The organism is Candidatus Allofournierella merdavium (assembly GCF_944382735.1).
Classification (GTDB): domain Bacteria; phylum Bacillota; class Clostridia; order Oscillospirales; family Ruminococcaceae; genus Allofournierella_A; species Allofournierella_A merdavium.
The window spans coordinates 1-57671 of record NZ_CALWND010000013.1 but is presented as its reverse complement, the minus strand read 5'-3'; the positions used below and the strand labels follow the sequence as shown (position 1 = coordinate 57671).

At 64.4% G+C, this 57671-nt stretch carries 47 protein-coding genes and 1 pseudogene (1 of these 48 running past the window's edge); 38 read left to right on the top strand and 10 right to left on the bottom strand.

Annotated features, from left to right (window positions below; translation table 11 throughout):
- Nucleotides 1-52 carry the 3' portion of a hypothetical protein gene (locus ACH2A7_RS11125; protein WP_394962001.1) on the top strand. Its footprint begins 275 nt before the window's first position, so 52 of the gene's 327 nt are visible here — the last part of the coding sequence; its start codon lies beyond the left edge, outside the window; its stop codon occupies nt 50-52.
- A 60-nt stretch (nt 53-112) separates the two neighbouring features.
- Here ACH2A7_RS11125 and ACH2A7_RS11120 read toward each other — a convergent pair whose 3' ends face one another.
- Nucleotides 113-751: an orotate phosphoribosyltransferase gene (locus ACH2A7_RS11120; RefSeq protein WP_394962000.1), complete on the bottom strand. Its 639-nt coding sequence runs from the start codon at nt 749-751 to the stop codon at nt 113-115.
- Nucleotides 752-924: 173 nt separating this feature from the next.
- Nucleotides 925-2478: a ribonuclease Y gene (rny, locus tag ACH2A7_RS11115; protein ID WP_394961999.1), complete on the bottom strand. Its 1554-nt coding sequence runs from the start codon at nt 2476-2478 to the stop codon at nt 925-927.
- A gap of 563 nt (nt 2479-3041) precedes the next feature.
- Between rny and thrS the strand changes: the two genes are divergently transcribed.
- Together thrS and ACH2A7_RS11105 are read left to right on the top strand one after the other, a co-directional pair.
- Complete coding sequence (gene thrS, locus ACH2A7_RS11110) at nt 3042-4943, top strand: threonine--tRNA ligase (protein ID WP_394961998.1); 1902 nt, start codon at nt 3042-3044, stop codon at nt 4941-4943.
- Between the two features lie 256 nt (nt 4944-5199).
- A complete protein-coding gene (locus tag ACH2A7_RS11105) occupies nt 5200-6804 on the top strand; it encodes an MBL fold metallo-hydrolase RNA specificity domain-containing protein (RefSeq protein WP_394961997.1) in 1605 nt (534 codons plus the stop codon).
- 80 nt (nt 6805-6884) lie between these two features.
- On the opposite strand, the gene hemW is transcribed toward ACH2A7_RS11105, so the two are convergent.
- Nucleotides 6885-7958, bottom strand: coding sequence for a radical SAM family heme chaperone HemW (gene hemW / locus ACH2A7_RS11100; protein WP_394961996.1), 1074 nt, complete (start codon nt 7956-7958; stop codon nt 6885-6887).
- A gap of 111 nt (nt 7959-8069) precedes the next feature.
- Here hemW and ACH2A7_RS11095 point away from each other — a divergent pair, with 111 nt between their 5' ends.
- Entirely contained in the window at nt 8070-8819 is a 750-nt protein-coding gene (locus ACH2A7_RS11095) for a Bax inhibitor-1/YccA family protein (RefSeq protein WP_394961995.1), read from the top strand.
- Nucleotides 8820-8928: 109 nt separating this feature from the next.
- On the opposite strand, the gene lepA is transcribed toward ACH2A7_RS11095, so the two are convergent.
- The 4 genes from lepA to ACH2A7_RS11075 are packed head-to-tail and all read right to left on the bottom strand — an operon-like array spanning nt 8929 to nt 13277.
- Complete coding sequence (gene lepA, locus ACH2A7_RS11090) at nt 8929-10734, bottom strand: translation elongation factor 4 (RefSeq protein ID WP_394961994.1); 1806 nt, start codon at nt 10732-10734, stop codon at nt 8929-8931.
- A gap of 25 nt (nt 10735-10759) precedes the next feature.
- Nucleotides 10760-11299 carry a cysteine hydrolase family protein gene (locus ACH2A7_RS11085; RefSeq protein ID WP_394961993.1) on the bottom strand — a complete coding sequence of 180 codons (540 nt, stop codon included), beginning with the start codon at nt 11297-11299 and terminating at the stop codon, nt 10760-10762.
- A 19-nt stretch (nt 11300-11318) separates the two neighbouring features.
- Nucleotides 11319-12503: an alanine racemase gene (gene alr, locus ACH2A7_RS11080; protein ID WP_394961992.1), complete on the bottom strand. Its 1185-nt coding sequence runs from the start codon at nt 12501-12503 to the stop codon at nt 11319-11321.
- Nucleotides 12504-12548: 45 nt separating this feature from the next.
- Entirely contained in the window at nt 12549-13277 is a 729-nt protein-coding gene (locus ACH2A7_RS11075; RefSeq protein WP_394962010.1) for a tRNA 2-thiocytidine biosynthesis TtcA family protein, read from the bottom strand.
- Nucleotides 13278-13616: 339 nt separating this feature from the next.
- Between ACH2A7_RS11075 and rplM the strand changes: the two genes are divergently transcribed.
- From rplM to ACH2A7_RS11055, 4 genes are all read left to right on the top strand, one after another.
- Complete coding sequence (gene rplM / locus ACH2A7_RS11070) at nt 13617-14045, top strand: 50S ribosomal protein L13 (protein WP_394961991.1); 429 nt, start codon at nt 13617-13619, stop codon at nt 14043-14045.
- A gap of 16 nt (nt 14046-14061) precedes the next feature.
- A complete protein-coding gene (rpsI, locus tag ACH2A7_RS11065; RefSeq protein WP_177521982.1) occupies nt 14062-14460 on the top strand; it encodes a 30S ribosomal protein S9 in 399 nt (132 codons plus the stop codon).
- Between the two features lie 822 nt (nt 14461-15282).
- Nucleotides 15283-16593, top strand: a complete 1311-nt coding sequence (locus ACH2A7_RS11060) for a diguanylate cyclase domain-containing protein (protein WP_394961990.1) — start codon at nt 15283-15285, stop codon at nt 16591-16593.
- Between the two features lie 15 nt (nt 16594-16608).
- Nucleotides 16609-16794: a hypothetical protein gene (locus tag ACH2A7_RS11055; RefSeq protein ID WP_394961989.1), complete on the top strand. Its 186-nt coding sequence runs from the start codon at nt 16609-16611 to the stop codon at nt 16792-16794.
- A gap of 119 nt (nt 16795-16913) precedes the next feature.
- Here the strand turns inward: ACH2A7_RS11055 and ACH2A7_RS11050 are convergent, their stop codons facing one another.
- Nucleotides 16914-17783: an AraC family transcriptional regulator gene (locus ACH2A7_RS11050; protein ID WP_394961988.1), complete on the bottom strand. Its 870-nt coding sequence runs from the start codon at nt 17781-17783 to the stop codon at nt 16914-16916.
- A gap of 546 nt (nt 17784-18329) precedes the next feature.
- Between ACH2A7_RS11050 and ACH2A7_RS11045 the strand changes: the two genes are divergently transcribed.
- The 23 genes from ACH2A7_RS11045 to ACH2A7_RS10935 all read left to right on the top strand — a co-directional run bounded on the left by ACH2A7_RS11045 (nt 18330) and on the right by ACH2A7_RS10935 (nt 49971).
- A complete protein-coding gene (locus ACH2A7_RS11045; protein ID WP_394961987.1) occupies nt 18330-19703 on the top strand; it encodes a carbohydrate ABC transporter substrate-binding protein in 1374 nt (457 codons plus the stop codon).
- Nucleotides 19704-19855: 152 nt separating this feature from the next.
- Complete coding sequence (locus tag ACH2A7_RS11040) at nt 19856-20746, top strand: carbohydrate ABC transporter permease (protein WP_394961986.1); 891 nt, start codon at nt 19856-19858, stop codon at nt 20744-20746.
- Between the two features lie 23 nt (nt 20747-20769).
- Nucleotides 20770-21666 carry a carbohydrate ABC transporter permease gene (locus tag ACH2A7_RS11035; RefSeq protein ID WP_394961985.1) on the top strand — a complete coding sequence of 299 codons (897 nt, stop codon included), beginning with the start codon at nt 20770-20772 and terminating at the stop codon, nt 21664-21666.
- Nucleotides 21667-21679: 13 nt separating this feature from the next.
- Complete coding sequence (locus tag ACH2A7_RS11030) at nt 21680-21880, top strand: DUF6903 family protein (protein ID WP_394961984.1); 201 nt, start codon at nt 21680-21682, stop codon at nt 21878-21880.
- Between the two features lie 88 nt (nt 21881-21968).
- Nucleotides 21969-24137: a 1,3-beta-galactosyl-N-acetylhexosamine phosphorylase gene (gene gnpA / locus ACH2A7_RS11025; protein WP_394961983.1), complete on the top strand. Its 2169-nt coding sequence runs from the start codon at nt 21969-21971 to the stop codon at nt 24135-24137.
- A gap of 116 nt (nt 24138-24253) precedes the next feature.
- Complete coding sequence (locus tag ACH2A7_RS11020; protein WP_394961982.1) at nt 24254-25708, top strand: arylsulfatase; 1455 nt, start codon at nt 24254-24256, stop codon at nt 25706-25708.
- Between the two features lie 174 nt (nt 25709-25882).
- Nucleotides 25883-30088: a suppressor of fused domain protein gene (locus ACH2A7_RS11015; RefSeq protein ID WP_394961981.1), complete on the top strand. Its 4206-nt coding sequence runs from the start codon at nt 25883-25885 to the stop codon at nt 30086-30088.
- A 249-nt stretch (nt 30089-30337) separates the two neighbouring features.
- Nucleotides 30338-31438, top strand: coding sequence for an ATP phosphoribosyltransferase regulatory subunit (locus tag ACH2A7_RS11010; RefSeq protein WP_394961980.1), 1101 nt, complete (start codon nt 30338-30340; stop codon nt 31436-31438).
- Nucleotides 31435-32085 carry an ATP phosphoribosyltransferase gene (gene hisG / locus ACH2A7_RS11005; protein WP_394961979.1) on the top strand — a complete coding sequence of 217 codons (651 nt, stop codon included), beginning with the start codon at nt 31435-31437 and terminating at the stop codon, nt 32083-32085. Before ACH2A7_RS11010 ends, hisG begins: the two co-directional genes overlap by 4 nt.
- Complete coding sequence (gene hisD, locus ACH2A7_RS11000; protein WP_394961978.1) at nt 32082-33368, top strand: histidinol dehydrogenase; 1287 nt, start codon at nt 32082-32084, stop codon at nt 33366-33368. Before hisG ends, hisD begins: the two co-directional genes overlap by 4 nt.
- A gap of 4 nt (nt 33369-33372) precedes the next feature.
- On the top strand, nt 33373-34437 hold the full coding sequence (gene hisC, locus ACH2A7_RS10995; protein ID WP_394961977.1) for a histidinol-phosphate transaminase: 1065 nt from the start codon (nt 33373-33375) through the stop codon (nt 34435-34437).
- A 3-nt stretch (nt 34438-34440) separates the two neighbouring features.
- Nucleotides 34441-35028 carry an imidazoleglycerol-phosphate dehydratase HisB gene (gene hisB, locus ACH2A7_RS10990; RefSeq protein WP_394961976.1) on the top strand — a complete coding sequence of 196 codons (588 nt, stop codon included), beginning with the start codon at nt 34441-34443 and terminating at the stop codon, nt 35026-35028.
- On the top strand, nt 35028-35657 hold the full coding sequence (gene hisH / locus ACH2A7_RS10985; RefSeq protein ID WP_394961975.1) for an imidazole glycerol phosphate synthase subunit HisH: 630 nt from the start codon (nt 35028-35030) through the stop codon (nt 35655-35657). The genes hisB and hisH overlap by 1 nt, the downstream gene beginning before the upstream one ends.
- Nucleotides 35654-36373, top strand: a complete 720-nt coding sequence (hisA, locus tag ACH2A7_RS10980; protein ID WP_394961974.1) for a 1-(5-phosphoribosyl)-5-[(5-phosphoribosylamino)methylideneamino]imidazole-4-carboxamide isomerase — start codon at nt 35654-35656, stop codon at nt 36371-36373. Before hisH ends, hisA begins: the two co-directional genes overlap by 4 nt.
- The gene (hisF, locus tag ACH2A7_RS10975; RefSeq protein ID WP_394961973.1) at nt 36370-37131 is read left to right on the top strand and encodes an imidazole glycerol phosphate synthase subunit HisF; all 762 of its coding nucleotides are present in this window, start codon (nt 36370-36372) and stop codon (nt 37129-37131) included. The genes hisA and hisF overlap by 4 nt, the downstream gene beginning before the upstream one ends.
- A 19-nt stretch (nt 37132-37150) precedes the next feature.
- A complete protein-coding gene (gene hisIE, locus ACH2A7_RS10970) occupies nt 37151-37801 on the top strand; it encodes a bifunctional phosphoribosyl-AMP cyclohydrolase/phosphoribosyl-ATP diphosphatase HisIE (protein ID WP_394961972.1) in 651 nt (216 codons plus the stop codon).
- On the top strand, nt 37798-38613 hold the full coding sequence (locus tag ACH2A7_RS10965) for a histidinol-phosphatase HisJ family protein (protein ID WP_394961971.1): 816 nt from the start codon (nt 37798-37800) through the stop codon (nt 38611-38613). Before hisIE ends, ACH2A7_RS10965 begins: the two co-directional genes overlap by 4 nt.
- 474 nt (nt 38614-39087) lie before the next feature.
- Nucleotides 39088-40131, top strand: coding sequence for a 3D domain-containing protein (locus ACH2A7_RS10960; protein WP_394961970.1), 1044 nt, complete (start codon nt 39088-39090; stop codon nt 40129-40131).
- A 321-nt stretch (nt 40132-40452) separates the two neighbouring features.
- The gene (locus ACH2A7_RS10955; RefSeq protein WP_394961969.1) at nt 40453-41397 is read left to right on the top strand and encodes a magnesium transporter CorA family protein; all 945 of its coding nucleotides are present in this window, start codon (nt 40453-40455) and stop codon (nt 41395-41397) included.
- Between the two features lie 186 nt (nt 41398-41583).
- Nucleotides 41584-42978 carry a cysteine--tRNA ligase gene (gene cysS, locus ACH2A7_RS10950; RefSeq protein WP_394961968.1) on the top strand — a complete coding sequence of 465 codons (1395 nt, stop codon included), beginning with the start codon at nt 41584-41586 and terminating at the stop codon, nt 42976-42978.
- Between the two features lie 94 nt (nt 42979-43072).
- Nucleotides 43073-46033 (top strand): phospholipid carrier-dependent glycosyltransferase, encoded by a 2961-nt coding sequence (locus tag ACH2A7_RS10945; RefSeq protein ID WP_394961967.1) that lies wholly within the window; start codon nt 43073-43075, stop codon nt 46031-46033.
- 18 nt (nt 46034-46051) lie between these two features.
- On the top strand, nt 46052-47179 hold the full coding sequence (locus tag ACH2A7_RS10940) for an exonuclease SbcCD subunit D (protein WP_394961966.1): 1128 nt from the start codon (nt 46052-46054) through the stop codon (nt 47177-47179).
- On the top strand, nt 47176-49971 hold the full coding sequence (locus ACH2A7_RS10935; protein WP_394961965.1) for an AAA family ATPase: 2796 nt from the start codon (nt 47176-47178) through the stop codon (nt 49969-49971). Before ACH2A7_RS10940 ends, ACH2A7_RS10935 begins: the two co-directional genes overlap by 4 nt.
- A gap of 58 nt (nt 49972-50029) precedes the next feature.
- Here ACH2A7_RS10935 and ACH2A7_RS10930 read toward each other — a convergent pair whose 3' ends face one another.
- Nucleotides 50030-51253 carry a 6-phosphofructokinase gene (locus ACH2A7_RS10930; RefSeq protein WP_394961964.1) on the bottom strand — a complete coding sequence of 408 codons (1224 nt, stop codon included), beginning with the start codon at nt 51251-51253 and terminating at the stop codon, nt 50030-50032.
- Nucleotides 51254-51420: 167 nt separating this feature from the next.
- Between ACH2A7_RS10930 and ACH2A7_RS10925 the strand changes: the two genes are divergently transcribed.
- Nucleotides 51421-52437 carry a DUF4349 domain-containing protein gene (locus tag ACH2A7_RS10925; protein ID WP_394961963.1) on the top strand — a complete coding sequence of 339 codons (1017 nt, stop codon included), beginning with the start codon at nt 51421-51423 and terminating at the stop codon, nt 52435-52437.
- A gap of 90 nt (nt 52438-52527) precedes the next feature.
- Here the strand turns inward: ACH2A7_RS10925 and ACH2A7_RS10920 are convergent, their stop codons facing one another.
- Complete coding sequence (locus ACH2A7_RS10920; RefSeq protein WP_394961962.1) at nt 52528-53175, bottom strand: histidine phosphatase family protein; 648 nt, start codon at nt 53173-53175, stop codon at nt 52528-52530.
- 346 nt (nt 53176-53521) lie between these two features.
- On the opposite strand from ACH2A7_RS10920, the gene ACH2A7_RS10915 reads away from it, so the two are divergent.
- From ACH2A7_RS10915 to ACH2A7_RS10890, 6 genes and pseudogenes are all read left to right on the top strand, one after another.
- On the top strand, nt 53522-54208 hold the full coding sequence (locus tag ACH2A7_RS10915) for a helix-turn-helix domain-containing protein (RefSeq protein ID WP_394961961.1): 687 nt from the start codon (nt 53522-53524) through the stop codon (nt 54206-54208).
- Between the two features lie 194 nt (nt 54209-54402).
- Nucleotides 54403-54633, top strand: a pseudogene (gene tnpA, locus ACH2A7_RS10910) (IS200/IS605 family transposase); the annotation flags it as partial.
- Nucleotides 54634-54768: 135 nt separating this feature from the next.
- Nucleotides 54769-55287: a zeta toxin family protein gene (locus tag ACH2A7_RS10905; protein ID WP_394961960.1), complete on the top strand. Its 519-nt coding sequence runs from the start codon at nt 54769-54771 to the stop codon at nt 55285-55287.
- A 34-nt stretch (nt 55288-55321) separates the two neighbouring features.
- Nucleotides 55322-56122 (top strand): helix-turn-helix domain-containing protein, encoded by an 801-nt coding sequence (locus tag ACH2A7_RS10900; RefSeq protein ID WP_394961959.1) that lies wholly within the window; start codon nt 55322-55324, stop codon nt 56120-56122.
- Between the two features lie 70 nt (nt 56123-56192).
- A complete protein-coding gene (locus tag ACH2A7_RS10895; protein WP_394961958.1) occupies nt 56193-56642 on the top strand; it encodes a GNAT family N-acetyltransferase in 450 nt (149 codons plus the stop codon).
- A gap of 841 nt (nt 56643-57483) precedes the next feature.
- Nucleotides 57484-57671, top strand: a 188-nt coding sequence (locus ACH2A7_RS10890; RefSeq protein WP_394961957.1) for a transposase, incomplete at its 3' end; no start/stop codon positions are given.

The following is a 57671-nucleotide window of genomic DNA, read 5'->3' as shown; positions in this document are numbered from 1 at the left end:
CGCCAGCCCCGAGGACTTCGGCGACTGGGACGATCTGGGCTGCCGCGGCTGAGCATCAGAAGGAAAAAGCCCCCGTGCGCGCACGGGGGCTTTGCTTTATAGAAAAAATGGGTCACAGCTTGGAATAGCCAAAGCTGTTCACCAGTGCGTCCAGCTTGATGCCGTTTTTGCAGTAGGGGCAGTCCTTGAACTCGTAGCTGGCATAGCCCGGCAGGTCGGCGGGGGAGAAGATGGACTGGATCTCCAGCCCGTCGATGGATTTCATGGTGCTGTACACCGCCGCCACTCCCTGCACGATGCCGCCGTAGTACTGCACGCACTCCACGCTCTTGTTGATGGTCTTGCCGGTGGCCACCGAGGCCATCAGGATCAGCACATGTTTGCCCTTCAGCATGGGCTGCAGGTTGTCCCGGAAGAGCAGCTGGCTGTTGGAGTTGTACTCCGGGCGGATCACATAGATGGACTGGTGGGCGTTGATGGACGCCAGGCCGCTGCGGGTCAGTTCCCGGGCAAGGCAGGCGCCGATGACCTGGGTGCCGTCCAGGCAGACGATGGTGTCGATCACCGTGCTGGTGACGTATTTCTGGGCCAGTTCCCGCGCCACCGCCTCGGCGTCGCTCAGGCGGGTCTTCAGGGTGGTGATGTCGATGTAGTAGTTGATGTGGCTGTGGTTGGTGGCAAAGTGGCCCTGGGCCACCTTCAGCGCCACCGCGCCGCTGCGGGAATACACTTTCTGCATACGCTGTTCCATAGGCTGCCTCCATGTTCAAAGGCGCTTTGCCCGCACCCCGGGCAAAACGCCTTTTTTTTAGAATACAATATTTTTGACTGAAAAACAAGACGAATTGTTAAAAATATATTGTACAAAATTTCCGTTCGCGAACAAAAAAACAGGGCCCCTGTGCAAGGGGCCCTGTTTGCAGGTCATTTCGCGTATTCCACCGCGCGGCTCTCCCGGATCACGTTCACCTTGATCTGACCGGGGTAATCCAGTTCTTCCTCGATCTTCTTGGTGATGGCCCGGGCCAGCAGCACCAGATGGTCGTCGTCCACCGCGTCGGGCCTCACCATGATGCGCACCTCGCGGCCCGCCTGCACGGCGAAGGCGGTCTCCACGCCCTCGAAGCTGCAGCTCAGCTCCTCCAGGTTCTCCAGCCGCTTGATGTAGCTTTCCAGGTTCTCGCGGCGGGCGCCCGGGCGGGCGGCGCTGATGGCGTCGGCGGCCATCACGATGAAAGCCAGCGGGGTCTTGGGCTCCACGTCGCCGTGGTGGGCCTCAATGGCATGGATGATGGCCGGGTTCTCCTTGTACTTGCGGGCGATCTCCACACCGATCTGGATGTGGCTGCCCTCGATCTCGTGGTCCAGCGCCTTGCCGATGTCGTGCAAAAGACCCGCGCGCTTGGCCTGGGTCACGTTCACGCCCATCTCGGCGGCCAGCAGGCCGGAGAGATAGGCCACCTCCAGCGAGTGATTCAGCACGTTCTGCCCAAAGCTGGTGCGGAATTTCAGCCGGCCCAGCAGCTTGACGATGTCCGGGTGGATGCCGTGCAGGCCCACCTCCATCACCGCGCGCTCGCCCTCCCGCTTCATGCTCACTTCCAGCTCGCGGCGGCATTTTTCCACCGTCTCCTCGATGCGGGCGGGGTGGATGCGCCCGTCGGCGATCAGGCGCTCCAGCGTCATGCGGGCCACCTCGCGGCGGGCCTGGTCAAAGCTGGAAAGGGTGATGGCCTCGGGGGTGTCGTCAATGATCAGGTCCACACCGGTGGCGGTCTCCAACGCGCGGATGTTGCGGCCCTCGCGGCCGATGATGCGGCCCTTCATGTCGTCGTTGGGCAGCGGCACCACGCTCACGGTGGCCTCGCTGGAATGGTCGGCCGCGCAGCGGGCGATGGCCTGGCCGATCAGCTCCTTGGCGATGGAATCGCACTCGTCCTTCAGATTGGACTCGTAGGCGGCCACCCGCATGGCTTTTTCGTGGGTCAGGTCCTGGTCCAGGCGGTTGAGCAGCAGCTGCTTGGCATCCTCCTGGGTCAGGCCGGCGATGGTCTCCAGCTTTTCCAGCTGGCGGAGTTTCAGCTGCTCCAGTTCGTCCAGCTTGGCCTCCACCAGTTCCGAGCGCTGGCGCTGCTCCTCCTCCTTCTGCTCGAAGGCGGCCACGCGCTTGTCCAGCGCCTCCTCCTTCTGGTCCAGGCGGCGCTCCTGCCGGGAGAGCTCGCCCCGGCGCTCCTTGATCTCCTTGTCGGCCTCGGTCTTCATGCGAAGGGCTTCGTCCTTGGCCTCGATCACGGTCTCCTTGCGTTTCTGTTCGGCGGCCTTGATGGCGTCGTTCACAATGCGCTTGGCTTCCTCTTCAGCGCTGCCAAGCTTGGCCTCTGCGGTTTTGCGGCGATGAGCGGACCCCGCAAAAAAACAGACGACCCCGCAAACGACGGCTGCAACGACCGCCACCACGATGGTCAAAATGGGTGGCAATTGTTTCAACTCCTCAAGATAGAATGATATCTGAGATAACCGCCGGTCTGGGCTCGCCTGTTGCAAAAGGGCAAAACAAGGCCGTTATTTATAATTGACAATGAGCATACCAAAGAGGCCCTTGCGGGCCCTGTCATATAAATCGCACAGCGCCGGCCCTGAAACGCAGCGGGCCCAGCGGCAGATCATCAAATATACTTCTACTTTATTTTAATAAACGGTTTACAAATTGTCAAGAAATATTGACAGCCGCCCGAAAGAAGTATATGATAAGGGCACAGTCTTATCCCGCAAAGTGTCGAAGCGGACACGGGCGGGCAAAGGCGCGCAGCAGAGAGAGCCGCCGCTCCTTCCACGGGGCGTGCTGCAAGCGGCTTTGCGCGGCTTGCCAGGCCTACCACCGCCGAGCGCGGGGGCGAACCCCCGCCGGGCCGGGCCCGTTACAGCCCAAAACGAGTGGGCGCTTTGCAGCGCAATTCGGGTGGAACCGTGGAGTGTGATGCTTCATCCCGTGTGTTTTGCAACGGGGTGGGGCTTTTTTCGTTTACAGGAGGTTTGAGAACATGATCAACGTAAATTTGAAAGGGGACGTGCGCCAGTACGAGGCGGGCGTTTCCGCCGCCGAGGTGGCCAAGAGCATCGGCATGGGCCTTTACAAGAGCGCCTGCGCCGCGAAGGTGAACGGCGAGGTGTGCGACCTGCGCACCGTTTTGAACGAGGACTGCACCCTGGAGATCCTCACCTTTGAGGACGAGGGCGGCAAGCACGCCTTCTGGCACACCGCCGCGCATGTGATGGCCCAGGCGGTGCAGCACCTGTTCCCCGGCGCCCACTTCGGCATCGGCCCGGCGGTGGAGAACGGCTGGTACTACGACATCAAGGCGGATCGGCCCCTGACCACCGGCGACTTCGAGGCCATCGAGGCGGAGATGAAGAAGATCGTCAAGGCCGACCTGCCGCTGGAAAAGCGGGTCATCACCGTGGAGGAGGGCCGCCGGCTCTTCGCCGGCCAGACCTACAAGCTGGAGCTGCTGGAGGAGTACGCCGAAAAGGGCTGGGAGCTCACCGTCTACCAGCAGGGCGACTTCGCCGATCTGTGCGCCGGCCCCCACCTGATGAGCACCGGCGCCATCAAGGCCATCAAGCTCACCAAGGTGGCCGCCGCCTACTGGCGGGCGGACGCGAGCCGTGACAGCCTGGACCGCCTCTACGGCATCGCCTTCCCCAAGGCCAGCGGCCTGGAGGAGTACCTGCACATGCTGGAGGAGGCCGCCAAGCGCGACCATCGCCGCCTGGGCAAGGAACTGGAGCTGTTCGCTTTGATGGACGAGGGCCCCGGGTTTCCCTTCTTTTTACCCAAGGGCATGATCCTGAAGAACACCCTGATCGACTTCTGGCGCCAGATCCACCGGGAGGCGGGCTATCAGGAGATCAGCACCCCCATGATCCTCAACCGCAGCCTGTGGGAGCGCAGCGGCCACTGGGACCACTACAAGAACAACATGTACACCACCGTCATCGACGACACCGACTATGCCATCAAGCCGATGAACTGCCCCGGCGGCATGCTGGTGTACCAGACCCAGCCCCGCAGCTACCGCGACCTGCCCCTGCGCATGGGCGAACTGGGCCTTGTGCACCGGCACGAGCTGTCCGGCGCGCTGCACGGCCTGATGCGGGTGCGCTGCTTCACCCAGGACGACGCCCACATCTTCATGACCCCCGACCAGATCAAGGACGAGATCAAGGGCGTGGTGCAGCTGATCGACAAGGTGTACAGCCTGTTCGGCTTTGAGTATCACATCGAGCTGTCCACCATGCCGGAGGACCACATGGGCAGCCAGGAGGACTGGGACCGGGCCACCGACGGCCTGCGCAGCGCCATTGAGGAACTGGGCCGGGAGTACACGGTGAACGAGGGCGACGGCGCCTTCTACGGCCCCAAGCTGGACTTTCATCTGGTGGACGCCATCGGCCGCACCTGGCAGTGCGGAACCATCCAGCTGGACATGCAGCTGCCCGAGCGCTTTGAACTGGAGTACACCGGCGAGGACGGCCTCAAGCATCGCCCGGTGATGATCCACCGGGTGGTGTTCGGCAGCATCGAGCGGTTCATCGGCATCCTGATCGAGCACTTCGCCGGCGCCTTCCCCACCTGGCTGGCCCCGGTGCAGGTGGAGGTCATCCCCATCACCGACCGCCAGCACGCCTACGCCAAGGAACTGGAGGCGAAGCTGAACGCCGCCGGCATCCGGGTGGAGAGCGATCTGCGCAGCGAGAAGATGGGCTACAAGATCCGCGAGGCCCAGCTGAAGAAGATCCCCTACATGCTGGTGGTGGGCGACAAGGAGATGGAGGACGGCACCGTGGCCGTGCGCGCCCGCAAGGAGGAGAAGGGCGGCACCATGGATGTGGACGCCTTTATCGCCGCCATCCGCGCCGAGATCGACTCCAAGGAGCGGTAATTTATTTCAGGACAAAAGCGCGCTGTTCCCCGCAAGGGGAGCGGCGCGCTTTTTGCTCTGGGGGCCGGGCCCATCGCCGGCCGCGCTGACAGGCCGCGCTGGCGGGCAGTTTTTTACGCGCCGGAACCGCTGTTTCCCCCTGGGGCCCTGCGCGCACTGGCGTTTTGCCCACCGCTTTTCCTTGCCCCGAAGTCGCGGTCGGGGTATAATAAAGGCAGATACCACCGCCCGCGGAAAAAAGGAGGGAAACGCTTTTATGAACCTTTCGTTTTTGGGCGCCGCCCACGAGGTCACCGGCAGCTGTTATCTGTTGCAGACCGGCGGCTTCAACCTGATGGTGGACTGCGGCATGGAACAGGGCCGGGACATCTACGAGAACCAGCCCCTGCCCCTGGCCCCCGGCCAGGTGGACTGCATGCTGCTCACCCACGCACACATCGACCACTCCGGGCGCATCCCCCTGATGGTCAAGAACGGCTACAAGGGCCCGGTGTACACCACCGGCGCCACCACCGAGTTGTGCGGCATCATGCTGCGGGACTCCGCCCACATCCAGGAGTTCGAGGCCGAGTGGCGCAACCGCAAGGCCAAGCGCTCGGGGGCCGAGGAGTACCAGCCTCTCTACACCATGGAGGACGCGGAGGCCGCCCTGGCCCTGTTCCACAGCGTGGATTACGGTGAGACGGTGCAGGTGGGGCCGAACATCCGCGCCCGCTTCACCGACGTGGGGCATCTTCTGGGTTCGGCTTCCATCGAACTGTGGGTCACGGAAGGGACCGAGACCCGCAAGATCGTCTTTTCCGGCGACATCGGCAACACCCATCAGCCCCTCCTGCGGGACCCCCAGCCCATCAAGGAGGCGGACTTCGTGGTGATGGAATCCACCTACGGCGACCGCAGCCACGGCCCCCGGCCGGACTATGTGCCCGAACTGGCCGCCGTGCTGCAGGACACCTTCGACCGGGGCGGCAACCTGGTCATCCCCAGCTTCGCGGTGGGCCGCACCCAGGAGATGCTCTATTTCCTGCGCCAGATCAAGGAACAGAACCTGGTAAAGGGGCACGACAACTTCACCGTTTATGTGGACAGCCCCATGGCCGTGGAGGCCACCCAGGTGTTCAAATCCAGCTGGGCCGAGTGCTACGACGAGGAGGCCCGCACCCTGGTGATGCAGGGGGTGAACCCCATCAACTTCCGGGGGCTCAAGCTTTCCTTGAGCAGCGACGACTCCAAAGCCATCAACTTTGACTCCGAGCCCAAGGTCATCCTCTCGGCCAGCGGGATGTGCGAGGCCGGGCGCATCCGCCACCACCTGAAGCACAACCTCTGGCGGCCGGAGAGCACGGTGCTCTTTGTGGGCTACCAGTCGGCGGGCACCCTGGGCCGGGCGCTGGTGGAGGGGGCCAAAGAGGTGAAACTCTTCGGCGAGACCATCGAGGTGCGCTGCAAGGTGCTGGTGCTGGCGGGGGTGTCCGGTCACGCGGACAACGAGGGCCTTTTGAACTGGGTGAAGAACTTCGACCCCAAGCCCCGCACGGTGTTCGTCACCCACGGCGAGGACGAGGTGTGCGACATCTTCGCGAATCGTCTGCGCTCGGAGCTGGGCCTTGCCGCCGTGGCGCCCTACAACGGCGCCCAGTACGACCTGGTCACCGGCAGCTGCCTTGCGGTGGGCAACACCCGGCGCATCGAAAAGGCCGAGGCCGGCGGCAAAAAGCGGGAGAACCCGGTGTTCCGCCGCCTGCTGGACGCGGGCAACCGCCTGCTGCACATCATCAAGGCCAAAGAGGGCCACGCCAACAAGGAGCTGGCCCGCTTTGCCAGCCAGGTGGAAGCCCTCTGCGACAAGTGGCAGGACTGAGGCTGACGCCTTCCGAGAAACACCAAACACAAAAGGCCGTGGGGGGTGCCCCACGGCCTTTCCTTTATGCGAGTTTCGCCTCACGGCAGAAGTTCGGTGAGGATGCTGTTCTGCACCAGCATCCCCTTCGGGGTCAGGGCCAGGCAGTCGCCGTCAAAGAGGGCGTAGCCCGCCGCGACGCACCGGCGAATGAAAGCAAGGCGGCCTTCGTCAAAGGCAAGCCCGTATCGCTCTCTCAAAAGGGAGAGCCGCAGCCCCTCGGCCAGCCGTAGCCGCAGCATGATGTAGTCCGCCCCGGTGCATTCGCCCTCCTCCGCGGGGGCCGCCCCGGCCAGGAACTCCCGGGTGCTGCGCCCGAAGGAAAAGCGCCGGCCCTCCATGCAGCTGGCCGCGGCGGGGCCGAGGCCCAGGTAATCCCGGCAGTCCCAGTAGATGAGGTTGTGTTTGCCTTCAAAGCCGGGGCGGGCGAAGTTGCTTATTTCATACTGGGCGTAGCCCGCCTTCGCCAGCCGCTCTACCGCGTACAGAAAAAAATCCGCCGCCTCGTCCTCGCCCGGCAGCCCCGGCGGGGGATTTTTGCCAAAGACGGTGCCTGGCTCGATTTTTAATAGGTAGGCAGAGATGTGCGCCGCGCCCCCCTCGGCCAGCAGGGCCAGGGTGCGGTCGAACTCCTCCCGCGTATACTGGGGCAGGGCCAGCATGATGTCGCCGGTGATGTTCTCAAAGCCGGCCTTCCGGGCCGCGGCCAGGGCCGCGCGGCTCTGGGCGGCGGTGTGGGGCCGGCCCAGCCGGGCAAGGCTCGCGTCGCTGGCCGTCTGCACCCCCAGGCTCAGCCGGTTCACCCCGGCGGCGCGAAAGCCCGCCAGTTTTGCCTCGTCCACCGTCTCGGGGTTCGCCTCTAGGGTGATCTCCGCGCCGGGCAGGGGGTCGGCGGCGTTCACCAGCCGGGCCGCCTGGGCGGGGGAGAGCAGGCTGGGAGTGCCGCCGCCGAAGTATACCGTTTCCGGCCGCCCGGGGCACATCGCCGCCATCCGGGCGATGAGGGCGTCCACATACTCGTCGGGCACCGCGTGGCTGGCCCCGGCGGAGTAGAAATCGCAGTAGCGGCACTTGGCCAGGCAGTAGGGGATGTGGAGATAGAGGCCGAAACGCATGGCGCGCCTCCTTTACACAAAGGTTTCACAGGCTATTATAAATTATTTTGATTTTGTTTACAAATCACGCTATACTATAGGATATAATAGGGCAAAAGGAGGAATGATTCCATGAATGAACCCTATGGACCGGGCTTTGAGCCCGAAAACAATACATTTTACGCGACCCAGGGGCCGGACGGCGTGTTCAACACCCACGCCCGCTACGAGACCCTGTCGGAGTACACCGCCAAGACCTTCGGCTGGATGTTCGCCGGCCTGATGGTCACCTTCCTGGTGGCGCTGGCGGGCTACACCAGCGGCATCGGCATCCTGCTGCTGCGCAGCCCCATCCTCTTTTTGGGCCTGGCCATCGCCGAGATCGCGGTGGTGGTGGGCATGAGCGCCCGCATCCACAAGATCGGCGTGAGCACGGCGCGGGGGATGTTCTTCCTCTACGCGGCGCTCAACGGCGCGGTGTTCAGCTGCTATTTCTACCTCTACCAGATGTTCGACCTGGTGCTGGCCTTCGGCGCCACCGCCCTCTACTTCGGCATCATGGCCGCCTACGGCTACCTCACCAAGCAGGACCTGTCCGGCTGGGCCAAGCCCTTGATGTTCGGCCTCATCGCCATGCTGATCGTCAGCGTCGTCGGCGTGTTCATCGGCGGGGTGAACATCCTGCTGTGCTGCGTGGGCATCATCATCTTCGCCTGCTACACCGCCTACGACACCCAGAAGATCAAGGCCGCCTACTTCGCCTATGCCGGCAACCCGGAGCTGGCGCAGAAGGCCTCGGTGTTCTCGGCGCTGGAACTGTATCTCGATTTCATCAACCTGTTCCTCTACATCCTGCGCATCTTCTCCCGCAGCCGCAACTGATTTTGCAAACGGAAAAGGGCCGCCCCGTCGGGGCGGCCCTTTTTGCGTGTATTTTCGGGGCGCTGCTGCGCAAGCACGGATGGCCGCGCGGGGCAAATCGCCCGGGGGCTCAGTTCTCGTCCAGCTTGAGCACGGCGGTAAAGGCCTCGCTGGGCAGCTCCACGCTGCCCAGGCGGCGCATCTTCTTTTTGCCTTCCTTCTGCTTTTCCAGCAGCTTTTTCTTGCGGGTGATGTCGCCGCCGTAGCACTTGGCCAGCACGTCCTTGCGCATGGCCTTCACCGTCTCCCGGGCGATGACCTTGCCGCCGATGGCCGCCTGGATGGGGATCTCGAACATCTGGCGGGGGATGTTCTCCTTCAGCCGCTCGGCCAGCCGGCGGCCCTTGGCGTAGGCCTTGTCCGCGTGCACCACCATGCTCAGCGCGTCCACCATCTCGCCGTTGAGCAGCATGTCCAGCTTCACCAGCTTGCTCTCTTTAAAGCCCTTCATCTCGTAGTCGTAGCTGGCGTAGCCCCGGCTGCGGCTCTTGATGGCGTCGAAGAAGTCATAGACGATCTCGCCCAGGGGCAGCTCGTAGTGCAGGTCCACCCGGTCGGCGTCCAGATACTTCATGTCGATCAGGGTGCCCCGCCGGTCCTGGCACAGGTCCATCAGGCTGCCCACATACTCCGAGGGAGTGTAGAGATGGGCGTCCACAAAGGGCTCCTCCTGCTTGGCGATGCGGGCGGGGTCGGGGTAGTCCGACGGGTTCTCGATGGTCAGCACCGTGCCGTCGGTGAGGGTGAAGCGGTACTCCACGCTGGGGGCGGTGGTGATCAGGTCCAGGTCGAACTCCCGCTCCAGCCGCTGGGTGATGATGTCCAGGTGCAACAGGCCCAGAAAACCGCACCGGAAGCCAAAGCCCAGCGCCGCGCTGGTCTCGGGCTCAAAACTCAAAGCCGCGTCGTTCAGCTGCAGCTTTTCCAGCGCGTCCTTGAGGTCGGGGTACTTGGCGCCGTCCACCGTGTAGATGCCGCAGAACACCATCGGCGTCACCTTGCGGTAGCCGGGCAGCGGTTCGGGGGTGGGGTTTTCCGCCAGGGTCACGGTGTCGCCCACCCGGGTCTCCCGCACGTTCTTGATGCTGGCGGTGAGATAGCCCACCTCGCCCGCCTCCAGCTTGTCGCAGGGCATCAGGCTGGTGGCGCCCATCCGGCCCACCTCCACCAGGGTGAACTCCGCGCCGGTGGCCATCATCCGCACCGTGTCGCCGGGCTTCACCGTGCCCTCGAACACCCGGATGTAGACGATAACCCCCTTGTAGCTGTCGTAGACGCTGTCAAAGATCAGGGCTTTCAGCGGCGCCGTCTCGTCCCCCTTGGGGGCGGGGATATCGGTGATGACCCTTTCCAGCACGTCCTCGATGCCGATGCCCATCTTGGCGCTCACCCGGGGCGCGTCCAGGCAGGGCAGGCCGATCACGTCCTCCACCTCTTTGGCCACCCGGTCGGGCTCGGCGCTGGGCAGGTCGATCTTGTTCAGGATGGGCACCAGCTCCAGGTCGTGCTCCAGCGCCAGGTAGGTGTTGGCCAGCGTCTGAGCCTCTACCCCCTGGGTGGAGTCCACCACCAGCACCGCGCCCTCGCAGGCGGCAAGGCTCCGGCTCACCTCGTAGCCGAAGTCCACATGGCCCGGGGTGTCGATGAGGTTGAACTCGTAGTCCTGCCCGTCCCGGGCGGTGTAGTGCAGGGTCACCGCCCGTGCCTTGATGGTGATGCCCCGCTCCCGCTCCAGTTCCATGTTGTCCAGCAGCTGGTCCTCCATCTGGCGCTCATCCACGCTATGGGTCTTTTCCAGGATGCGGTCGGCCAGGGTGCTCTTGCCGTGGTCGATGTGGGCGATGATGCAGAAATTGCGGATGTTCTTCTTCGACAATCAGGTCCCCTCCAAAAATCAGGTGTCAGATCACATTGTAGCCCATGCCGGCCAGCAGGTCAAAGGTCTTTTGGCCCAGAGCGGCGTCGGAGGTGCCGCACAGGTCCTTCAGCACGGTGATGGTGCTGGACAGAAAGGCCGAGTGCAGCACCACCGCGTTGCTCACCACGCAGATGTTGGTGACCACCCCGCACAGGGCGATCTCCTCCGGCTCGCCGCCGCACAGCGCTTCCACCGCCCCGGGCAGGTCCATGCTGCTAAAGGTGGGCTTGTCCACAAAGGCGACGTTCTCGTTGTCCATCGTCTCAAACTGCGCCAGGGAGCCGTAGAGATGCCAGCCCTCGCTGCCCGCGATGCAATGGGGCACCGGCAGAAAGCGGCCCTCCCGGGTGTTCAGATAATCGTCGGCGTGGGTGTCCCGGGTGAAGAGCACCTTCCAGCCCGCCGCCAGCGCCCGCTGCACCGCCTCCAGCAGCGGCTGTTCCAGCCGCTCCGCGCCGGCATAGCCCAGCGCGCCGTCCACAAAATCCTTCTGGTAGTCCACTACCACAAGCAGCCTGTTCATGTTCTTTCCTCCCGATGTGTCAAAAGGTCGTCTGATTCAGATAGTCCGCCAGGCCCACGGCCTCGCCGCCCCGCAGATACACCCGGGGCACCCGCAGCGCCAGCGCGCACATGATCTCGTAGGGGATGGTGCCCGCCTTGCGGGCCACCTCCTCGATGGTGTCGCAGCCCGGCCCGCCGAAGACGCAGGCCTCGTCGCCGGCGTCCACGCCCTCCAGCCCGGTCACGTCCACCATCAGCTGGTCCATGCACACCCGGCCGATCACCGGGGCGCTCTGGCCGTGGATGCTGCACACGCCTTTGTTGGTCAGGCTGCGGGGGTAGCCGTCGGCGTAGCCCACGCAGAGGGTGGCCACCCGCCGGGGACCGGGAGCGGTGTAGAGCAGGCCGTAACTCAGCGACTGGCCCGCCTCGATCTCCTTCACCTGGCTCACCCGGGCCTTGAGGCGCAGCACCGGGCGCAGGCCCTCGAAGTGCACCTCGTCGCTGGCATCGCAGCCGTAGAGGATGATGCCCGGCCGCACCAGGTCCATGCCCCACTCGGGGTGTTCGGTGAGGGCCGCCGAGTTGCAGCAGTGGGCGGTTTCGATGGCAACGCCCCGGCGTTTCAGCCCCTCCAGCACCCGCACAAAGCGGTGGTGCTGGCCGGCGGTGTAGGCAATGTCTTCGGCAGCGTGGCTGTCCGCCACCGCGAAGTGCTGGAACGCCCCCGTCACATCGAGGCCCGGCAGGGCGCAGCAGTCCGCCAAAGCGGCCACGCAGGCGTCAATGTGCGCCTCGCTGCGGGCGTCAAAGCCCAGCCGGCCCATGCCGGTGTCCACCTTCAGGTGGGCCTTCACCCGGCCGCCGGCGGCCAGGGCCTTGTCGCTCAAAGCGCGGGCGTACTCGCCGCTGAACACCGCCTGGGTCAGGTCGTGGGCGATGAGATCGGCGGCCCAGGCGGGGTCGGTGTGCCCCAGGATCAGGATCTGCCCCGTCACCCCGCCGGCGCGCAGGTGCAGCGCTTCGGCCAGGCAGCTCACCGCGAACCACGCGGCCCCGGCGGCCTGCAGCGCCTGACACACCATGCCGTCGGCGTGGCCGTAGGCCCCCGCCTTCACCACCGCGCACACCTTTGCGGGGGCGGCGTGGGCCGCGATGAGTTTAAAATTGTGGGTGAGGGCGTCCAGGTCCACCTCGGCCCAGCAGTGCTTTTCAAACTCCAATGGTAACACCTCGCTTGCCGCCCGCTGGCGGCGAAATGGGCCGGCTCACCGCCGGGCGCTGCGCCCTTCGGTGCCGGGCAGGGGGGCCCAGCCGTCCAGGCCGGACTGCTGCAGCGCCCCCAGCATCTTCTGGCGGAAAGCCGGGTCCTTTTTGGCCATGCCGGCCACATATTCCTTCATCTCCTGGCGGCGGGTGGCGCCGTCCGCCGGGCAGGCGCTCTTCACCACCGGCAGGTCCAGTTCCTTCACCGCCCGGCGCACCTCGGCCTCGGTGGCCAGCACCATGGGCCGGATGAGATACAGCTCCTTGCGGCTCAGCCAGGTCACCGGCGAAAAGCAGCCCAGCCGCCCCTCGCCCCACAGGTTCATATAAAAGGTCTCCACCGCGTCGTCCAGATGGTGCCCCAGCGCCACCCGGCTGCAGCCCAGCTCCTTCGCGGTGTTGTGCAACAGGCCCCGGCGCATCTTGGCGCAGAGGGCGCAGGGGTTTTTCTCTTTGCGCAGATCGAACACCACATGGCCGATCTCGCTGCGGCGGATGTGGTATTCCACCTTGTATTCCGCGAACAGCTTTTCCAGCGGGGCATAATCGGCACTCGTGCCGCCGAACTGGGGGTCCAGGCTCACCGCCACCACCTCAAAGGGAATGCCCAGATACTCCCGCAGGCGGGCCAGGCCCACCGTCAGGGCCACGCTGTCCTTTCCGCCGGACACCCCCACGCACACCCGGTCCCCGGGGGCGATCATGCCATATTCCTGAATGGCCTTGCGCATCAGCCCTTCCAGACGCTGCACCCAGCCCTCACCTCTTTTATTAGTATTATAAAGCGCGCCCTTCCATAACCGGCGGGCAGGCACTCTGCGGCCATTATACCACACACAGGGCAATCTGCACAAACATCGCAAAATTTTTTGAAAAAACAGAAAGTGAGAGAACGAGAGAATGAAAGAGCATGAGAGAGAATAAAAGAGCGAGACAGGATTAAATCAAAATAATCAAAAAAAGTGCTTGACGCGGCTTTGCCTTTCGGGTATAATCAACCTTGCGCCGATGTGCGCCAAACTGCATTCACGCGCCTTTTGGCACGAAAAGAAAATCAGGAGGAACAGCAAATGAGCACTACTCTCGCCAAACCCGCCCAGACCGAGCGCAAGTGGTATGTGATCGACGCCGCGGGCAAGCCCCTCGGCCGCGTTGCCGCCAAAGCCGCCGTGCTGCTGCGCGGCAAGAACAAGGTCACCTTCACCCCCAATGTGGATTGCGGCGACCATGTCATCATCATCAACTGCGACCAGGCGGTGCTGACCGGCAAGAAGCTGGAAAAGAAGTACTACCGCACCCATTCCGGCTGGATCGGCGGCCTGAAGGAGACCCAGTATAAGACCCTGATGGCGGAGAACAGCGACAAGGCCATGTACGTTGCGGTGAAGGGCATGATCCCCGCCAACACCCTGGGCGCCAAGGCCATGACCCGCCTGCGCTGCTACAAGGGCGCTGAGCACCAGAACGCCGCCCAGAAGCCCGAAGTCTACGAGTTTTAATAGGAGGCAATAGAATATGTACGAGACGAAACCTTATTTCTACGGCACCGGTCGTCGTAAGAATTCCGTTGCCCGCGTTCGCGTCTACACCGGTACCGGCAAGATCACCATCAACGACCGTGACATCGACGATTACTTTGGTCTGGAGACCCTGAAGCTGATCGTCCGTCAGCCTCTGGCGGTGGCCGAGGTGGAAGGCAAGTTCGACATCGTGGTCCGCGTGAACGGCGGCGGCGTTTCCGGCCAGGCCGGCGCCATCCGTCACGGCCTGTCCCGCGCCCTGCTGCAGTACGACGAGAACCTGCGCCCCGCCCTGAAGAAGGCCGGGTTCCTGACCCGCGATCCTCGTATGAAGGAGCGCAAGAAATACGGCCTGAAGGCCGCCCGTCGTGCGCCTCAGTTCTCCAAGCGCTAAACCTTTTCAAAACGGTGAAAACCCCGGGGCCGTGCGGTCTCCGGGGTTTTTCCGTCTGAGCGGCGCTGCGCGGTTCGGCCAATGCCCTTTCGGCATAGAGGATGGCGAACGGCCGCCCCGAAATGAGGGCTTACGGGTCAAAAATGGCGGCCGGAGAGGGCATTCGGACGCCGGCCCCGGAACGACAGGCCGCCGCTTTGCGCTCCCGGCCCGGCGGCGGTCCCGCGCCGGGGGAGCGCTGTGCACAGCGCCCCGGAGAAAGCGGGCGGCGCGAGAAGGCGCGAACGCCTTCCGCGGGCGGCAGAGGCCTTCCCGCCGCCGGCGGGCGATTGTAATTGCATCGCCTCGTTGCTATAATGAAATTGTGGGTCGTGAAAGAGCCCCGCCGTTACACGCCATCGATGGGTTTGAATGGAAGCGTTGTATGGAAGATAAAAAGTCCTATCGGGAAATTCTCTGGCCTGTCCTTCTGGTCCTTCTCCTGGGCGTCTGTTTCTGGTCCACCGCCCGCATCCTCTGGCGGTTCTCCATGGATGAGTGCTATTATGAGATCGAGCAGGCCACCGACGAAGCCGCAGCGGTCCTCCGGTACAATCTGGAGCTGGCGGCAAGCCTGCTGACCCAGGGGGGCTCGAGGACGCCGAGGCGCTCCGGGCCGAGCTGGATTCGATCTCCGGCAGCCAGCGGTTCGACGCGCTCTGCGTCCAGTTCCAGGACGGGCGTCTGGTCTGCGGGGGAAGCGCGCTCCCGGACCGCACCGCCCTGCCCTCGTTTGAGCAGACTGCCCGCAGCGCGCCCTGGATCTCCGGCCGTTTTCCGGGGGTGGAGGGGAGCGGGGCGCGGTTCCTCTGCCAGGCGGTGCCCATTCAGAGCGACGGGCAGGTGGAGGCCATCCTTTACGGCCTGATGGACCTGGAGCGGCTGCCGTCTTTTTTTGAGGCGGATATGCCCTTCAACGGACGGGGGCAGAACTGCCTGGTGGACGGCGACACCGGCGACCTTCTGATGGACGTGTGGCACGAAACGCCGGGCAACCTGTATGACGACGGCATGGAGTTCGGCGAGACGCGGCCGGGCTACTCCGTGGAAACCATGCGGCAGGATCTGCGGAACGGCCGGCCCGGCTACATCGTCTTCACCTCCGGCGCCACGGGCGAATCGTTCTATATCCGATACCAGCCGACCGGGATCAACCACTGGTCCATCGCGCTGATCGTGCCGGAAAGCGTGGCCTTTGCCGAGGCCAGCGGGATCAGCCAGATCATCCTCTTCCTGGGGGTGGCCGTGACGGTCATCACCGCCTTCTGCCTGTTCATCACGCTCCGGCAGCACCGGCGCCGCCTGCTGCTCAAGCAGGCCCAGATCCGGCAGACCACCTTTATGTTCCAGGTGCAGCAGACCCTTTTCGGCGCCCACCAGGATCCGGACCTGATGGTCGAGGCGCTGAAAAAGGTGGCCGAGGGGGTCAGGGCGGAGGGCGCATTCCTGCTGGCGCTGCACAGCGGCCAGATATACCGGACCTCCCTGTGGCGGCGGGAGGACGCCGCCTTTGTGCCCGTCGACGCGGGAAGCAACATCAAGCAGGATTTCCCTCAGGTGTATCAGTGCCTGCTCCAAAACCGCAGCGTCATGCTCTGCGACGGGAAAAGCGACGTCCGCCTTTCTCCTCGGGAACTGGAACAGCTGCGCTCCCGGCGGGTGCGCAGCGTGATGATCACGCCGGCCCTGGATACGCAGGGCACGCTGTACGGCGTCCTGTGCGCGGTGAGTTTTCAAGGAGACCGGGACGCTGTATACCGGAACGTGGAGTGCGTGGCCAACAGCTTTATAATGGCGATGTGCAACATGGAATCCTACCGGCTGATTCATGACATGGGGACCATGGACGCGCTGACCGGCTTGAAAAACCGCAACAGCTACGAGGCTGCCCTGCCTGAATACAAAAGCGTGGCCGGCGACGCCTTCCACTGCATCTACATCGACGTGAACGGGCTGCATGAGCTGAACAACCAGCGCGGCCATAAAGCGGGGGACACCATGCTGCGCTTTGTGGCAAACAGCATCTGTTACGTTTTCGGCACGGAGCACACCTACCGGATCGGCGGGGACGAGTTCGTGGCCTTTTCCCTGTAGGACGGCTCCGACATCGTGGCGGAAAAGCTGGACAATCTCCGCGAACTGGTGGAGACGGAGGGCTACCACATTTCGATCGGCAGCGCCTGCTGGCAGGACTGCGAGCAGGATATGGACGAACTGATCGCGCGGGCGGAAGGGGCCATGTACGACGAGAAACGGGCCTTCTACCGGGCGTCTGACCGGCGGGACGCGCGATGAGCGCCGACGCAGAGAAGAGAGCAAACAGGCAGGAGCCGCCTCCCGATGGGAGGCGGCTCCTGCCTGTTTGCCGCGGGGAGCGCCCTGCCCGTTTCCGGGCAGGGTGGCCTGCCGCCCGCTCACGCGCGGGCGGACCCTTGGGAAGCGGCCTCGCGGACCTGCTTGCGGTACTCGGTGGGGCTTTGCCCGGTGGAGCGCCGGAAGCTCTGGGAGAAATAGCTGGAGGAGGAGATGCCCAGAAAATGCGCGATCTGCGAAAGCGCGTAATCGGTGTGCTCCAGCAGGTATTTGCTCTCCCGGATCCGCCGCTCGATCAGATAGTTGATGGGGGAGATGCCGTACTCCCGCTTGAAGGCATGGGCCAGATAGTATTTGTTCACATGGGTGATGTTGGCCAGTATGTCCAGGTCGATGGGCTCGGCAAAGTGCTCGTCGATGTAGCGGCGCGCGGCGGCGCATTCCTTGTTGGTGTGCAGCCCCTGCTCGATGTTCAGCGTGAAGTGGGTGTGGCGCAGCAGGAGGGACAGCAGCACCACCAGAAGGTGCTGGCAGACGTTGTCCCACCCGTTTGGCTGCCTGGAGGCCTCCGAGATCAGCATCCGCAGCAGCGCCACGATCTCCGAACGGGATTCCCGGTAGTTCAGCACCGAGCAGTGCTGGCCCTGGGGGTCGAAGATCAGGTCCACCCCGCTGATGCCCAGCGCGATGTATTCCAGGGGGTTGCTGGGGATGCTGGACTCGGTGTGCTCCACATTCGGGTTTACGATGATCATATCGTCGCTGCCCACCGGCAGCACCCGATCCTTCATGCGCAGCTCGCCGATGCCCCGCACACAGTAAAACAGTTCCAGATTGGGGTGGCTGTGCATCACGCTGTGCCAGTCCTCGCTGAACTGGGCGTCCGTCACGTACAGCAGCTTTGCGTTTTCGAGCAGGGCGGAGAGATGGCCGGATGAACCTGTGGTGACGTCGTAGCGATTGGAACTCATGATGCGACCTCCGAAAGAAATGTGCGGCAGGGCAGACGCGGGACGCTGCCTTTGGAAAGACGGGCGGCCAAAGGGACTGGAAAGGGCGCAGGGCTGTCAAAATACATAAAGCAAAAAGCAAAATACAATCGAAACTTTGATCTCATTATAAAACTTTTTGGAAAAAATGTAAATCGGTAGCCGCGCAAAAAAGGAAACAGCGGGCAGAAAAACGCGCGGACCGCAAAATAGTATATATCCGAACCATTGATAAGAACAAGATAGTGAAACAGAAAAGAGCGTCTTCCCCGAACGGAAAAGGTTACGGAATGATAACAAAGTTCTTTGTGGATGTTCGATACAAAAATCTTGTTTAAAATGCAAATTTAATGGGTACTTTGAACAGAAAGGCAAGTTCTATAAAAGTTAGAGCAAGAAAAGACTTGCAATATCGATGGGAAATCGTATACTGAAATCAAGGAGACGCGGGGGGAACGAGAACGGCGGGCGCTTCGGCGCCCGGGGCTTCATCCCCGCGTTATGGATTCACAAAACAGGAGGTACATTATGAAAAAGGCACTCAGTATGCTGCTGGCGGTCGCGATGGCTGCGTCCCTGCTCACCGCTTGCGGCGGCACCACTTCCACCCCGGCTTCCACCCCGGCTTCCACCAGCGGCGCGGCGTCCGCCGCGTCCGAGGGGGCCCAGGGCGATTACGCCGGGCAGACCCTGAAGGTCGCCGCCATCGAAACCGCCTACGGTTCTGAGATGTGGCAGAAGGTCGCGGACGCGTTCGAGGCGAAGACCGGCGCCACCGTGGAGCTGACCACCGACAAGAACCTGGAGGACGTGATCGACCCCCAGATGAAGGCCGGCAACTTCTACGACGTGATCCATCTGGCCACCGGCCGTGAGAAGGCCCTGCCCGAGACCATGCTGAAGGAGAACGCCCTGGCCGACCTGACCGACGTTCTGAATATGCAGGTGCTGGGCGAGGAAGTCACCGTGGGCGAGAAGATCATCCCCGGCTTCACCGGCAACCTGACCACCAACCCCTACAACGACGACAAGGTCTACATGATGCCCATGTTCTACAGCCCCTGCGGCCTGTTCTACAACAAGGCGAACTTCACCGAGGGCGGCGGCACCCTGACCCTGCCGACCACCTGGGACGAGTTCTTCGCTCTGGCTGACCAGACCGACATCCCCCTGTTTACTTACCCCACCGCCGGCTATCTGGACGCCTTCATCTACGCCATGATCCCCGAGGTGGGCGGCCAGGAGTTCTTCAACAGCGCTCTGCGCTATGACGAGGCCACCTGGGCCAGCGAAGAGATCGGCCAGATGTATGACGTGCTGGGCAAACTGGCCGCCAACACCGAGAAGTCCACTCCCTCCAACGGCAACGCCGACAACTTCCTCAAGAACCAGCAGCTGGTGCTGGACAACAAGGCGCTGTTCATGCCCAACGGCAACTGGGTGATCGGCGAGATGGCCGATGCTCCCCGCGCTGACGGCTTCGAGTGGGGCTTCATGGCTCTGCCCGCCATGGAGCAGGGCGGCGACCGTTACAGCTACACCTTCTTCGAGCAGTGCTGGGTGCCCGCCGGTTCTCAGAATCAGGACCTGGCCAAGGTGTTCATCAGCTACCTGTACAGCGATGAGGCCGCTGCCATCTTCGCCGAGGCCGGCGCGGTGCAGCCCATCGTTGGCATGACCGACAAGCTGAGCGACGACAACAAGGTCTACTACAGCGTGTACGACAACGGCGCCAAGGCTGCCATCGGCACCTTCGCGACCACCAAGCCTGTTGAAGGCATGAACTTCAAACAGATCTTCTGCTTCACCATGGACAGTGTTGTGAACGGCACCAAGACCGTTGACCAGTGGCAGGCCGATATGCAGGATGCCTGCAAGACCATGGCGGCCGCCATGGAGTGATCGCTGTCTGTGCGAACAACACGGAAAAGCTGATTCATAATATGGCAAACACCGATAAGGTGTTTACCGCGTAGGTACTCTGGTAAACCGGGCGGTGAACAGAAGGATGAACCCTTTTGTTCACCGCCTTTTGGGTGAAAGGAGAAGGCACAATGCAAAAGAACAAAGCACGCAGCTGGTTTATCGTGGCCTGCGTGGCGCCGGCCACAATATTGGCATTCATTTTTCTGGTGATCCCCACATTCAATGTGTTTCGTATGTCGCTGTTCCGCTGGGGCGGCTATTCCCCCAATCAGGAATTTGTCGGCTTTGACAACTTCGTCACCCTGTTCCAGGATGAAAACTTTCTGCGCTCGTGCCGCAACAGCATCCTGCTGATCGTGCTGGTCACTGCTGTCACCATCATCTTCGCGCTCACGTTCGCCGCGATCCTGACCCGCGAAAAACTCAAAGGGCAGAATTTCTTCCGCATCGTCTTCTATGTGCCCAACATCCTGTCGGTGGTCGTCATCAGCGCCATCTTCAGCGCCATCTACGATGCCAACAACGGCCTGCTGAATAGCATCCTGAGCATCTTCCGCGGCGACAAGGAGCCGATCTACTGGATGGGCGACCAAAAGATCGTGATCTACAGCCTGGCCATCGCGATGGTGTGGCAGGCCATCGGCTACTACATGGTCATGTATATGGCCAGTATGTCCTCCATCTCCGAAAGCCTGTACGAGAGCGCGAACCTGGAGGGCGCCTCCCGGATCAAACAGTTCTTCAGCATCACCCTGCCCCTGATCTGGACCAACATCCGCACCACCCTGACCTTCTTCATCATCTCGAACATCAACATGAGTTTCCTGTTCGTGAAGGCCATGACCAACGGCGGCCCGGACGGCGCCACCGAGGTCTTCCTGAGCTATATGTACAAGCAGGCTTATACCAACTCCACCTATGGCTACGGCATGGCCATCGGCGTTGTGGTGTTCACCTTCTCCTTCGCGCTGGCTGCCATCGTGAACAAGGTGACGGAACGTGAGCCTCTGGAGTTCTGATCAGAAAGGAAGCGTGTGGGCGAATGAACACAAACAAAAAAGCGGCCAGCCAGACGGGCGAAGCGCTCGTCAAGGCTGTGATCTATATCGTGCTGATCGCGCTGGCAATCACCATCATCGTTCCCGTGGCGTGGGTATTCATGGCGTCTGTCAAGCAGAACAGCGAATTTTACGGCAACCTCTTCAGCCTGCCCCAGGGCATCTACCTGCAAAACTTTGTGGACGCCTGGACCAAGGCGCGGATGGGCGAGTATTTCATGACGTCGGTGTTCATCACCGCCATGTCGCTGGCCATCCTGCTGCTGGTCGCCCTGCCGGCGGCCTACGTGCTGAGCCGCTACAATTTCGTGGGCCGCAAGGCCATCCGCAGCGGCTTCATGGGCGGCCTGTTCATCAACGTGAACTACATCGTGGTCCCCATCTTCCTGATGTTCGTTGCCGGCGACCGGTGGCTGAACGCGACCTTCGGCAAATCCTTCTTTTTGAACAATCCCTTTGTGGTGTCGTTGGTCCTGGCTTCCACCACGCTGCCCTTCACCATCTATCTGCTGAGCAGCTATCTGGCTACCCTGCCCAAAGACTATGAGGAAGCCGCCTATGTGGACGGCGCGGGCTATTTCACCACCATGGTGCGCATCATCCTGCCCATGGCAAAGCCGAGCATCATCACGGTCATCCTGTTCGAGTTTTTGGCCTACTGGAACGAGTACATCATCTCCATGACCATGCTCACCGATCCCAACGGCGCGCGCACGCTGCCCGTGGGCCTGCTGAACCTGATGAAGGCTCAGAACGCGAAAGCGGAGTATGGCCAGATGTACGCCGGCCTGGTGCTGGTCATGATCCCCACGCTGATCCTGTATATGTGCGTGCAGAAGAAGCTCACCCAGGGCATGACCCTGGGCGGCCTGAAGGGCTAAGGGGGAAAAAGCCATGAATGAATACACGAAAAAGATCATCCGGAACATTCTGGCCGCGCTCGCGGCGCTGGCGTGCCTGGCGCTGGTCATCACCGGGCATTCCATGGGCTTCATGGCGGATATGAGCCAGGGCCTGATGGGCCTGGGGGTGCAGCTGGTGGGCCTGGCGGGCATCCTTGTGCTGTTGTATCTGTACAACAGACGCTACAAATAACAAAGGGCCGGCAAACCGGGCCCCGCCTGTTCCGGCGGGGCCCGGGCGCCGCACCGCCTTTGGGAAGAACCAGGAAAAGAGGAAAAATATGAGCGAGAAAAAACTGACCGGACGGGTAACGATCCCCACCAATCTGGATGTTGTGCCCCAGACCATCGACATTCTGAACCGGTGGGGGGCGGACGCCATCCGCGACTGTGACGGCACCGAGTTCCCCGAGGAGCTTACCAAGGTGGGGGCGAAGATCTACTCCACCTATTACACCACCCGCAAGGACAATGCCTGGGCCAAAGCGAATCCGGACGAGGTGCAGCAGTGCTACATCATGAGCGGCTTTTACACCGCCACCGGCGACGCTCTGTCGATTCCTCTGATGAAGGGGATCTCCGAAGAGCTGATGCAGGTGAACACCCGCGACGACATCAAGCGCTGGTGGGAAGTGGTGGACCGCACCAGCGGGGAGGTGGTCCCCACCGAGCGCTGGAGCTACAACGAGGCTTCCGGCTGCGTGGAGATCACCGGCTGCGCGCCCTTCCACGACTACACCGTGAGTTTCCTGGCCTACCTGATCTGGGACCCGGTGCATATGTACAACGCGGTGACGAACAACTGGCAGAACTTCGAGCACCAGATCACCTTCGACGTGCGCCAGCCCAAGACCCACAAGTTCACCATGGAGCGGCTGCGCAAGTTCATCGCCGAGCACCCCTATGTGAACGTCATCCGCTACACCACCTTCTTCCACCAGTTCACCCTGGTGTTCGACGAGCTCAAGCGGGAGAAGTATGTGGACTGGTACGGCTACTCCGCCTCGGTCAGCCCCTACATCCTGGAGCAGTTTGAGAAAGAGGTGGGCTACAAGTTCCGCCCCGAGTTCATCATCGACCAGGGCTACTACAACAACCAGTACCGGGTGCCCAGCAAGGAGTTCAAGGACTTCATGGCCTTCCAGCGCCGTGAGGTGGCAAAGCTGGCCAAGGAGATGGTGGACATCACCCACGAGCTCGGCAAGGAAGCCATGATGTTTTTGGGCGACCACTGGATCGGCACCGAGCCCTTCATGCCGGAGTTCGCCTCCATCGGCCTGGACGCGGTGGTGGGCAGCGTGGGCAACGGCAGCACCCTGCGCCTCATCAGCGACATCCCCGGCGTGAAGTACACCGAGGGGCGCTTTCTGCCCTACTTCTTCCCGGACACCTTCCACGAGGGCGGCGACCCGGTGAAGGAGGCCAAGGAGAACTGGGTCACGGCGCGGCGGGCTATCCTGCGCAAGCCGGTGGACCGCATCGGCTACGGCGGATACCTGAAGCTGGCGCTGGAATTTCCCGAATTTGTGGACTACATCGAGAGCGTCTGCAACGAGTTCCGCGAGCTGTACGAGAACGCCCGCGGCACCACCGCCTACTGCTTCAAGACGGTGGCCGTGCTGAACAGCTGGGGCAAGTGCCGCAGCTGGGGCTGCCACATGGTGCATCACGCGCTGTATCAAAAGCAGAATTACAGCTACGCCGGCGTGATCGAGGCGCTCTCCGGCGCCCCCTTCGACGTGAAGTTCATCAGCTTTGACGACATCAAGGCCGACCCGAAGCTGCTGGAGAGCATCGACGTGCTCATCAACGTGGGCGACGGCGACACCGCCCACACCGGCGGCGCCGTGTGGGAAGACCCCGAGATCGCGTCTGCGGTGAAGAAGTTCATCCACAACGGCGGCGGCTTCATCGGCGTGGGTGAGCCCGCGGGCCACCAGTACCAGGGCCACTACCTGCAGCTGGCCACCGCCATGGGCGTGGAGAAGGAGACCGGCTTCACCCTGAACTACGACAAGTACAACTGGGACGAGCACCGGGATCATTTCATCCTGGCCGACGCCGCCGGCGAGGTGGATTTCGGCGAGGGAAAAAAGAGTATCTACGCGCTGGAGGGCGCCGAGATCCTGGTGCAGCGAAACAAAGAAGTGCAGATGGCGGTGAACGAGTTCGGCGCCGGCCGCACGGTGTACATCAGCGGCCTGCCCTACACCTTTGAAAACAGCCGGATGCTGTACCGCTCTATCCTGTGGAGCGCCCACGACGAGGCCGACCTGCACAAATGGTTCTCCTCCAACTTCAACGTGGAGGTGCACGCCTATGTGAAGAACGGCAAGTACTGTGTGGTGAACAATACCTATGAGCCCCAGCATACCACGGTGTACAAGGGCGACGGCTCCAGCTTTGAGCTGGACATGGCCCCCAACGAGATCAAGTGGTATGAGATCTGATCGGCGCTGAGCGGATCGCGGATCAAGGCGGCCTCCCTCGGGGACGCCCCGGCGGCGGCCGCCTTTTCTTCGCGGCGCAGAGGCACTGCGCCGCCCTTTTCGGAAAGGGTGTGAACATGGTGACAGATCGTCCCAACATCATTTTGATCATGACCGACGAGCAGCGGGGAGACTGCCTGGGCTATGCCGGCCATCCCGACGTGAAAACGCCGTATCTGGACTCGCTGGCCGCCGACGGCGTCTATTTCCCCAACGCCTGGTCCGCCTGCCCCACCTGCGTGCCCGCCCGGGCCATCCTCCACACGGGGCTGAGCCAGCGCCACACCGGCAAGGTGGGCTATCAGGACCGGGTGGACTGGAATTACGGGTGCACCATGGCCGGAGAGCTGAGCCGGGCCGGGTACTACACCCAGTGCGTAGGCAAGATGCACGTGCACCCGCTGCGCAACTATCTGGGATTTCATAATGTGGAGCTGCACGACGGCTACCTGCACGAATACCGCTATCCCGACGTGGCGCACGGCGAGAATCAGCTGGTGGCGGACGACTACTTCCACTGGCTGAAAAACGAGCTGGGGGCGGACGCGGACGTGACCGACACCGGCATGGACTGCAACGGCTGGACCGCCCGGCCCTGGCCCTACGAGGAAAAATACCATCCTACCAACTGGGTGGCCAGCCGCAGCATCGATTTTCTGCGCCGCCGCGACCCCCGTCAGCCCTTCTTCCTGATGGCCAGCTTCGTGCGGCCCCACGCGCCCTACGACGCGCCCCAGTGCTATTTTGACCTGTACAAGGACAAGCCGCTGCGCCCGCCGGTGCGGGGCGACTGGGACGACAACGAGATGCTGGAAAAGCGGGGGATGGTCTTCAACTCCTGCACCGGCCCCAAAGACCCTGAGCTGATCCGCCAGCAGCAGATCGGCTACTACGCCTGCATCACCCATGTGGACCATCAGATCGGCCGCATCATACAGGCCCTCATCGAGCACAGGCTGATGGACAACACCGTCATCCTGTTCACCTCCGACCACGGGGAGATGCTGTCGGACCACGGCTGGTGCCGCAAGGCGCTGCCCTACAACGGCAGCGCCCGCATCCCCATGTTCCTCAGCGGGCCGGAGCGGTACGTCGGGCCCCGGGGCCGGACGGACGACTCCCTGGTGGAGCTGCGCGACGTGATGCCCACCCTGCTGGAACTGGCCGGGGCGGAGATCCCCGCCCATCTGGACGGCCGCAGTATGCTGCGCCCGGTGGAACGGGAATACCTGCACGGGGAGCACACCTTCACCTTCAATCACTGGTCCAGCCAGTTCATCGTGACCAGAACCGACAAGTTCATCTGGCTGAACGAGCGCAACGAGGAGCAGTATTTTGACCTGGTGAACGACCCCGACGAGACGCACAACGCGATCCATGACCCGGACAAGCAGGAGCGGATCGCCTATCTGCGGGGCCTGCTGATCCGGGAGCTGAAGGACTCGGAGGAGGGCTATTCCGATGGGACCCGGCTGATCCCCGGCCGCACGCCGGTGAACTGCCTGTCCAACGCGGAGCTGCCCAACTGCTGAAGGCGGCCCCCATACAAAAGGACAGCGAACCATGACACGATCCCCCCGGAGGCGGCCCCGCGCCGCATCCGGGGGGATCGCCGCCTTTTCGCCGCATTGTGTTTTGCCGCCGCTTCCGGTATAATCGGGGTAATGAACACACCCGCCCCCGCGCACAAAAAGGAGGACCGCCCCATGGAACTGCTGGAACAGTGCCGCCTGTGGCACGAAGAAGGAGAACACGAAAAGATCGCCCGGGCGCTGGAAGCCCTGCCCGAGGCGCAGCGCACCGCCGCCACCGACATGGAGCTGGCCCGGGCCTACAACAACCTGGCCCAGCCCGACGAGCCGGAGGGCAGGGAGCTGCTGCGGCGGGCCGTCGCGCTGATGCTGCCCCATGAGCAGGACTGCCCCGACCCGTACAGCTGGAACTTCCGCATGGGGTACGCCTGCTATTACCTGGACCGGGAGGGCGAGGCGCTGGGGTATCTGGAGCGGGCGCTGGAACTCCATCCGGGCGACGCGCCGGACCGCAACACCCAAAAGGAGATCCGGGAACTGATCGAGGACTGCCGCCGCCGGCTGACGCTGCCCCGCTTTGAGCGCACCTTCCGCCGCCGGGCGGGGGATGCCTGGGCCGCCTTCGCCCGGCAGGAGGCGGAACTGCGCCGCCTGATGGACCTGTGCGAGGCGGAGGCCGTCGTGAAGCTGTTCGACCTCTGCGCCGCCGCGCTGCACCGCGCCTTCAACGACGTGGCCTTCGCCTTCGTCCGCAGCGGGCAGCGGTATCGGCTGGTGCTCTCTCCCCAGGGGAACTGGGCGCGGCTGTTCGAGCTGGCGTATTTTGCCCGCCTTGCCCCCGCCGCGCTGGCGGAGCACTGGGACGTGCTGGTGGGCGCGCAGCCCGGCGGCGAGCCGGTGGTGCTGCTGGACGGGCAGCGGCTGGACTGCGGGGACGCCCGGGTGCAGGTGTGCCGGCGGGACGAGCGGATGGTGACGCTGTCCCTCTACTGCCCGGCGCTGGCCGATGTGGACCGGGACCGGGCGGCGGGGCCGCTGGCGGACCTGCTGGACATGACGCTGGGGGAGCTGCCCAGGATGCGGACGGTGGCCGCCTGCGCGGTGGCGGACGGCCCGCTGGAGGACAGCGTGCCGCTGGGGGAGCTGCCCGCCGCGCTGGAGGAGATGGGGTTCGACCTCTCCCTCGACCCGGCGGTCTGCCTGGAGAACTGCTACGCCTCCTACCGGATGGAGCCCAACGAGGACCCGGACGCCGACTGGCGGCTGGACGTGGTCGCCGGTTCCACCCGCTGCGCGCCGCTGGTGCGCCAGTATCTGCAGGGCGAGAGCGCCGCGGTGGACCTGCTCCACGGCGACGGCGCGGCGGCGGGCTTTTTGTGCTGGCCGCTGGACGGCTTTTCCCCCGAGGAGCGGGGCGGCAGGGCCTTCGCGCTGCGGGACGCGCTGGAGCGGGCGCTGGCGGAGAAAGCCGGCGACGTGGCGCTCACCCTGCTGGGCGGGGCCACCGGGCTTTTCTGCGGGTATCTGGACCTCATCGCCTGGGACCTGCCCGCCGTGCTGGACGCCGCGGCGGATTTCTTCGCCGCCTCGGGTCTGGACTGGGCGTCCTTCCACTCCTTCCGGCGGGACGTGGGCACCGTGCGCCTGTGGAACGCCCAGGAGGAAGCGGAGGTGCCGGTGCATCCCGAGACCGGCTCGCTGCTCTCCCCCGAGGACATCAAGACCATGGAGGGCTGGCTGGAGGGCAGCAGCGGCTATTTTTATCAGGTGCTGCAATACCTCACCGACTTCATGGAAAAGGGGGAGAAGGAGGGCCGCTTCACCGAGCGGCAGGCCCGGCGGGATCTGCAGATCGCCCTGTGGTACGCCTACGCCTGCCTGAACGTGGACGAATATGAATATTACTACCGGGCGGCCATGTGGATGCCCGCCTCCGAGCCCGCCGCCAAAGGCTGCGGCACCTGGTACTACCGGTACGCCGCCGCCCTGATGTACTGCGGCCGGCTGGAGGAGGCCCTGCGCTATGCGGAACAAGGCACCGCCGAGCAGCCGGACTATCCCTGGGCCTGGCTGCTGACGGCCAAGCTGCGCAGCCACTTCGGCGACCGGGAGGGCGCGCTGGCCGCAGTGGAGCGGGGCCTGGCGCTGGTGCCGGAGGACTATGAGTTCCTCACCCTGCGCCGGGAGATCGGGGAGGGCGCCAGCCTGGAGCAGATGGAATACCACTGGATCGACCCCCAGTGCGACCGGCAGCTGCAGGCGGGGCTGGACAGGGACGCCGACGACAAGCAGCGGGCCATCTCCTGCATCACCCTCAACGAGGCGGGACTGGCCAACTTCCGCGCCCTGTTCCAACCCGACCCGGCGGACTACGTCCCCAACGCGCCCTACTGCGCCTTTCACCGGCAGGTGGGGGACCGGCAGGTGGAGGTGGTGTTCCTGATGAACGAGGCGGGCCTGTCCAAGCTGGACTCCGCCTGGCTCGCCGCCCAGCGGGACCGGCTGGACAGCGGCTGCTGGCTGACCGCCGCCGACCCCGACGGCGCGCCCGGCCGGCTGGACGCGGTGCTGCTGGGTCTGGATTACAGCGTCCGGCTGGTGTACCGGGCCAGGGGCCGCGTCAGCGGCCGCTTCCAGACGACGCTGGACGAGGAGGGGGCGCCCGGCCCCTGCGAGTGGCTGGAACGGCGGGCCCCGGAGGAGGAAGAACAGCCCGAGGAGACCGAGCCGAAATGGGTGTACACCAGCCGGCAGATGGAGCTGCTGGAGGAGCACATCCGGATGCACATCGGCCCCTTTGAGCAGGTGCTGCACGAACTGGTCTCGCCGGACATCCATGTGGACCTGTGCGTGGTGCCCCCCGACGGCGACCGGGACTATTACACCCTGGTCACCATGGGCATGGGCGCGCGGCGGATGAACGTGCCGGCGGAACTGGCGGAACACCGGCTGGAGCGGGCGGAACTGGCCATCGCCCTGCCGCCAGACTGGAAGCTGGACGAGGAGTCGCTGAAGGACGAGCGCTGGTATTGGCCGCTGCGGCTGCTCAAGAGCCTGGCGCGGCTGCCCGGCGCCTGCGACACCTGGCTGGGCTGGGGGCACACGGTGGACAACCAGGAGCCCTTTGCCGGCAACACCGACCTGTGCGCCACGATGCTGGTGGGGCTGCAGGGGGCGCTGCCCGGCGGGGAGGTCTGCCCGCTGCCCGGCGGCGAAGAGATCAATTTTTACCAGATCATCCCCCTCTACCGGGCGGAGATGGAGTATAAGCAGCAGAATGGCGCGGAGGCGCTGCTGGACCATATGGGCGGCGTCAGCTTCGTGGTCCGGCCGGACCGGCCCTGCGCCGCGCTGGACGAGGCGGCGGAAAAGGATTTCCTGATGGACGACGCCGAGTGGCACCTGCGGTGCATCCGCGAAAAGCAGCTGCCGGTGGAGAAACTCGCCGCCTACGCCCACATGGCCCTCTACCTCCGGTGGTGCCTGGAGCGCGGCCTCATGGGCGAGGCGTTCCTGCAGGAGCACGCCGCCCTGGCCGAGGTGCTGCGGCAGGGCAGCGAGGGCGCCGACCTGCGCCTCTTCGTGCGGGACGCCCTGGGCGGGCGGCTGTGGTCCGGCCTTTTCAACGAGGAGGGGATGGCCTTCGCCGCCTACTATTACGGCGAGGGGGAGGCGCCCTCCTTCCCCAGCGATGTGGACGACTGGTCGCTGGGATACTTCGGGCCGCGGCGGTACCAGTCCGACGAGTTCCAGGACGAGGCCTATCTCTTCGTGCCCTTCGACGAGGCGTATTATCAGGGGATCAAGGGGGTGATGGACCGCCGCTTCGCCTGCTGGCAGAAACAGGGCGACCCCCGGACGGATCCCTCCGGCGAGGCGCTGGCCCTCATGGAGCGGATGGGCTTCCCCTGCCTGTACTTCCCCGCCATGGAGGACCCCGACCCGCTGCTCGCCGCCTTCGGCTATGGCCGGCGGCAGGCCATCCGCGACGGATACATCCCGCTCCTGCTGGCGGTGGAGGACGGCGTTTGGGACGACCTGCGCCGGCTCCCGGCCCCCGGCGCGCGGCCGCAGGGGGAGGCAGGGCAGACCTTTGCGTCCCTCTGGGACGCCGACGGGGCGCGCACCCGCCCGATGCTGCTGGTGAAGGTGCCCGCCGCCGCCCCCTGGGAGGTCTTTGAGCGGCTGCCTCTGGGCGGGGACGGCCCCTGCCTGGCGGCGGCGGCCCGGGAATGGTACGAGGCGTACGGCGCGGTGCCCTCCGCGGCGGGCGGAGGCATGGTGGAGTTCACCCTGCCCGACGCCCTGCCGGACGGCTCCTCCCCCCGGGAGCGGCTGGCGGAATGCCTGTTCGCCCGGCGGGCGGTCCGGCTCGCGTGAATCTTCTGCGGCATTTCCCCCCCCCCCGCCCGCGGCCGCGGGCGGGGGAACGATCAACAAAAACCGGCGGGCCGGGCCTTTGGGCCTCGGCCCGCCGGTTTTTTCTTTGCCAAGAGCGGGCGGGACTTTTTGCCTTTGCCGCGCGGAAAGGACTTGACATTCCCGGCTCATTGCTTTATTATGTTACCATGCTAAAGCGATGAGTGCTCCCGCCGCGCGCTGTCGGCGGGGGAGAGGGGGAGGCCCGGAATGGACAACGGTCTTTTGCTGAAAAACGAGGAGACAGCCTTCCGGCTGCGCCGGCTCTACCGCAGCTACGGCTACCGGCCCTACAAGATGAGCAAGTTCGAGGAGTACGACCTGTATGTGCGCAACAAGAGCTTTCTCATCAGCGAGAACATCCTCACCTTCACCGACCTGGACGGCAAGCTGATGGCCCTCAAGCCGGACGTGACCCTCTCCATCCTGAAAAACGGGCGGGGCGGCCCGGGGCTGCAGAAGGTGTATTACAACGAAAACGTCTACCGGCCCTCCGCCACCGACCGCAGCTACCGGGAGATCCCCCAGACGGGGCTGGAGTGCATCGGCCGGCTGGACGGGGTGGCCGAGGGCGAGGTGCTGATGCTGGCGGCCAAAAGCCTGGCCCTCATCAGCGGCGAGTACCTTTTGGATGTGAGCCACCAGGGCATCGTGACCGGGCTGCTGGAGGAGCAGCCGCTGGACGAACAGGCACGGCGGCAGGCGCTGGCGGCCATGGGGGCCAAGAACGTCCCCGCCCTGCGGCAGCTGGCGGCCGGGGGGGCGCTGCCCCGGGAGACGGCGGAGAGCCTGTGCCGCCTGGCGCTGCTCTACGACCGGCCCGCCCCGGCGCTGAAGGAACTGCGGCCGCTGGTGAAAAACGAGCGGATGCGCACGGCCCTGCGGGAACTGGAGCAGCTCTGCGCGCTGATGGAACAGCGGGGCCTTTCGGAGAACCTGCGGCTGGACTTCTCCATCGCCAACGACATGAATTATTACAGCGGGGTCATCTTCCGGGGCTTTGTGCCGGGCCTGGCCGCCGGCGTGCTGGCGGGCGGGCGCTACGACCACCTGCTGCACCGGATGGGCCGGGAGGGCGGGGCCATCGGCTTCGCCGTCTATCTGGACCAGCTGGAGCGCTTCGCCGCCGCCCCGCCGGGAGAGGTGGACGTGCTGGTGCTCTACGACGACTCGGTGAGCGCCGGCCGGGTGGCCGCCGAGGCCGACGCCCTGGTGGCGGCGGGCAACACCGTCCGGGTGGAACGGGCCGCCCCGCCGGACCTGGGCTTCGGGCGGCTGCTGGACCTGCGGGAAGGAGGCGGCCAGGGATGACCATGGTGAACATCGCGCTGCCCAAGGGGCGGCTGGGCGAAACGGTCTACCGCAGCTTCAAGGCGGCGGGCTACGCCTGCCCCGCCATTGAGGAGGCCAACCGCAAACTGGTGTTTGAAAACCCCGACGCCGGGGTGCGCTATTTCTGGGTCAAGCCCTCGGACGTGTCCATCTATGTGGAGCGGGGAGCCGCCGACGTGGGGGTGGCGGGCAAGGATATCCTGCTGGAATACCGGCCCGACGTCTACGAACTGGCGGACCTGGATGTGGGGAAATGCCGGATGTGCGTAGCCGCCAGGGCCGACTTCCGGGACGACGGCAGCCGCACCCTGCGGGTGGCCACCAAATTTCCCCGCATCGCCCGGGACTACTATTCCTCCCTCAGCCGGGACATCGACATCATCAAACTCAACGGCTCCATCGAGCTGGCCCCGCTGCTGGGCCTCTCCGACGTGATCGTGGACATCGTGGAGACCGGCCGTACCCTGGCGGAGAACGGCCTGGAGGTCAAGGCGGAGATCGTGCCGGTGAGCGCCCGCCTCATCGCCAACAAGGTGAGCTGGAAGTTCAAAAACGACGCCATCCGGCGCATGGCGCGGCTGCTGGCGGAACAGGCCGCCGCAAACAGGAAGGAGAACCAGGCATGATCAAACTGTACGATTTCGACCGGCTGCGCCCGGAGGAGATCTTCGCCCGCACCGACGACGCGGCCGACGTGGCCGGCACGGTGCGGGACATCATCGACACGGTGAAGGCGGAGGGCGACGCGGCGCTGCTGCGCTACGCCGAGCGGTTCGACGGCGCGAAGCTCACGGCCCTGGAGGTCACCGAAGCGGAACTGGACGCGGCGGTGGCGGGCCTGGAACCGGGCCTGGCCGATCTCTTGCGGGAAGCGGCACAGCGCATCGCCGCCTTCCACCGCCGCCAGCTGACCAACAGCTTTGTGGTCAGCGAGGAGGAGGGCGTGGTGCTGGGCCAGAAGGTGATGCCCATCGAGAAGGTGGGCCTCTATGTGCCCGGCGGCACCGCGGCCTACCCCTCCAGCGTGCTAATGAACTGCATCCCCGCAAAAATCGCCGGCTGCCGCCAGATCGTGATGGTCTCGCCTCCCACCGGCGGCGACATCTCGCCCATCATCCTGGCCGCCGCCCGCATCGCCGGGGTGGACCGGGTGTTCCGCACCGGCGGGGCGCAGGCGGTGGCGGCCCTGGCGTATGGCACCGAGACGGTGCCGAAGGTGGACAAGATCGTGGGCCCGGGCAACGCCTATGTGGCCGAGGCCAAGCGCCAGGTGTTCGGGCGGGTGGCCATCGACATGATCGCCGGCCCCAGCGAGATCCTGGTGGTGGCGGACGGCGCCTCCGACGCGCGCCAGGTGGCCGCCGACCTGCTCAGCCAGGCCGAGCACGACAAGCGGGCCGCCGCCGTGCTGGTGACCGACAGCGAAGCCCTGGCCAGGGCGGTGCAGGCGGAGCTGGAGCGCCAGATCCCCCTGCTGCCCCGGGAGGAGATCGCCCGCGCCTCCATCGACACGAACGGCAAGATCATCCTCACCCGCGACCTGCGGGCGGCCATCGAGGTGGCCAACGAGATCGCCCCCGAGCACCTGGAACTGTGTGTGGACGACCCCTTCGCCTATCTGGACGCGGTGCGCAACGCCGGGTCGGTGTTCCTGGGCCGCAACTGCCCCGAGGCCCTGGGCGACTACTTCGCCGGGCCCAACCACACCCTGCCCACCATGGGCACCGCCCGCTTCATGAGCCCGCTGTCGGTGGACGATTTTGTCAAGCGCACCCAGTTCACCTACTACACCGCCGGCGCGCTGGCGAAGGTGAGCGGCAAGGTGGCCCGCTTCGCCCGGCAGGAGGGGCTGGAGGCCCACGCCCGCAGTGTGCTGAGCCGGTTCGAGAAAGAAACAGAGGGAGAATGAACCCATGAGCAGATTTATGAACCCCCGCTTTGCGGCCCTGCGGCCCTACGTCCCCGGCGAACAGCCCCGGGAGATGCGGTATGTGAAGCTGAACACCAACGAGTCCCCCTATCCGCCCGCGCCGGCGGTGCTGGCCGCGGTGAGCGCCGCCGAGGTGCGGCGGCTCAACCTCTACCCGGACCCCGACTGCCGCCTTTTACGGGAGAAGCTGGCCGCGCGGTACGGCGTGGGGCCGGAGAACGTTCTGGTGGCCAACGGCTCCGACGAGGTGCTGAACTTCGCCTTCATGGCCTTCTGCGACGCCGAAAGCGGCGTGGCCTGCCCCGACATCAGCTACGGCTTTTACCCCGTGCTGGCCGCCCTGTACGGTGTGCCTTTGCGGGAGGTGCCGCTGGCGGAGGACTTCTCCCTGCGGCCGGAGGACTACTTCGGGCTGGGCTGCCCCATCGTCTTCGCCAACCCCAACGCCCCCACCGGCCGTGCCATCCGCCCGGCGCAGGTGGAGCGCATTTTGCAAAACGACCCCGACCATGTGGTGCTCGTGGACGAGGCCTATGCGGATTTCGGCGCCGAGAGCTGCGTGCCGCTGGTGTCCAAGTACGACAACCTGCTGGTCTCGATGACCTTTTCCAAGTCCCGCTCGATGGCGGGCGGGCGGCTGGGCTTTGCCATCGGCAGCGCCGGCCTCATCGGCGACCTGGAAAAGATCCGCTGCTCCACCAACCCCTACAACATCAACCGGCTGACCATGGCCGCCGCCCTGGCCACGCTGGACAGCGACGATTACTACATGGAAAACTGCCGCCGCATCGCCCAAACGCGGGACCGCACGGCGGAGCAGCTGGCAAAGCGCGGCTTTTCCACTCTGCCGTCGCTGACCAACTTCCTGTTCACCGCCTGCCCGGAGATGAGCGGCGAGCAGCTGTATCAGAAACTGAGGGCGCGGGGCGTGCTCGTGCGCTACTGGAACACGCCGAGGCTGAAGGATTACATCCGCGTCACCATCGGCTCGCCGGAGGAGATGGAGACCTTCCTGGCCGCCGTGGACGCTTCACGAGAGGAGAGATAGATCATGCGCACCGCTGAGATCCAACGCACCACCACCGAGACGGACATCCGCCTCTCCCTGAACATCGACGGCACCGGCAAGAGCCAGGTGGCCACCGGCTGCGGCTTCCTGGATCACATGCTGGAACTGTTCGCCCGGCACAGCCGCTTTGACCTGGCGGTGGAGGCCAAGGGCGACACCTGGGTGGACGACCATCACACCGTGGAGGACGTGGCCATCTGCCTGGGCGACGCGCTGGGCGCCGCCCTGGGCGATCTGCGGGGCGTCACCCGCTACGGCAGCACCCTGCTGCCCATGGACGAGGCGCTGGTGCTCACCGCGATCGACCTGTCCGGCCGCAGCCTGCTGTGCTGCGAACTGGACCTGCGCACCGAGAAGGTGGGCACCTTCGACACGCAGCTGGTGGAGGAGTTCTTGCTCACCCTCACCCGGCGGGCCAACTTCACCCTCCATGTGCGCCAGCTCAGCGGGGTGAACAGCCACCACATCATCGAGGCGGTGTTCAAAAGCCTGGCCCGCAGCCTGCGGGCCGCCGTGGCCATCGACCCCGCCGCCGCCGGGGAGATCCCCTCCACCAAGGGGGTCTTGTGATGGTCGCCATCGTGGACTACGGGGTGGGCAACCTCTTCTCCCTACGCTCCTCCTTCGCGGCCATCGGCCGGCAGGCGCAGGTCACCGGCGACGCGGAAACGCTGGCAAAGGCCGATCGGCTGGTGCTGCCGGGGGTGGGCGCCTTTGGCGACGCCGCCGCGGCGCTGCGCCAAAGCGGGCTGGACAAGGCGGTGCTGGCCCATGCCGAGGCGGGCAAGCCCCTGCTGGGCATCTGCCTGGGGATGCAGCTTTTGCTGGAAAAAAGTTTTGAGTACGGCGAGCACAAAGGCCTGGGGCTCATCCCGGGCGCGGTGCGGCCCATCCGGGACGTCATCCCGGCGGGGCTCAAGGTGCCCCACATCGGCTGGAACGCCCTGGAGCTCACCGGCGCGGGTCGGGCCTGCGGCCTGTTCAAAAACACGAGGGAAGGCGAGCGGGTCTATTTCGTCCACTCCTACTGGGCCGACAGCCCGGAGGCGTTCGTGCTGGCAAGGGCGGAGTACGGCGCGCCCCTCACCGCGGCGGTGGGCCGGGACAACGTGCTGGGGGTGCAGTTCCACCCGGAAAAAAGCGGCAGCGTGGGCCTTGCCATCCTGCGGGCCTTTTGTGAAACGGAGGCGGCCAGATGATCGTTTTTCCCGCCATTGATCTCAAGGACGGCCGGGTGGTGCGCCTGGTGAAGGGCGCGTTCGACACCGCCAGCCAGGTGGCCGACGACGCGGTGGCCACCGCCCGGGCCTTTGCCGCCGCCGGGGCCGAATGGGTGCACATGGTGGACCTGGACGGCGCCCGCAGCGGCGCGCGGCAAAACGGCGGTATCGTGGCCGCCGTGGCCGCCACCGGCCTCTCGGTGCAGCTGGGGGGCGGCATCCGCAGCCTGGAGGACCTGGAGGCGGTGTTCGCCCTGGGCGTGCGGCGGGCGGTGATCGGCTCCGCCGCCGTGGCCGACCCGGAACTGGTGCGCCGGGCGGTGGAGCGCTTTGGCCCTGAGCGCATCGCCGTGGGGCTGGATGTGCGCGACGGCAGCGTGCGCACCGCCGGCTGGGAAGCCGACAGCGGCCGCGACTGGCTGGATTTCGCCCGCCAGATGGAGGCCATGGGCGCCGCCACCCTCATCTTCACCGACATCGACACCGACGGCACCCTCTCCGGCCCGCCCTTTCCAAAGCTGGCGGCGCTGCAAAATGCGGTGGGCTGCCGCCTCATCGCGTCGGGGGGCGTCGCCTCCAACGCGGACCTGAAAAAACTCGCAGAAACGGGCCTCTACGGGGCCATCGTGGGAAAGGCCTGGTACGCCGGAAAGGTGGACCTGGCCGCCGCCATCCGGGAGGTGAACACGCTGTGATCGCAAAGCGCATCATCCCCTGCCTGGACGTGAAGAACGGCCGGGTGGTCAAGGGGGTCAATTTTCAGGGGCTGGCGGATGTGAACGACCCGGTGGAACTGGCGGCCTATTACAGTTCCTGCGGCGCGGACGAACTGGTCTTCTACGACATCACCGCCTCCGCCGAGGGCCGCGCCCTCTTCACCGACGTGCTCACCAGGGTGGCGGCCACCGTCTTCATCCCCCTCACGGTGGGGGGCGGCATCAACACGGTGGAGGACTTCGACCGGGTGCTCAAGTGCGGCGCGGACAAGGTCAGCGTCAACTCCGGAGCCATCCGGGACCCGGGCCTCATCGCCGCCGCCGCCCGCCGCTACGGCGATCAGTGCGTGGTGCTGAGCGTGGACGCCAAGCGGGTGGACGGGCGCTACCATGTGTTTGCCAGGGGCGGCCGGGAGGACACCGGCCTGGACGCGGTGGACTGGGTGCGCCGGGGCGTGGCGGACGGCGCGGGGGAGATCGTGCTCAACAGCATCGACACCGACGGGGTCAAACAGGGCTTCGATCTGGAGATGCTGGCCGCCGTGTGCGACGCGGTGGACGTGCCGGTGATCGCTTCCGGGGGCGCCGGCTGCGTCCGGGACTTTGTCACCCTTTTCAAGACCCTGCCCAAGGTGGACGCGGGCCTGGCCGCCTCCATCTTCCACTTCGGCGAAGTGCCCATCCCGGAACTGAAGCGGGCGCTGGACGCCGAGGGCATCCCCGTGCGCCTGATCTGACAAGACAAGGAGAACACAGATGATTTCCATCGACCAACTGAAATTCGATCAAAACGGCCTCATCCCCGCCGTCGTCACCGACGCGTCGGACGGCAGGGTCCTCACCCTGGCCTACATGAACCGGGAGAGCCTTGCCATCAGCATGCGGGAGGGGCGCACCTGCTTCTGGTCCCGCTCCCGGCAGTGCCTCTGGCGCAAGGGCGAGACCTCCGGCAACGTGCAGCACATCCGCACCATCACCGCCGACTGCGACCGGGACGCCCTGGTGGTGGCGGTGGATAAGGACGGCCCCGCCTGCCACACCGGCGCCGACAGCTGTTTCTTTGAGCCGGTGTTCATCGGCGAGGCGGGGGAGCCCTTCACGGTGAAGGGCCTCTACAAGCTGCTGGAGGGCCGCAAGGAAAACCTGCCCGAAGGCTCCTACACCACCTACCTCTTCCAAAAGGGGATGGACAAGATCCTGAAAAAAGTGGGGGAGGAGTGCACCGAGGTGATCGTGGCCGGCAAGGGCGGCGACCGGGCCGAGACCATCTATGAGATCGCCGACCTGGCGTATCATGTGATGGTGCTGATGGTGGAGATGGGCATCTCGGTGGAGGATGTGTATCAGGAACTGGCCTCCCGCCACATCATCGACCACAAGGTCAAGCAGGAGAAGATGACCCCATGAAACCCCAGAACCTTCACACCCACACCACCTTCTGCGACGGCAAAAACACCCCCGCCGAGATGGCCGCCGCCGCCTTTGCCGCCGGCCTGGGGGGGCTGGGCTTTTCCGGCCATGCCCCGCTGGCGGGGGAGGACTGGTGCATGAGCCCCGCCGACCTGCCCGCCTACCGCGCCGCGGTGGAACAGCAGCGGCAGCGGTACGCCGGCCGCATGGAGGTGTTTCTGGGCCTGGAGCAGGATTTCTACAGCCCGCCCCCCGATGGGACATACGACTACCTCATCGGCTCGGTCCATGCCCTGCGGCTGGACGGCCGGCTTTGGTCGGTGGACGAGAGCCCGGAAGCGTTCGCCCGCCTTGCCCGCCGCTGCGGCGGGGTGGAAAACCTGGTGCGGGAGTACTACCGCCTGGAGGCCCAGGTGGCCGGGCGCACCGGCTGCGCCATTGTGGGGCACTTTGACCTGGTGACCAAGTTCAACGAGAACGGCCGCTTTTTCCAGCCCCAGGCCCACCCGCTGCGGGGCTATGCCCTGGAGGCGCTGGAGGCGCTGGCCGCCGCCGAGGTGATCTTTGAGGTGAACACCGGGGCCATCTCCCGGGGCTGGCGCACCGAACCCTACCCCGACGCCTTCCTTTTAAAGGAACTGCGCCGGCTGGGCGGCCGGGTGTGCCTTACCGGCGACAGCCATTCCGCCGATTCCCTCCTCACCGGCTACCGTCAGGCGGAGGCGCTGCTGCGGGGCTGCGGTTTCGAGAGTTGCTGGTATTTCACCACAAAGGGGTTCCGGGAGGGCCCGCTGCCCGAACTTTGCTGACAAACAGGCTCGCTTTTGGGAAAAAGCGGGCCTGTTTCGGCTGTGGGCCCACGGGCCGCGCCTTCCCCCCCAATAGCCGGAAAATCATGCAAGTTGCACATATGGAATCGGAACTATTTGGGCACAAAGCACAATAGGGAGAAAGATCAAAAAATGACAAAATGGTAAAAATCCCGGACAAAATCGAAGCAAACAAAAGTGATCCAAAGATTTAGGGCGAGATAGAGAGCATGACATGGATGCTCTTTCAAAAACGCCGAAAGACGGCGTTTTTGAACTGAAACGGCCCGCCGAGTGAGTTTGACGCGGCGGCAGGCATTTGTTACAATGCCTCAAGTGCCCGGTGTGCCCGCCGCAGTCCGGCGGGGGTGGGCACTTCGCAGAAGGGCGCGGCCGTCCCCATGTTTCGGCCGCGGTGAGCGCCGTGTTTTTTGCGGCGCGGATGCCCTACAGCATGGAACGTTAGGAGTGTTTATGACAAAATTCACAGAACATCTGCGGCGGCGGGTTTTGGCCATCCCGGCCAAATTCTATGTCTCCCTGCTGACCCTGTGCTGCCTGTCACTGACCCTGTTTGCGCTTTTTTCCACCCTGAACATTGTCTATGTGTCCGACTCTCACGGCGCCAGCCGGATGCTGCTCACCCGGGTGGAGGACCCCGAGGAGCTGATGCAACTCTCCGGCATCGTGGCCGAAGAGGAGGACAGCGTGTATTTCACCGCCTTCAACGGCAATCTTGCCAGCCTGAGCATCCAGCGTGCGGTGCCCATCACCGTTTACGCCGACGGCGTCGAGCATGTGGCAAAGCTGGCGGGCGGTACGGTGGCCGAAGCGCTGGACGCCTGCGGCGTCACCCTGGGCGAACACGACTACACCGAGCCCAGCCTCCACGCGGCAGCCAGCGAGGAGGAACCCATCACGGTGCACCGGGTGGAATACCAGGACACCGTGACCTATGAGAGCATCCCCTTCGAGACCGAATATGTCTACACCAGCCTCTACTTCCGCAACACCCGCCGCACCACCGTGGTGCAGGAGGGCAGGGAGGGCACCAACGAGATCACCCACCGCCAGCGGGTGGTGGACGGCGAGGTGGAGTCCAGCCAGATCGTGAGCGTGGTGACGACCGAGGAGCCGGTGAACACCATCATCAAGGCCTACAAGGCCGGCGCGCCGGTGAGCGATCTGTCCGGCCCCGAGGTGGTGAACGGCGTGCCCTCCAGCTACACCGCCGTCTACACCGGCCGGGCCACCGGCTATTCCGCCAGCCGGGGCCGGGGCGCCTCCGGGCTGGGCCTGGGGTACGGCACTGTGGCCGTGAACCCCAACCTCATCCCCTACGGCACCAAGCTGTATATCACCAGCACCGACGGCCGCTTTGTCTACGGCTACGCCATCGCCACCGACACCGGCGGCGCGCTGCTGAGCGGCAGCTGCCTGGTGGACCTCTTTTACGAGAGCTACGACGAGGCGCTGCTCAACGGCGTGCAGCAGGTGAACGTCTATGTGGTGGGCTGACGCCCGCTGAACCCGCAAACAGGATACAGGCATCGTCCCCCGCCCGGCGCCGCGCCGGGCGGGGGATATTTTTTTACATTCCTTTGGCCTCTTTTTTCCCCAAACACGCTTGACAAACCCCCGGCGCGAAGCATACACTTAGGAAGGGCGAATTCGCCCCGAATTTTTTTCACAAGGAGATGAAAGGCATGGACGGCGACCCCGGCAGTCGAACGTGCAAGTTTCCCATACGCGGCGCTGCTGCCTTTTGTTTCCCCGTGGGCTGACACCTGCGCGGGGCGGGCCCCGCTGCGCCGCTTTCCAAGAAAGCAGGTGTAAAGTATGATTACCATTTACCTCAGCGACGGCGGCCGCATGCTGGAGCAGGATCAGATCTGCCCCGGCGCATGGATCCACCTGTGCGACCCCAACGAAAAGGAGATCGGGCGGGTGTGCGCCCAGCTCCATGTGGACCCCGACCTGGTGCGGGCCGCCCTCGACGAAGAGGAGCGAAGCCGCATCGAGGTGGAGGACGAGGGCGAGGTCACCAGCACCATGATCCTGGTGGACACCCCCCTGGTGCAGACCGAGGGCCACACCTTTGTCTACTCCACCATCCCCTTCGGCATCGTGCTCACCCCCCAGAACGTCATCACCGTCTGCCTGCGGGAGACGGCGCTGCCCCGCGCCTTCATGGAGGGGCTGGTGAAGGGCTGCAGCACCAAAAAGTTCAAGCGCCTGGCGCTGCAGATGCTCTACCGAAACGCCAGCCTGTTTTTGTTCTACCTGCGCCAGGTGGACAAGGCCAGCACCCGGGTGGAGAACGAGCTGCACATCAGCATGAAGAACAAGGAACTCATTCAGATGCTGGGCCTGGAAAAGAGCCTGGTCTACTTCTCCACCTCCCTCAAGAGCAACGAGCTGGTGCTGGAAAAGCTGCTGCGGATGGACTTCGTCAAGGACTTCCCCGAGGACACCGACCTTCTGGAGGACGTCATCGTGGAGAACAAGCAGGCCATGGAGATGAGCGGCATCTACCGGGACATTCTGTCCGGCACCATGGACGCCTTCGCCTCGGTGATCTCCAACAACCTGAACATCGTCATGAAGCTGCTGGCCTCGGTCACCATCATCCTCACGGTGCCCACCATCGTGTCGAGCCTGTGGGGCATGAACGTGCCGGTGCCCTTCGAGGGCAGCCCCTTCGGCTTCTGGATCGTGCTGGGGGTGGCGGGCCTGGCCACCCTGGGGGCCATCCTGCTGGCCAAATACAAGCGCTGGCTGTAACACACCGCAAACGACGGCGGCGGGCGGAATGCCCGCCGCGTTTTTTGTGCCGGCGCAAAAAGAATGTGTGTTTTCTGTGCCCTGAGTTGCGCCCGCGGCAATTTTTGGGTATAATGATGAAAATGAACAATCTGCGCCCCGGCGGCCTGAAGAACCGCCGCGGGCGCATGCAAAGGAGCGTGCAGTATGCAGATCTACAATACGCTGACCCGCAAGAAGGAGGAGTTTATCCCCCAGAAAGAAGGGGAGTACCGCATCTATGTCTGCGGCCCCACGGTTTACAACTACATCCACATCGGCAACGCCCGGCCGGTGGTGGTCTTTGACACCCTGCGCCGGTATCTGGAGTACCGGGGCAACAAGGTGATCTTTGTGTCCAACATCACCGACATCGACGACAAGCTCATCCAGAAGGCCAAGGAGCAGGGGTGCAGCATGAAGGAGGTGGCGGAGAAGTACGAGGCCGAGTTCATCAAGGACAGCGACGGCCTCAACGCCAAGACCCCCACCGTGCGCCCCCGCGCCACCGAGCACATCGAGGAGATCCTGGACATCGTCAAGGATATCCTGGACAAGGGCTACGGCTATGTGGCCAAGAACGGCGACGTCTACTTCCGCACCCGCGCCTTCAAGGACTACGGCAAACTCAGCCACCTGAACCTGGAGGAACTGGAGAGCGGCAACCGGGAACTGCGCAGCCAGATGGACGACGATCTGAAAGAGGATCCCGCCGATTTTGCCGTCTGGAAAGCGGCCAAGCCCGGCGAGCCCGCCTGGCCCAGCCCCTACGGCCCCGGCCGCCCCGGCTGGCACATCGAGTGCAGCGCCATGGCCCGCAAGCATCTGGGCGACACCATCGACCTGCACTGCGGCGGCCAGGACCTGATCTTCCCCCACCACGAGAACGAGATCGCTCAGTCGGAGTGCGCCAACGGCTGCACCTTCAGCCGCTACTGGATGCACAACGGCTTTTTGAACATCGACAACCACAAGATGAGCAAGAGCGCCAACAACTTCTTCACCGTGCGGGAGATCGCCGAAGTCTTCGGCTACGAGCCCATCCGCTATTTCCTGCTCACCGCCGGCTACCGCATGCCGCTGAACTACACGGTGGAGCTGCTGAACAGCTGCAAAGCCAGCCTGGAGCGGCTGTATACCTGCCGCGACAACCTGGATTTCCTCATCAAGAACGCAAAGGGCGAGAGCAACCTGCTGTCGGAGAAGGCCGCCGCCGCGAAGGTCAAGTTCAACACCGCCATGGACGACGACCTGAACACCCCCGACGCGCTGGCCGCCATCTTCGAACTGGTGAAGGACATCAACACCCTGGGGGCGGACGCCAGCCGTGACGCGCTGGAAACCGCCGCCGCCACCTTCGACGAACTCACCGGCGTGCTGGGCCTGCTGTACAACCGCAAGACCGATGAGATTCCCGCCGAGGTGATGGAACTGGTGCAAAAGCGCGTCGAGGCCAAGAAGGCGAAGGATTGGCCCACCGCCGACGCCCTGCGCGCGAAGATCACCGAGATGGGCTATGTGGTGGAGGACACTCCCCAGGGCCCCAAGGTGACCCGCGCCTGATCTCCCTTTGACCGGCACGGGCCGCGAGGAACGCTGTTTTTATGCCGACAGCCTCCCGCGGCCCGTTTGATTTTTCAGCTTGCGAGGAACCACCATGTCCACCCGTTCTGCTTCTCATTCCACCCGCCGCTGGCGGCTTTCCCTGGCGGCGCTGCTGCTGGCGGCGCTGGCGGTGCGCTGCGGCCTGGCCCTGGTCAGCGAGGGATATTCCAGCGACGTGGCCTGCTTTTCCGCCTGGGCGCTGCGCCTGGCGGAGGGCGGCCCCGCCGCCTTTTACGCCCCGGACTATTTCGCCGATTACCCGCCGGGCTATATGCTGCTGCTCTGGCCGGTGGGCCTGGCCGCCCGGGCGCTGGGGCTGGATGCGTCCGGCAAGGCCATGGGCCTGCTGATCTGCGTTTGGCCCATCCTGTGCGACATTGGCCTGGCGGCGCTGATCGGCCTTTTCGCCCGCCGCCGGCTGGACGGGCGGCGGGCGCTGCGCCTGGCCGCCTTCGCCGCCTTCTGCCCGGCCCTTTTGTACGACACCGCCGTCTGGAAACAGGTGGACGGCGTATTCTGCCTTGCCATCATCGCCGCCTTTTTGTGCCTGGAGGAGAAAAAGTGGCTGCCCGCCGCGGTGCTCTACGGCTTTGCCCTGGCGCTGAAGCCCCAGGCCCTGCTCTTCGGGCCGGTGCTGGCGGCGGCCTTCCTGGCCCCGCTGCTGGCCGCCCGGCAGCGGCGGCCCGCCCTGGCGGCGCTGGGCCGGGGCGCGGCGGGGGCCGCGCTGGCCCTGGCGGCGGTGCTGGTCTGCGCGGCGCCCTTTTGGGGCGACCAGCCGGCGGACTGGCTGTGGGACAAGTACGCCGCCACCGCCTCCAGCTACCCCTACGCCAGCGTGAACGGCTACAACCTGCTCACCCTCTTCGGGGCCAACTGGCAGCCCCAGGATGCCCCCGCCCTGGGCCCCCTCACCTGGCAGGCCCTGGGCACGGCGGGCATCGCGGCCGCCACCGCCGCCCTTGTGTACCTCGCCTGGCGCGGCTGGAAAGCCGGGCGCTTCTCCCCGCTGCTGCTGGCGGCTTTTTACGGGGCGGCGGTGTTCACCCTCAGCCACCGGATGCACGAGCGGTATATCCTTCCCACCCTGCTGCTGACCCTGGCCGCCGCCGCCCGCTGGGGCGACAGGCGGCTGCTGGGCGCCTTCGGGCTGCTCTCCCTGTCCTCCCTGGTGAACCTCGCCATGGTGCTCACCAGCAACGGCACCGACGACCAGTTCCTCGCCAGCGCCCCGGCGGTGGTGATGATCCGCATCGTCAGCGCCGCGGAGGTGGCGGGTTTCGCCCTGCTGGCGCGGGCGGCCTTTGCGCTGTGCAGAGGCGGGGCCGTGGGGGAGTATGCCCTCGCCCCGCTGTCCGCCCCCGCCGCCCCCGCGCCCCAGCCCGCCTGGAGCCGCAAGGAGCGCCTTGCCCTCACCGTCCTCACCCTGGCGGTGGCGGCGGTGAGCTTCTGGGACCTGGGGGATGTCACCGCCCCCCAGAACCCGCTGGTGAGCGACGGCGCCGTCACCGAGGTGCGGGCGGAACTCTCGTCCCCCGCCTCCGTCCTCTGGGTCTACCCCGGCGTGTGCTGGGGCGGCAGCCTCACGGTGTACGACGCTTCGGACGCGCAGCTGGCCAGTGTGGAACTGGGCGGCGGCACGGTGTTTCAGTGGAAGGAGGTGGCCCTTGCCGCCCCCGCCGGAGGCACCCTCACTCTGGCGGTGGACAACGCGCAGGTGATGGAGGCCGCCTTCCGCGGCCAGGACGGCTCACTGGTGGCCGTCTCCTCCGACAGCCCCCTCTTTGACGAACAGCAGTGGGTGCCGGATTCCATCAGCTACAAAAACAGCATGTATTTCGACGAAATTTACCACGGCCGCACCGCCTACGAGCACCTTCACGGCCTGCCGGTCTACGAGACCACCCACCCGCCTCTGGGCAAGGTGTTCATCATGCTGGGGGTGGCCCTCTTCGGCATGACCGGCTTCGGCTGGCGGGTGGCGGGCGCCGCCTTCGGGGTGGCGATGGTGCCGGTGCTCTATCTTCTGGTGCGCCGGCTCTGCCGCAAGCCCGCCTTCGCCCTCTTCGCGGCGGCGCTGGCGGCGCTGGACACCCTGCGCTTTGCCCAGAGCCGCATCGCCACCATCGACGTCTACGGCACCTTCTTCATCCTGCTGGCGGCGTATTTCATGGTCTGGTACTGCCAGAGCGTGCTGGAAAAAGGGGTGGAGAGAAGCGTGCTGCCCATGGCCCTGGCGGGCCTGGCCTTCGGCCTCGGGGCGGCGAGCAAGTGGACGGGGCTCTACGCCGGCGCGGGGCTGGCGGTGCTCTACTTCGGCGTGCTGTGGCGGCGGGCCAGACAAAAACCGTCCCGCCTCAAACAGGAGATCGCCACCGCCCTGTGCGGGGGCGTGGTGTTCTTCGTGGCGCTGCCCCTCATTGTTTATTTCGCCAGTTACATCCCCTACTTCTGGCGGGAGGGAGGCTTCTCCCTGGCCGAGTGGTGGCAGTGCCAGGTGAGCATGTACCGCTACCACAGCACCCTTGTGGCCACCCACCCCTACGAATCCCGCTGGTACACCTGGCCCTTCAGCGTGCGGCCGGTGTGGTACTACCTGGCCTCCGGCCTGCCCCAGGGCCTGCGGGGCACCATCGCCGCCCTGGGCAACCTGCCGGTGTGGCTGGCGGCGCTGGCGGGCCTTGGCTGGGCCTTCTGGCGGCAGCTGTCCGGCCGGGGCAACGGCGCCGCCGGCGCGGTGACGGTGCTGTTCCTGACCCAGTTTCTGCCCTGGGTGCTGGTGAGCCGCTGCACCTTCCTCTACCACTACTTCCCCAGCCTGTGGTTCGCGGTGGCGGCGCTGGCGCTGGCGGCGGCGAATCTTTACGAGCGCCGCCCGGCGCTGGCCCGGCGGCTGTGCATCGGCATTGCGGCGGCGGGGGTGTTCTTCGTCTGCTATTATCCGGTCATCAGCGGGCTGCCGGTGGCCGAGCCTTATGTGAACGCGCTGCGCATCCTGCCCAGCTGGATGTTCTGAAAAAAGGAGGTAACGGCCATGCGGCTGCTCCATCTCTCCGACCTGCACCTGGGCCGGCGCCTGTGCGAGGCGGACCTCTTTGAGGACCAGAAGTATATCCTGGACCAGATCCTGCAGATCGCCCTCTCCGAGGGGGTGCAGGGGGTGCTGGTGGCGGGGGACGTCTACGACAAGGGCGTGCCCAGCGTGGGCGCGGTGAACCTGTGGGACGACTTCCTCACCGCCCTCTGCCAGCACCGGCTGCCGGTGTGGGCCATCAGCGGCAACCACGACTCGGCGGACCGCCTGGCCTTCGGCGGGCGGCTGCTGGAGCGCAGCGGGGTGCATCTTGCCTCGGTGTTCACCGGCCGCATCGCGCGCTTCGAGGCCCGGGACGAGTTCGGCCCCCTCACCGTCTGGGCGCTGCCCTTCGTGCGCCCGGCGGCGGTGCGCACCTTTCTCCCGGATGAGACCATCGAGAGTTATACCGACGCGGCGGCCGCCCTGGTGCGGGCCGCCGCCCCCGACGAGGGCGGGCGGAATATCCTCCTCGCCCATCAGTTCGTCACCGCGGGGGCTAGCGTGCCCGAAGCCAGCGGCTCGGAACTGCTGAACCTGGGCACGCTGGACAATGTGGACGCCTCCGCCTTCGCCCCCTTCGACTATGTGGCCCTGGGCCACATCCACGGCGCGCAGAGCGTGGGCCGGGACAGCGTGCGCTACTGCGGCTCGCCCTTGGCCTACTCGGTGAGCGAGGCGCTGGGGCAAAAGAGCGTGACGGTGGTGGAGGTGGGCCCCAAGGGGCAGGTGACGGCAAAGCAGGTGCCCCTGTCGCCGCTGCATCCCCTGCGCCGGGTGCAGGGCCCGCTGGAGGCGCTGCTGCAAAGCGCCGTGCCCAGCCAGGACTACATCTACGCCCGCCTCACCGACGATGTGCCGCCCCTGGAGCCCGCCGCCCGGCTGCGCAGCGTCTACCCCAATCTCGTGAGGCTGGAGTTCGTGCTGTCCGACGCGCCGGCGGCGGACACGCCGGCGCTGCGGCAGCTGGCCATGCGCACGCCCCGGCAGCTGTTTGAGGAGTTTTATAAGGGCGTCCACGGCCGGGAACCGGACGACGAGGAAAAGGCCTTTCTGGATGAGGTGCTGGGAGAGGAGGCGGAGGGATGAGACCGCTGCAACTGCATCTTTCGGCCTTCGGCCCCTACGCCGGCGAGGAGCGGCTGGAACTGGAAAAGCTGGGGCCCGGCGGGCTGTTCCTCATCACCGGCGACACCGGCGCGGGCAAGACCACCCTCTTTGACGCCATCAGCTACGCGCTGTTCGGGCAGCTGTCCGGCGGGGTGCGGGGCCTTGACACGGTGCGCAGCGACTACGCCGCCCCCGACCGGGAGACCTTTGTGGAACTGACCTTCCGGCATCGGGGCAAGGAGTACACGGTGCGCCGCACCCCCCAGTACCAGCGGCCCAAAAAGCGGGGCGAGGGGCAGGTGGTGCAGCCCGCCACCGCCCTCTTCCTCGCGCCGGGGCGCCCGCCGGTGGAAAAGGTGGGGGAGGTGGACACCGCCGTCCGCGAGCTGCTGGGCATGGACGGCGACCAGTTCCGCCAGATCGCCATGATCGCCCAGGGCCAGTTCACCGAGCTGCTCAACGCCCCCGGCGAGCGGCGCAGCGCCGTGCTGCGGCAGATTTTCGGCACCGCCGGCTGCCGCGCCGTGCAGGACAAGCTGCGCGCCGCCGCCGGCGAGGCCGCCCGGGACGCCGAACAAAAGACCGCCGCCCTGCGGCAGGCGCTGGAGGGCTTCAAGCTGCCCCAGGAGGGGGAGACCGCCCGGCAGCTGGGCGAGAGATTGAAGGACGAGGCCGCCGTCTGGCGGTGCGACGAGATACTCACGCTGGCCGCCGCCCTCTGCGCCGACGACGAGGCCGCCTGCGCCGCCGCCGCGGCCGAGAGCAAAGCCCTGGACGATGAGGCCCAGGCCACCGCCGCCAGGCTGGAGGCCGCACGGCAGGCCGCCGCGCTCCACACCGCCGCCGGCGAGGCCGCCCGGCAGCTGGCGCAGCTGGAAGGCCAGCAGGCGGACAAAGAGCGGCAGCACGCCGCCCTGGCCCAGGTGCGCGCCGCCCGGGAGCAGGCGGAACTGGAGGTCCGCCGGCAGGAGGGCCAGCTGCCCGCCTACCAGCGGCGGGAAGAGCAGCGCGCTCTGCGAAAAAAACTGGAAGAGGGGCTGAAACAGTGCGAGGCGGACCGGCGTGCCGCCGGTGAAGAGGAGGCGCGGCTGGAAGAGGAGAGCGCCCGCCTTGCCGAGCAGGAGAAAGGGGCGCAGGAGGCCCGTCGGCGCCAGACCGCCGCCGAGGCCTCTCTCGACGCCCTGACCCTCCGCCTTGCCCAGACCGACACGGCGCTCACCGCCGCCCGCCGCCTGCGGGGGGCGCAGCAGGCCGCCCTGGACGCGGCGGCCTCCTTCACCGCCGCCCAACAGGAATACACCCGGGCAAAAGGGGAGTACGACTCCGCCGAGGCCCTGTTCTGGCAGGGGCAGGCGGGGCTGCTGGCCGCGAATCTGGCCGAGAACGCGCCCTGCCCGGTGTGCGGCAGCCTGCACCACCCCGCCCCCGCGAAGCCGGCGGAGGGCGCGCCCGACCGGGCCGGCCTGCAAACGGCGAAGGAAGCGCTGGAGCGCCTGCACACGGCGTACCAAAAGGCCGCCGAGGCCAGCGGCGCGGCCCAGGCCGCCGACGAGGCCGCCCGGCAGGAATTCCTGCGGCTGGCCGCCGCGGCCCTGGCCCAGTGGGGCCAGCAGGCCCCCGACACCCCCCGGGCCGCCGCCCTGGCGCTGAAGGAGGCCAGGGCAGCGGGCGAGGCCGCCCGCGCCGCGGCCCAGGCCGAAGCCGCCGCCGCCCGGCGAGAGGCCGAGGCGGGGGAGCGGGCCGGACAGAGCCTGCCCGACTGCCGCAACAAACTGGAGGCGTGCAGGACGCGCCGGCAGACGCTGGCGGAGGAGAACACCCGGCTCGCGGCGCAGCTGTCCGCCGCCCGCACCCTGGAGGAGGAACTGGGGGCCAGCCTGCCCTTTGCCGACGAGGCCGGGGCGCGGCGGGCGCTGGCCCAGGCGCAGGCCGGGGCGGAGAAACTCGCCGCCGACCTGGAAGGGGGCGAGCGGGATTGGCGGGCCTTCTGTGAACAGCTGGCCGCCGCCCGGCAGCTGGCGGCCCAGCGCCAGGCGGACCTGGCCCGTGCCGCCGATCCCGCCGCCGAGCAGGCCCTGTCCGCCGCCCTCACCGACCTGAACGTCCGCCGCACCGCGCTGCAAAACCGGTGGCAGGCCCTCTCCACCCGACTGGCCGCCAACCGGGACGCCTGCGCCCGGGTGAAGGCCCTGGCAAAGCGGACCGACGCCGCCCGCCGCCGGGCTCAGCTGGCCGACCGGCTCCACCGCACCGCCGGGGGCACCCTGGTGGGGGGGCTGGGCAAGCAGCAGTTCGAGCAGTATGTGCTGGTGGCCTACTTTGAGAGCGCGGTGGCCGCCGCCAACCGGCGGCTGGCCGCCATGACCGGCGGGCAGTACCAGCTTTTGTGCCACGGCCGGGCGGAGAGCCGGGGCCAGAGCGCCCTGGACCTGGACGTGCTGGACAACTACACCGGCAAGCGGCGCAGCGTGCGCTCGCTCTCCGGCGGCGAGACCTTCCAGGCGGCGCTGGCGCTGGCGCTGGGCCTGTCGGACGTGATCCAGCAGTACGCCGGCGGGGTGCAGATCGACACCCTCTTTGTGGACGAGGGCTTCGGCAGCCTGGACGAGGACAGCCTGGAAAAGGCCATCGCCACCCTGCAAAGCCTGGCGGACGGCAACCGGCTGGTGGGCATCATCAGCCATGTGGCCGAACTGCGGCAGCGGCTGGAAAAACAGGTGCTCATCACCAAAACGCCCCGGGGCAGCCACATGGCCCTGCGGGAACCGTGAACAAAACGCCGCCCCGGCAGGAGGATGCTCCTCCCGCCGGGGCGGCTGTCTTTGTGTGTTACAGGGTGATGTGCCGGGGCACGCCGTTCACGAACATGGGGGTCAGTTCCCCCTGGATCAGCGGCCGGGCATAGGCCTCAAAGGCCCCGTTCACATGCATCCCGTCCGGCTCGATCCACTCCAGCGGCACCGTCTTTTCCGCGTTGGCCACCTGGTGCACGTCCACCAGTTCGGTGCCGCACAGATAGGGCCGGTCGCTCAGCCGCTTGAGGGCGGCCATGCAGCCGGTGCGCCCTTCCAGCGCGGCGGTCACCGCCGCGCCGCCCACCCGGTAGGCCTCGTCCACGTCGGTGCGGCTGGCCAGATGCCCCGCGCACCGCTGCAGGGTGGAGAGCTCGATGGCCCGGCTCTTGCAGCCCAGTTCCCGCTGGATCAGCCCCGCCAGGTAGCGGCCGGTGCCCGAGAGCATCGCCTTGTGGCCGAAGGCGTCCAGCGCGCCGCCGTCCCCCGCCAGGTCGCAGAGAAAGCGGCCTTCCCGGTCCTTCACGCCCTCGCTGGCGGCGATCACCACGTTCTCCTTCTGCTTTTGCAGCCGGTCCACCCGCCGCAAAAACAGTTTCGGGTCAAAGGGCACCTCCGGCAGCAGGATCAGGTCCGGCCCGTCGCAGTCCTCCCCCTTGGCCAGGCTCGCAGCCCCCGCCAGCCAGCCGGCGTGGCGGCCCATGATCTCCGCCACCGTCACGCTGCGCAGGTCGTAGACGCCCGCATCCCGGATGATCTCCTTCATGATGGTGGCGATGTACTTCGCCGCCGAGCCAAAGCCCGGGGTGTGGTCGGTGCAGACCAGGTCGTTGTCGATGGTCTTGGGCACCCCCACAAAGCGGATGGGGCTGCCGACGGCCTCGCCGTAGGCGGCGAGCTTCGCGATGGTGTCCATGCTGTCGTTGCCGCCGATGTAGAGCACCGCGTCGATCCGATGGCGGGCGAACAGCTCAAACAGCGTCTCGTACACCTCGTCCCCCGCCACCGGCTCGGGCAGCTTGTAGCGGCAGCTGCCCAGATAGGAGGAGGGGGTGCGCTTGAGCAGTTCGATGGAAAGGTCGCTGTCGAACAGGCGGTTCAGGTCCGCCACCTGGCCCTTCAAAAGCCCCTCGATGCCGTGCTGCATCCCCAGCACCCGCCCCGCGCCGCTGTCGCGGGCGGTCTCGAACACGCCGGCCAGGCTGGCGTTGATGACGGCGGTGGGGCCCCCGCTCTGACCTACCATAAAATTCATGGGCACACTTCCTTTGCTGTGTTCTCTGGCCGGACTGGTTGCGCCGGCATACTTTGTCTATTATACTGTATTTAGCGGGCGGGCGCAATAATCGACGCCGCTTGCTCGTTTACAAAACAAGAAGAGCCCGCGGCCCGGCGGCCGGGGCACAGAGCATAAGAGGAGGGAACACCATGAGACGAACCATGAGCCTCTTGCTGACGCTGGCGCTGGCGGCCGGGCTGCTGGCCGGCTGCGGGGCAAATTCCGGCGGCACCGCCGCGGCCCCGGAGACCGCATATGACAGCACGATGGACTACTCCACCGGCAGCGAGAGCGGCGAGGCGGGCCTCTCCGGCACCGACGCCGACCGGCTGACCCCCCAGGACGGGCGCAAGATCATCTACAACGCCTCGCTGGAGATGGAGACAGAGGCGTTTGAGACCACCCGGGACGCGCTGCTGCGGGCGGCCGAAACGGCCGGCGCCTGGGTGGAGAACAGCGACGAGGGCGGCAGCGCCGACGCCGGCACCCGCTGGGTGCGCTACACCTTCCGTGTGCCCGCCGACAACTACGCCGCCTTTTTGAACGATGCGTCCGCCGCCGGCAGCGTGACCTACAAGAGCGAGACCACCGACGACGTCACCGCCGACTATGTGGACCTGGAGGCCCGGCTGGAGAGCCTGCGCACCCAGGAGGCCCGGCTGCTGGAACTGGCGGGCCAGGCGGGGGACCTGGCGGACCTGCTGGCCATTGAGGAGCAGCTGGCCCAGGTGCGCTACGAGATCGAGAGCTACACCGGCCAGCAGCGGGTCTACGACAGCCTGCTGGCCTACTCCACCGTGGAGGTGTCGCTGGACGAGGTGCGCTTGCTCACCCCCGTGAGCAACGATTTCGGCTCCCGCGCCGTCACCGCGTTCAAAGACAGCTGGCATAACTTCGCCAACGGGGTGCAGGACGTGGCCATCGGCGTCATCTACCTGCTGCCGGTGCTGTTGGTGCTGGCGGTCATCGCGCTGGTGATCTTTGCCGCCCTGCGCCTGGCGCGCCGCCGCCGGCCTTCCAAACCCATCCTGCCGCCGCCCGCCGGCCCCGCGCCCACCGGCGCGCCTTCCGCGCCCCCGGCCGCTGCCCCCTCTGCGCCCCCGGCCGCTGCCCCTTCCGCGGCGCAGGAGGCAAAGCCCGCGCCCAAGTACGGCCCCCGGCCGTGAGCGGCCCGCGCCCCCAAACCGGGCCGGCCCCGAACATGAAAAAGGCAAGGCATGAACTTCATGCCTTGCCTTTTTTCGCGCAAAAAACCGTCATTCCCCGTCCAGATAGCCCGCGGGCTGGATGGCGATGGCTTCCACCAGCTTGTCCCGCATCCACATGGCCACGTCGGTCTGCACTGTGTAGCCGCAGCCGGGGTCGGCCATCCACTGCTCCGCGGGGCGGCGGGGCAGCGCCAGCTGGGCCAGCATGCTCATGATGACCCCGCCGTGGGTCACGCAGGCGGCCTCGGTCACCTCCGAGCGGATCATGTATTCCAGCAGCTTGTGCAGCGTGTCCGCGCAGCGGGCGTGAAACTCCATGGTGGGCTCCGCCCCTTCGGGGGTGAAGCCGGCGGCGGGGTCCATCCAGCGGGCGAACAGGGGGTCCTTCGCCAGGTCCTCCATCCGCCGCCCCTCGAACACGCCGAAATTCGCCTCCCGCAGCTGGGGCACCACCAACCGGTGCGTCGCCTCGGGAAAGAGCAGGTCGGCCGTCTCCACCGCCCTGGCCAGCGGCGAGGTGAACACCGTGTCCGGCGCGGGGTAGGTAAAGCGGTTCTTCAGCACGGCCAGGTCCTGCCGGCCCTCGTCGCACAGCGGCAGGTCGGTGCCGCCGCCCACATACAGGCCGTCCAGGTTGCCCCGGGTCAGCCCGTGGCGGATCAGATGCAGCTTAAAGGTCTTCACAGCGTCCTCCATCCCCGCCGCGCCGCCCGGGAAGGACGGCCGCGGCCCGGAAAAATATTACAAAATCGTTACACACAGGAATAACAAAAAGGGCCGGAACACTATATTTAGAAAGAGGCCCGGCACCATTATCGTACATATAGTTTTTAAAGTCAAGGGATGGACATTTCCACCGAAAATGAAAAGGGGATTTTGGCGGATTTTGTATTTACAAAGCGTTTTTGCTGTTTTATAATTTACGTTGTGTAATGGCCCCTCGCGGGGGGCAACGCCGAAAAACCGCGCTGCAAAGCCATTTGCGGCGGTGACCGACTTCACGGCGCGGCGGCGCGACAGTAACGACAGGGAGCAGGACATCATGGAATTCAATCGCATCATCACTCTTCTCCGCAAGGAGCGGGGCATCACGCAGAAACAGGCCGCGGCGGAGCTGGGGGTCTCCCAGGCGCTGCTGTCCCACTACGAAAAGGGCATTCGGGAGTGCGGCCTGGACTTTGTGGTGCGGGTGGCCGATTACTACGATGTGTCCTGCGATTATCTTTTGGGCCGCAGCGCCGACCGCAGCGGCCTGACCCTCACGGTGGAGGAGATCCCCAGCCCCGAGACCGCGAAGGACAGCGTCTACAAGGGCAGCGTGCTGCCCACGTTGAACAAAAAGCTTATCTCCAACAGCCTGAACATCCTGTTCAGCAAGCTGGCCGCCTGCCCGGACAAGGGCCTGGTGAGCGAGGTGAGCGCCTACCTGATGCTGGCGGTGTACAACATGTTCCGCCTGCTCTACGCGTCGGCCCCCAAAAACGCCGAGAGCATGTTCCGGGTCAGCCGCGGGCGCTGGCAGGGCTATTCCGACGCCGCCATGAGCGCCGCCCAGGCCAACGTGAAGGCGGCGCTGGAGGGGGAGAACATGGGCACCGGCCCCGCTTTGAAGGATACCTCCTGCTTTGCCATGACCACCGAGAGCCTCTCGAAGGAATACCCTCTCTATGCCACCAGCCTGTTCAATCTCATCAAAAACAGCGAGGGCCGCATCGACCGCATCCGCTGAGCCCCGCGCCTTAAAAGAAAGAACAGCCCCCTGCCCGAAACACGGGCAGGGGGCTGTTTTGTTAGCTTTAGCGCAAAGACAACCCCCGGCTGTGCCGGGGAGTGTAAAGAAATTATATAGTGAAAAAGACCTTCTGATAGAATAGAGTTGCGGTCGGCCAACTGCAACAATAAAAAACCAGGAGGTCTTTTTACATGAGAGAAAAGGATATAGCGAGCCTGCAGCACACCACATGGAGGTGCCAGTATCATGTAGTGTTTGCACCGAAATGCCGTCGGATGGCAATATACGGGCAAATCAAAAAAGATATTGGGCAGATACTGAGAACACTGTGCGATCAAAAAGGAGTAGAAATCATCGAAGCGCAAGCGTGCCCAGACCACATTCACATGCTGCTGAGTATCCCTCCGAAGTATAGTGTAGCTTAAATGACCGCCCGTCCCGTATATCCGAAAGGTAGGAAATCGGCTTGAAAAACAGGCTATTTCCACGCTCTCGGAATTGTGGTAGAATGATAAGTACAAAGCGACAAATCCCGGTTTATAGGACGGTGAAGTATAATGATTATTTTGATTGCTGGCGCTTCTCACACAGGCAAAACTTTGTTAGCACAAAAACTTCTCGAAAAATACAAATATCCGTATCTGTCGGTTGACCATTTGAAAATGGGGCTGATTCGCAGCAGGAACACACAGCTTACACCCGTGAGCAACGACACTGAATTGACAGAATTTTTATGGCCGATTGTCCGAGAAATTGTTAAAACTGTAATTGAAAATCGACAGAATTTGATTGTTGAAGGGTGCTACATTCCATTTGACTGGAAAAAAGATTTTCCTGACGAATACCGCAAAGATATACGGTGTTATTGTCTTGTGATGAGCGAAAACTACATAAGAACGCATTTCAACGACATGAAACAATTTGCAAGCGTTATTGAAAATCGTTTGGATGATGAGGATTGCACTTTAGATAGTGTATTAGAAGATAATGCACACATCTTGTCACTTGCAAAAGAAAATGACCTCGACTATATACTGATTGATGGCAAGTACAACATAGATATGGAGTTACTTTGACAACTTCCATTATCGGACAGATGGGAGGGATAGTATGGCCTTAACCATTCAAGAACGCCTAAAAGACCTGCGCGTGGAGCGTGGCTTGACGCTGGAACAGCTTGCAGAGCAAACACACCTCTCCAAGTCTGCGCTGGGCAGCTATGAAGCGGACGAATATAAGGACATCAGCCACTATGCCCTTATTGAATTGGCAAAGTTTTATGAAGTGACTGTTGATTATCTGCTGGGCCGCTCCTTAACAAAAAATCACCCAAGCGCCGATCTTGCAGACCTGCGTTTGAGTGATGATATGATTGAGCTATTGAGAAGCGGGCTGGTGGATAATTCCCTTTTGTGTGAGCTGGCGACCCACCCGGATTTTCCCCGGCTCATGGCCGACCTTGAAATCTATGTGAACGGCATAGCGGGAAAGCAGGTGCAGAGCGCAAACGCCATTGTGGACGCTGTGAGCGCAACGATTATGAAACAGCACAATCCTGGCTTGACCGACCCGCAGTTACGGCAGCTTATCGCCGCCCATATTGACGATGACAGCTTTTGCCGCTATGTGATACAGCAGGATATAAATAAAATAGCTCTCGACCTGCGGGAAGCACACAAGGACGATTTTTTCAGCGTCCCGGAGGACAATCCGCTGGAAGAGTTCTTGCAGACCGCAGAGGAAACAGTCAGAGAGGACAGCGACCCGGAGCAGGCGGCAATGGCGTTTATCTGTAAGCGGCTCAAACTGAATTACAAGAAGCTATCCGAGAAAGAAAAGAAATGGTTGAAACGGATTGCACAGAAGTCTGACTTGCTGAAAAATCCAAAGCCCCAGCGGGGGAGAAAGTAAGAGAGCGACAAATCGGAATTTGTTGAACTGAAAGCAGGCGGAACTTCTTGGAATTTTGAGAAATAGAGAAATGGAGCTAAGAAAGTATCAATCATCAGATTGCAGAGAAGTGACGGAGCTATTTTTTAATACTGTTCACATTATCAATGCAAAGGATTACACAAAAGAGCAGCTTGATGTATGGGCAACCGGGCAAGCCGATTTAGAAAAATGGGATCAATCACTTCAAGGGCACTACAGTGTAGTCGCTGTTGAAAATGATGTCATTGTAGGCTTTGGAGATATAGACAGTACCGGGTATCTTGACCGTCTGTATGTTCATGCTAACTATCAAGGCAGAGGAATTGCAACGGCTATTTGCGATCAGTTGGAACAGGCTGTTCCGGGAAGCATCACAACCCATGCTTCTATTACAGCAAAACCATTTTTTGAAAAGCGAGGAAATAAAGTCATAAAAGAACAGAAAGTAGAAAGACAGGGTATTTTTCTTACTAATTTTGTTATGGCGAAAGAAAGATAAACAAATTCCCATTTATCGGGGAGATAGCAAAGCCAGCCGCACCAGTCAACGGTCAAGATGAACGGCGCATATAAAATGCGCCGCCGTTGACAGTCTCGCCTGTCTTTGCTAACGAGTAATCAAGGCGGGAAAGCCCTAAAATGGCTTTCCGCCCATTTCAATTTTCAGAAAAGAAACGCTCCAAAATCAGAAAGAGAGCGGCCAAGCACTTTGAGGGATTGGCCGCCTTGTCTACCCATTCAGCGGGACGGCGGGAGGCGGTCAAGACCGGGTGCAAACCCGTTCATTTCAGTCTTGACGGTTGCCCGCTGTCCTGCTACTTTTCCGGGAGTGTGGCCACAACTTCGGGACGCTTTGTCCACAAGTCGGAGCGTAGGACGAGGGACGGGGGCTTTCATATACCTGCCGCCGTTCTCTGAAAACAGCCCGATTTTTCGCTCATTCCCATTCGCAAAAATTCAGCCTGTTTTCCTGCCGGAGCAAACGGGGCGCAAGAAGCACCGCACCCCGTTTCCCCCGTCAGCCACGCCAGCAGGTATAACACACTACACTTTGCAAGCAAAGTCGTGTGCCAAAGGGGGCACCCCTTTGGAAACCCCGGACAACAAAACAGGCGGTATGCTGCCCTCTCCGGGAGCATACCGCCGTTTGTTGTCAGCAGCCCGTTTCACGGTCTGTTTTCGCCCTTTGTAAAGTTTGGCGTATCACAAATCATGGGGTATCTCAAAGGATAAGGTACAATAATTTTCGCAAATTGAAAAAAGGATAAAAAGAGACATGGTTTGCAGATCTCTGGTAGAATGAAGTCGCGACACACCATTCTGAAAGGAGACAGCAAACCATGTCCGAGAAGATTGTACAGCTAAATGAGGAAGTTATCAAGGGGCAGCTCAAGGAGCTTGTTAGAGGCAGCGTAGAGGAAACTCTCAACGAGCTGCTGGAGGCCGAGGCGGAGAAATTGACCCAGGCTGCTCGGTATGAGCGCAATGAGCAGCGACAAGGCTACCGCAGCGGCCACTACAACCGCAA

Bases quoted from the DNA above. Each gene is read 5' to 3' on its own strand.
- ACH2A7_RS10900 (WP_394961959.1), top strand. From the start codon at position 55,322: ATGGCCTTAACCATTCAAGAACGCCTAAAAGACCTGCGCGTGGAGCGT.
- ACH2A7_RS10920 (WP_394961962.1), bottom strand. From the start codon at position 53,175: ATGGAGGACGCTGTGAAGACCTTTAAGCTGCATCTGATCCGCCACGGG.
- ACH2A7_RS11095 (WP_394961995.1), top strand. From the start codon at position 8,070: ATGAATGAACCCTATGGACCGGGCTTTGAGCCCGAAAACAATACATTT.
- ACH2A7_RS11050 (WP_394961988.1), bottom strand. From the start codon at position 17,783: ATGAGTTCCAATCGCTACGACGTCACCACAGGTTCATCCGGCCATCTC.
- ACH2A7_RS11035 (WP_394961985.1), top strand. From the start codon at position 20,770: ATGAACACAAACAAAAAAGCGGCCAGCCAGACGGGCGAAGCGCTCGTC.
- ACH2A7_RS11040 (WP_394961986.1), top strand. From the start codon at position 19,856: ATGCAAAAGAACAAAGCACGCAGCTGGTTTATCGTGGCCTGCGTGGCG.
- ACH2A7_RS10955 (WP_394961969.1), top strand. From the start codon at position 40,453: ATGATTACCATTTACCTCAGCGACGGCGGCCGCATGCTGGAGCAGGAT.
- ACH2A7_RS11085 (WP_394961993.1), bottom strand. From the start codon at position 11,299: ATGAACAGGCTGCTTGTGGTAGTGGACTACCAGAAGGATTTTGTGGAC.
- ACH2A7_RS11045 (WP_394961987.1), top strand. From the start codon at position 18,330: ATGAAAAAGGCACTCAGTATGCTGCTGGCGGTCGCGATGGCTGCGTCC.
- ACH2A7_RS10925 (WP_394961963.1), top strand. From the start codon at position 51,421: ATGAGACGAACCATGAGCCTCTTGCTGACGCTGGCGCTGGCGGCCGGG.
- hisH (WP_394961975.1), top strand. From the start codon at position 35,028: ATGGTCGCCATCGTGGACTACGGGGTGGGCAACCTCTTCTCCCTACGC.
- ACH2A7_RS11010 (WP_394961980.1), top strand. From the start codon at position 30,338: ATGGACAACGGTCTTTTGCTGAAAAACGAGGAGACAGCCTTCCGGCTG.
- ACH2A7_RS10935 (WP_394961965.1), top strand. From the start codon at position 47,176: ATGAGACCGCTGCAACTGCATCTTTCGGCCTTCGGCCCCTACGCCGGC.
- ACH2A7_RS10940 (WP_394961966.1), top strand. From the start codon at position 46,052: ATGCGGCTGCTCCATCTCTCCGACCTGCACCTGGGCCGGCGCCTGTGC.
- ACH2A7_RS11105 (WP_394961997.1), top strand. From the start codon at position 5,200: ATGAACCTTTCGTTTTTGGGCGCCGCCCACGAGGTCACCGGCAGCTGT.
- rplM (WP_394961991.1), top strand. From the start codon at position 13,617: ATGAGCACTACTCTCGCCAAACCCGCCCAGACCGAGCGCAAGTGGTAT.
- ACH2A7_RS10915 (WP_394961961.1), top strand. From the start codon at position 53,522: ATGGAATTCAATCGCATCATCACTCTTCTCCGCAAGGAGCGGGGCATC.
- cysS (WP_394961968.1), top strand. From the start codon at position 41,584: ATGCAGATCTACAATACGCTGACCCGCAAGAAGGAGGAGTTTATCCCC.
- ACH2A7_RS11015 (WP_394961981.1), top strand. From the start codon at position 25,883: ATGGAACTGCTGGAACAGTGCCGCCTGTGGCACGAAGAAGGAGAACAC.
- ACH2A7_RS11120 (WP_394962000.1), bottom strand. From the start codon at position 751: ATGGAACAGCGTATGCAGAAAGTGTATTCCCGCAGCGGCGCGGTGGCG.
- ACH2A7_RS10965 (WP_394961971.1), top strand. From the start codon at position 37,798: ATGAAACCCCAGAACCTTCACACCCACACCACCTTCTGCGACGGCAAA.
- hisC (WP_394961977.1), top strand. From the start codon at position 33,373: ATGAGCAGATTTATGAACCCCCGCTTTGCGGCCCTGCGGCCCTACGTC.
- hisA (WP_394961974.1), top strand. From the start codon at position 35,654: ATGATCGTTTTTCCCGCCATTGATCTCAAGGACGGCCGGGTGGTGCGC.
- ACH2A7_RS10905 (WP_394961960.1), top strand. From the start codon at position 54,769: ATGATTATTTTGATTGCTGGCGCTTCTCACACAGGCAAAACTTTGTTA.
- gnpA (WP_394961983.1), top strand. From the start codon at position 21,969: ATGAGCGAGAAAAAACTGACCGGACGGGTAACGATCCCCACCAATCTG.
- ACH2A7_RS10895 (WP_394961958.1), top strand. From the start codon at position 56,193: ATGGAGCTAAGAAAGTATCAATCATCAGATTGCAGAGAAGTGACGGAG.
- ACH2A7_RS11075 (WP_394962010.1), bottom strand. From the start codon at position 13,277: ATGCGCAAGGCCATTCAGGAATATGGCATGATCGCCCCCGGGGACCGG.
- rpsI (WP_177521982.1), top strand. From the start codon at position 14,062: ATGTACGAGACGAAACCTTATTTCTACGGCACCGGTCGTCGTAAGAAT.
- hisG (WP_394961979.1), top strand. From the start codon at position 31,435: ATGACCATGGTGAACATCGCGCTGCCCAAGGGGCGGCTGGGCGAAACG.
- ACH2A7_RS11020 (WP_394961982.1), top strand. From the start codon at position 24,254: ATGGTGACAGATCGTCCCAACATCATTTTGATCATGACCGACGAGCAG.
- hisD (WP_394961978.1), top strand. From the start codon at position 32,082: ATGATCAAACTGTACGATTTCGACCGGCTGCGCCCGGAGGAGATCTTC.
- ACH2A7_RS10945 (WP_394961967.1), top strand. From the start codon at position 43,073: ATGTCCACCCGTTCTGCTTCTCATTCCACCCGCCGCTGGCGGCTTTCC.
- hisIE (WP_394961972.1), top strand. From the start codon at position 37,151: ATGATTTCCATCGACCAACTGAAATTCGATCAAAACGGCCTCATCCCC.
- hisB (WP_394961976.1), top strand. From the start codon at position 34,441: ATGCGCACCGCTGAGATCCAACGCACCACCACCGAGACGGACATCCGC.
- thrS (WP_394961998.1), top strand. From the start codon at position 3,042: ATGATCAACGTAAATTTGAAAGGGGACGTGCGCCAGTACGAGGCGGGC.
- ACH2A7_RS10960 (WP_394961970.1), top strand. From the start codon at position 39,088: ATGACAAAATTCACAGAACATCTGCGGCGGCGGGTTTTGGCCATCCCG.
- hemW (WP_394961996.1), bottom strand. From the start codon at position 7,958: ATGCGTTTCGGCCTCTATCTCCACATCCCCTACTGCCTGGCCAAGTGC.
- ACH2A7_RS11030 (WP_394961984.1), top strand. From the start codon at position 21,680: ATGAATGAATACACGAAAAAGATCATCCGGAACATTCTGGCCGCGCTC.